The 57,671-nt window shown below is 53.2% G+C and carries 44 protein-coding genes (1 of these 44 running past the window's edge); 6 read left to right on the top strand and 38 right to left on the bottom strand.

Annotation, left to right across the window (positions count from 1 at the left end; genetic code table 11):
* The 5 genes from QZ534_RS07755 to typA all read right to left on the bottom strand — a co-directional run.
* Positions 1 to 243 carry the beginning of a CYTH domain-containing protein gene (locus QZ534_RS07755; RefSeq protein WP_296933377.1) on the bottom strand. It extends 621 nt beyond the left edge of the window, so the window shows 243 of its 864 coding nt (coding positions 1-243); its start codon is at positions 241 to 243; its stop codon lies off the left edge, out of view.
* A 92-nt stretch (positions 244 to 335) separates the two neighbouring features.
* Complete coding sequence (locus QZ534_RS07750) at positions 336 to 1,343, bottom strand: porin (RefSeq protein WP_296933375.1); 1,008 nt, start codon at positions 1,341 to 1,343, stop codon at positions 336 to 338.
* Positions 1,344 to 1,830: 487 nt separating this feature from the next.
* Positions 1,831 to 2,289, bottom strand: a complete 459-nt coding sequence (gene dtd / locus QZ534_RS07745) for a D-aminoacyl-tRNA deacylase (protein WP_296933372.1) — start codon at positions 2,287 to 2,289, stop codon at positions 1,831 to 1,833.
* Between the two features lie 92 nt (positions 2,290 to 2,381).
* Positions 2,382 to 3,344, bottom strand: coding sequence for a prolyl aminopeptidase (gene pip, locus QZ534_RS07740; RefSeq protein ID WP_296933368.1), 963 nt, complete (start codon positions 3,342 to 3,344; stop codon positions 2,382 to 2,384).
* A gap of 119 nt (positions 3,345 to 3,463) precedes the next feature.
* On the bottom strand, positions 3,464 to 5,275 hold the full coding sequence (gene typA / locus QZ534_RS07735; RefSeq protein ID WP_296933366.1) for a translational GTPase TypA: 1,812 nt from the start codon (positions 5,273 to 5,275) through the stop codon (positions 3,464 to 3,466).
* Between the two features lie 559 nt (positions 5,276 to 5,834).
* On the opposite strand from typA, the gene glnA reads away from it, so the two are divergent.
* The 4 genes from glnA to ntrC all read left to right on the top strand — a co-directional run bounded on the left by glnA (position 5,835) and on the right by ntrC (position 10,707).
* Positions 5,835 to 7,238 carry a glutamate--ammonia ligase gene (gene glnA, locus QZ534_RS07730; protein WP_296933363.1) on the top strand — a complete coding sequence of 468 codons (1,404 nt, stop codon included), beginning with the start codon at positions 5,835 to 5,837 and terminating at the stop codon, positions 7,236 to 7,238.
* A 173-nt stretch (positions 7,239 to 7,411) separates the two neighbouring features.
* Positions 7,412 to 7,936, top strand: a complete 525-nt coding sequence (locus QZ534_RS07725) for a DUF4124 domain-containing protein (RefSeq protein ID WP_296933361.1) — start codon at positions 7,412 to 7,414, stop codon at positions 7,934 to 7,936.
* Between the two features lie 252 nt (positions 7,937 to 8,188).
* A complete protein-coding gene (gene glnL / locus QZ534_RS07720) occupies positions 8,189 to 9,283 on the top strand; it encodes a nitrogen regulation protein NR(II) (protein WP_296933470.1) in 1,095 nt (364 codons plus the stop codon).
* Entirely contained in the window at positions 9,280 to 10,707 is a 1,428-nt protein-coding gene (ntrC, locus tag QZ534_RS07715; RefSeq protein WP_296933359.1) for a nitrogen regulation protein NR(I), read from the top strand. Before glnL ends, ntrC begins: the two co-directional genes overlap by 4 nt.
* Before the next feature lie 61 nt (positions 10,708 to 10,768).
* Here the strand turns inward: ntrC and QZ534_RS07710 are convergent, their stop codons facing one another.
* From QZ534_RS07710 to QZ534_RS07605, 22 genes are all read right to left on the bottom strand, one after another.
* Positions 10,769 to 14,431, bottom strand: a complete 3,663-nt coding sequence (locus QZ534_RS07710) for a DUF6701 domain-containing protein (RefSeq protein WP_296933357.1) — start codon at positions 14,429 to 14,431, stop codon at positions 10,769 to 10,771.
* Complete coding sequence (locus tag QZ534_RS07705; RefSeq protein ID WP_296933356.1) at positions 14,428 to 14,823, bottom strand: hypothetical protein; 396 nt, start codon at positions 14,821 to 14,823, stop codon at positions 14,428 to 14,430. The genes QZ534_RS07710 and QZ534_RS07705 overlap by 4 nt, the downstream gene beginning before the upstream one ends.
* Positions 14,824 to 14,830: 7 nt before the next feature.
* Positions 14,831 to 15,616, bottom strand: a complete 786-nt coding sequence (locus QZ534_RS07700) for a type II secretion system protein (protein WP_296933354.1) — start codon at positions 15,614 to 15,616, stop codon at positions 14,831 to 14,833.
* Positions 15,616 to 16,107, bottom strand: coding sequence for a type II secretion system protein (locus QZ534_RS07695; protein ID WP_296933353.1), 492 nt, complete (start codon positions 16,105 to 16,107; stop codon positions 15,616 to 15,618). The genes QZ534_RS07700 and QZ534_RS07695 overlap by 1 nt, the downstream gene beginning before the upstream one ends.
* The gene (locus QZ534_RS07690) at positions 16,104 to 16,562 is read right to left on the bottom strand and encodes a type II secretion system protein (RefSeq protein ID WP_296933351.1); all 459 of its coding nucleotides are present in this window, start codon (positions 16,560 to 16,562) and stop codon (positions 16,104 to 16,106) included. Before QZ534_RS07690 ends, QZ534_RS07695 begins: the two co-directional genes overlap by 4 nt.
* Positions 16,563 to 16,715: 153 nt before the next feature.
* Complete coding sequence (locus QZ534_RS07685) at positions 16,716 to 17,201, bottom strand: prepilin-type N-terminal cleavage/methylation domain-containing protein (RefSeq protein ID WP_296933349.1); 486 nt, start codon at positions 17,199 to 17,201, stop codon at positions 16,716 to 16,718.
* 42 nt (positions 17,202 to 17,243) lie between these two features.
* On the bottom strand, positions 17,244 to 17,753 hold the full coding sequence (locus QZ534_RS07680) for a type II secretion system protein (RefSeq protein WP_296933347.1): 510 nt from the start codon (positions 17,751 to 17,753) through the stop codon (positions 17,244 to 17,246).
* A 37-nt stretch (positions 17,754 to 17,790) separates the two neighbouring features.
* Positions 17,791 to 18,330, bottom strand: coding sequence for a hypothetical protein (locus QZ534_RS07675; RefSeq protein WP_296933345.1), 540 nt, complete (start codon positions 18,328 to 18,330; stop codon positions 17,791 to 17,793).
* Between the two features lie 39 nt (positions 18,331 to 18,369).
* A complete protein-coding gene (locus tag QZ534_RS07670; protein WP_296933343.1) occupies positions 18,370 to 19,599 on the bottom strand; it encodes a type II secretion system F family protein in 1,230 nt (409 codons plus the stop codon).
* On the bottom strand, positions 19,599 to 21,368 hold the full coding sequence (locus tag QZ534_RS07665; RefSeq protein WP_296933341.1) for a GspE/PulE family protein: 1,770 nt from the start codon (positions 21,366 to 21,368) through the stop codon (positions 19,599 to 19,601). The genes QZ534_RS07670 and QZ534_RS07665 overlap by 1 nt, the downstream gene beginning before the upstream one ends.
* The gene (locus QZ534_RS07660; protein WP_296933340.1) at positions 21,368 to 22,522 is read right to left on the bottom strand and encodes an MSHA biogenesis protein MshN; all 1,155 of its coding nucleotides are present in this window, start codon (positions 22,520 to 22,522) and stop codon (positions 21,368 to 21,370) included. Before QZ534_RS07660 ends, QZ534_RS07665 begins: the two co-directional genes overlap by 1 nt.
* The gene (locus QZ534_RS07655; RefSeq protein ID WP_296933338.1) at positions 22,519 to 23,358 is read right to left on the bottom strand and encodes an AAA family ATPase; all 840 of its coding nucleotides are present in this window, start codon (positions 23,356 to 23,358) and stop codon (positions 22,519 to 22,521) included. The genes QZ534_RS07660 and QZ534_RS07655 overlap by 4 nt, the downstream gene beginning before the upstream one ends.
* A 1-nt stretch (position 23,359) precedes the next feature.
* The gene (gene mshL, locus QZ534_RS07650; protein ID WP_296933336.1) at positions 23,360 to 25,069 is read right to left on the bottom strand and encodes a pilus (MSHA type) biogenesis protein MshL; all 1,710 of its coding nucleotides are present in this window, start codon (positions 25,067 to 25,069) and stop codon (positions 23,360 to 23,362) included.
* A gap of 17 nt (positions 25,070 to 25,086) precedes the next feature.
* Positions 25,087 to 25,392: a hypothetical protein gene (locus QZ534_RS07645; RefSeq protein WP_296933334.1), complete on the bottom strand. Its 306-nt coding sequence runs from the start codon at positions 25,390 to 25,392 to the stop codon at positions 25,087 to 25,089.
* Between the two features lie 43 nt (positions 25,393 to 25,435).
* Entirely contained in the window at positions 25,436 to 26,125 is a 690-nt protein-coding gene (gene gspM / locus QZ534_RS07640; RefSeq protein WP_296933333.1) for a type II secretion system protein GspM, read from the bottom strand.
* Positions 26,125 to 26,730 carry a PilN domain-containing protein gene (locus tag QZ534_RS07635; RefSeq protein WP_296933331.1) on the bottom strand — a complete coding sequence of 202 codons (606 nt, stop codon included), beginning with the start codon at positions 26,728 to 26,730 and terminating at the stop codon, positions 26,125 to 26,127. The genes gspM and QZ534_RS07635 overlap by 1 nt, the downstream gene beginning before the upstream one ends.
* Positions 26,727 to 27,659, bottom strand: a complete 933-nt coding sequence (locus tag QZ534_RS07630; RefSeq protein WP_296933329.1) for a biogenesis protein MshI — start codon at positions 27,657 to 27,659, stop codon at positions 26,727 to 26,729. The genes QZ534_RS07635 and QZ534_RS07630 overlap by 4 nt, the downstream gene beginning before the upstream one ends.
* Before the next feature lie 525 nt (positions 27,660 to 28,184).
* Complete coding sequence (locus QZ534_RS07625) at positions 28,185 to 31,217, bottom strand: DEAD/DEAH box helicase family protein (RefSeq protein WP_296933327.1); 3,033 nt, start codon at positions 31,215 to 31,217, stop codon at positions 28,185 to 28,187.
* An 11-nt stretch (positions 31,218 to 31,228) separates the two neighbouring features.
* Positions 31,229 to 33,241, bottom strand: coding sequence for a site-specific DNA-methyltransferase (locus QZ534_RS07620; protein ID WP_296933325.1), 2,013 nt, complete (start codon positions 33,239 to 33,241; stop codon positions 31,229 to 31,231).
* A gap of 34 nt (positions 33,242 to 33,275) precedes the next feature.
* Positions 33,276 to 34,058, bottom strand: coding sequence for a DUF4391 domain-containing protein (locus QZ534_RS07615; protein WP_296933323.1), 783 nt, complete (start codon positions 34,056 to 34,058; stop codon positions 33,276 to 33,278).
* A gap of 12 nt (positions 34,059 to 34,070) precedes the next feature.
* A complete protein-coding gene (locus QZ534_RS07610) occupies positions 34,071 to 37,286 on the bottom strand; it encodes a helicase-related protein (RefSeq protein ID WP_296933321.1) in 3,216 nt (1,071 codons plus the stop codon).
* Between the two features lie 11 nt (positions 37,287 to 37,297).
* Positions 37,298 to 37,480, bottom strand: a complete 183-nt coding sequence (locus tag QZ534_RS07605; RefSeq protein ID WP_296933319.1) for a helix-turn-helix domain-containing protein — start codon at positions 37,478 to 37,480, stop codon at positions 37,298 to 37,300.
* Between the two features lie 498 nt (positions 37,481 to 37,978).
* Between QZ534_RS07605 and QZ534_RS07600 the strand changes: the two genes are divergently transcribed.
* Positions 37,979 to 38,827 carry a metallophosphatase domain-containing protein gene (locus QZ534_RS07600; RefSeq protein ID WP_366935813.1) on the top strand — a complete coding sequence of 283 codons (849 nt, stop codon included), beginning with the start codon at positions 37,979 to 37,981 and terminating at the stop codon, positions 38,825 to 38,827.
* 140 nt (positions 38,828 to 38,967) lie between these two features.
* Here QZ534_RS07600 and QZ534_RS07595 read toward each other — a convergent pair whose 3' ends face one another.
* The 9 genes from QZ534_RS07595 to QZ534_RS07555 form a co-directional block, all read right to left on the bottom strand.
* Positions 38,968 to 43,476, bottom strand: coding sequence for an ATP-binding protein (locus QZ534_RS07595; RefSeq protein WP_296933315.1), 4,509 nt, complete (start codon positions 43,474 to 43,476; stop codon positions 38,968 to 38,970).
* Between the two features lie 204 nt (positions 43,477 to 43,680).
* The gene (locus QZ534_RS07590) at positions 43,681 to 44,262 is read right to left on the bottom strand and encodes a recombinase family protein (protein WP_296933313.1); all 582 of its coding nucleotides are present in this window, start codon (positions 44,260 to 44,262) and stop codon (positions 43,681 to 43,683) included.
* A gap of 411 nt (positions 44,263 to 44,673) precedes the next feature.
* Positions 44,674 to 45,381, bottom strand: coding sequence for a hypothetical protein (locus tag QZ534_RS07585; protein ID WP_296933312.1), 708 nt, complete (start codon positions 45,379 to 45,381; stop codon positions 44,674 to 44,676).
* A 132-nt stretch (positions 45,382 to 45,513) separates the two neighbouring features.
* Positions 45,514 to 45,927: a hypothetical protein gene (locus tag QZ534_RS07580; RefSeq protein ID WP_296933310.1), complete on the bottom strand. Its 414-nt coding sequence runs from the start codon at positions 45,925 to 45,927 to the stop codon at positions 45,514 to 45,516.
* 2 nt (positions 45,928 to 45,929) lie between these two features.
* A complete protein-coding gene (locus QZ534_RS07575; protein WP_296933308.1) occupies positions 45,930 to 48,080 on the bottom strand; it encodes a hypothetical protein in 2,151 nt (716 codons plus the stop codon).
* A 2-nt stretch (positions 48,081 to 48,082) separates the two neighbouring features.
* A complete protein-coding gene (locus QZ534_RS07570) occupies positions 48,083 to 49,648 on the bottom strand; it encodes a site-specific integrase (protein WP_296933306.1) in 1,566 nt (521 codons plus the stop codon).
* A complete protein-coding gene (locus QZ534_RS07565) occupies positions 49,638 to 50,861 on the bottom strand; it encodes a site-specific integrase (protein WP_296933304.1) in 1,224 nt (407 codons plus the stop codon). The genes QZ534_RS07570 and QZ534_RS07565 overlap by 11 nt, the downstream gene beginning before the upstream one ends.
* 164 nt (positions 50,862 to 51,025) lie before the next feature.
* Positions 51,026 to 51,550 carry a single-stranded DNA-binding protein gene (gene ssb, locus QZ534_RS07560; protein ID WP_008174919.1) on the bottom strand — a complete coding sequence of 175 codons (525 nt, stop codon included), beginning with the start codon at positions 51,548 to 51,550 and terminating at the stop codon, positions 51,026 to 51,028.
* A gap of 56 nt (positions 51,551 to 51,606) precedes the next feature.
* Entirely contained in the window at positions 51,607 to 52,977 is a 1,371-nt protein-coding gene (locus QZ534_RS07555; RefSeq protein WP_296933301.1) for an MFS transporter, read from the bottom strand.
* Positions 52,978 to 53,162: 185 nt separating this feature from the next.
* Here QZ534_RS07555 and uvrA point away from each other — a divergent pair, with 185 nt between their 5' ends.
* On the top strand, positions 53,163 to 55,985 hold the full coding sequence (gene uvrA / locus QZ534_RS07550) for an excinuclease ABC subunit UvrA (protein WP_296933300.1): 2,823 nt from the start codon (positions 53,163 to 53,165) through the stop codon (positions 55,983 to 55,985).
* Between the two features lie 222 nt (positions 55,986 to 56,207).
* Here uvrA and rplQ read toward each other — a convergent pair whose 3' ends face one another.
* On the bottom strand, positions 56,208 to 56,606 hold the full coding sequence (rplQ, locus tag QZ534_RS07545; RefSeq protein WP_064230334.1) for a 50S ribosomal protein L17: 399 nt from the start codon (positions 56,604 to 56,606) through the stop codon (positions 56,208 to 56,210).
* Positions 56,607 to 56,639: 33 nt separating this feature from the next.
* Positions 56,640 to 57,644 carry a DNA-directed RNA polymerase subunit alpha gene (gene rpoA, locus QZ534_RS07540; RefSeq protein WP_008174911.1) on the bottom strand — a complete coding sequence of 335 codons (1,005 nt, stop codon included), beginning with the start codon at positions 57,642 to 57,644 and terminating at the stop codon, positions 56,640 to 56,642.
* Between the last annotated feature and the right edge of the window lie 27 nt (positions 57,645 to 57,671).

Here is a 57,671-nt window from a genome sequence, read left to right as displayed (position 1 = left end):
TCGGTGGGCGCCATCGACAAATTCACCCCGGGTTTTCAGGGTCTGGATGTAGTCGTCACCGGCTTTACGGATTCTCAAAGCGGCTTTGGCCCGATTCAAGTCGGCATTGGGCGTGTCGAAATAGCGATTGATCAGGGATCTGGTTTTTCCGGGGCGCACCTCAGAACGGGAGGAAAGCCACTTCAAAGCCTGCGCCTGTGCAGCTTCGGAAACACTGAGTTTGATTTCCAGTTCGGTAGCCATATCAACGCCCTGTTTTGCGGCATTCTTAAACGCAAAAACCGGCGACCCAAAGGTCGCCGGTTTCCATACTACAGGATTAGCCGGTTGGCTGATCAGAAGTAGTAAACAGCACCCACAGAAGCGATGGACTGCTCGTCGCCAGACGCGCCTTCCAGGGTGTACTCGTTAGCTGCGTCGGAACCGGAGAGGTAGCCTTCGAAGTAAACGTACATGTGGTCAGACACGTTGTGCAGAGCTTGCAGGATGATAGTGTCCTTTTTGTCGCCAGAAGCGTCGTCGTCCAGCATCTGGTAAGACAGAGCAAACTGGTTCGCGCCCATGGTGTAAACACCCATTACGCCAACAATGTCGTTCACGTCTTTGCGAGTCTGGTACTCACCGATCACGCTGAAGTCGCCAGCGCTGTAGGTTGCAGTCAGACCATAGCTGTTTTCATTGTTGTCGGCTGCAGCGCCGCCATCGTTGGAGTCCATACCAAAAGACACTTCAAGAGCGTCTACAGCGTAAGTCGCAACCAACTGGTACGGGTAAGATTTGTCCGCGCCACCCTTGGTGTCGCTGTCGCCGTTAACCTGAACAGCGGCAGACACAGTCAGACCGCCGAAGGACGGAGACATGTACTGAACCAGGTCACCTTCACCAGTGGAGTAGTTACCGAAAATGTCGGAACCTACTTCGTGGAAGTTACCGATCTTGACGATGGCACTTTCGTAAACAGAGTCATCAGAGCCGACCCAGATCTGACCGAAGCTGTCACCTTTAACACCAACATAGGCTTCGTCAAGAGCGTCGATACCGTCGCTGCTGGACTTGTCGTCAGCATTGATGCCTTCCAGCTCAAGCTTGAAGAAGCCGGTGATGCCCGGAGCAATTTCGTGGTCGTGCTTAACGCCCAGGGTGGAACCGTTGTCAGCGTGCTCAACCTCGGAGCCGCCGCCATCAACGTTGGTGTGCTTCAGCACGTACTGGATGTTGCCGTATACAGAAGGCATGGAGTCCATCTTGGCCGCCAGTTCGGAAGCTGACATTTCAGCCTGTGCGAACACACTGCCAGAGAAGGTAGCGGCTGCAATAGCAGATGCGATGAGCGTTTTTTTCATGTTGCGTCTTCCTTTTTGAGTTAACTCAGGTTTTAGCGACGGGTTCTTATCCCGATTTTGTAAGGCTTCACCAGCCAGGCTGGATGAGGCCGATTCTGCATTACCCTTATGTCAATTTGATGACAAACGAGTAACTTTTCTTCTTTTTCGAATAAATCTGAAAATTCCAGATGTATATAGCTCAATCACTTACAGGATCTTCTTAAAGTCCTGAATGATGAAACTGTTTTAATACAATCATTCTCATTTTGCAAATTAACTGCGCTGCATTTTTAGCTCTTTTGGCACCAGAAACGCAATTATTTATGCATTTCAGCACTCTGGGGCTGCGTTACAGTTGCGTTTCAAATCCGAGGCCAGTTCACCATTAACCTTTTATTAACAGAAGCTTAGGCCGTAAAAATTGCCCCAAACCAACGTCTCACATGGCGTTTTCGCACCATTGCAGGCCAGCATGACGGCCTGCGCACAATACTAGTGCAACTACCTATGCGCGCCTTTGTCCAATCTCAAGCATGAAGGTGACGGGCCCGTCATTCGTTAAACCTACCTTCATATCTGCGCCAAACCGGCCTTCACCCACTCTGTCCGAGCCCAAACGAGACCTTGCGTCTGCCACAAACAATTCGTAGAGCCTGTTGGCGGCGTCCGGTCCCGCAGCAAGGGAGAAACCGGGCCGGGTTCCGGAAGAGGTATCGGCCGCCAAAGTAAACTGTGGAACAACAAGGAGGGAACCACCGGTATCCAGCAGACTGCGGTTCATCCGCCCTGCTTCATCCGGAAACACACGGTAAGTGAGGATTTTTCGGCAAAGTTCCCTTGCCTCGCGCTCGCTATCTCCTTTTTCGACACCCAGCAACAGTAAAAGGCCTGCATCGATCGAGGCTATCTGCTCACCGCCCACGGTAACACTGGCTTGCGAAACTCGCTGGATCAATCCTTTCATCAACTGCCTTGAGGACGATTGAACAGGCAAAAATTAAGATCGGGCAAGAGTGTATCCATGGCAGTTACCGGCCGCAAGCCTGAAAACGGAATTCAGCCAGCACTTTTCTCAGTTTTCGCGACAACGGACTCAACTCCGCGAATCAGGGCATCGATAATGGCTGGCTCTGAAGCCGAATGACCAGCATCGCGAATGATCTGGAATTCCGCCTCCGGCCAGGCTTTGCTGAGTGCCAGGGCATTATCCAGCGGGCATACCATATCGTACCTTCCGTGAACGATAATGCCTGGAATATCTGCCAGGCGGCGGGCATCGCGAATGATCTGATCTGACTCAAGAAAGGCGGAGTTCATGAAATAGTGGCATTCGATCCGGGCCAGCGCGATAGCCACGTGGGGATGACCAAAATGCTCCACCACCCTCGGGTTCGGATGCAGGGTTGCGCATCGGCCCTCCCAGACCGACCAGGCCTTGGCCGCCTGAATCTGCTCCAGCTCGTTGGAACTGGTCAGTTTGCGGTAATAGGCCGACACCATGTTTTCCCGCTCGTGTACCGGAATTTGCGCCTCAAACTCAGACCAGTAGTCCGGGAACACGCGGCTGGCACCCTCCTGATAGAACCACTGGATATCACGGGGACGACACAAAAAGATGCCACGCAGAACCAGCCCCGATACTCTCTCCGGATGCGCCTGGGCATAAACCAGACTCAGGGTCGAGCCCCAACTGCCGCCAAACAGAAGCCACTTGTCGATACCGAGGAACGAACGCACCGCCTCCATATCCTCAACCAACTTGTCGGTGCTGTTACCCTCGAGCTCGGCCAGCGGAGTGGACCGGCCGGCGCCACGCTGATCCATGAGGATTATCCGGAATCGTTCAGCATCGAAAAAGCGCCGGTGGTAATCCTCGCACCCGCCACCCGGGCCACCGTGAACCACAAGAACAGGTATCCCGTCAGGATTCCCGCTTTCTTCAACATAGAGCTCGTGAGGCGGATCAACGGCAATACGGTGCTGGGCATTGGGCTTGATTTCCGGATACAGGGTGAGCATGGAGCGCTCCGTGTTGAGAATTTAACCGGAGTTTAGCTCAAGCAAAAGGAAAGGGGCACAGCGTGGGGAGAGATGAAAAAGGGTCAGATGAACGCTTTCATCTGACCCTTTTCCCGGGATTACTTCTTGTTGGCGCGCTTACGCTCGTTCTCGGTCAGAAGTTTCTTCCGCAGCCTGATCGACTTCGGGGTCACTTCTACCAGTTCATCGTCGTCAATGAACTCAAGCGCCTGCTCAAGGGTGAACTTGATCGGCGGCACGAGACCAATGACCTCGTCCTTGCCCGAAGCGCGCATATTGTCGAGCTTTTTGGCCTTGGTGGGGTTCACCACCAGGTCGTTGTCCCGGCTGTGGATACCACACAACTGGCCTTCATAGATTTCCTGCCCCGGATCCAGGAACAGCTTGCCGCGGCTCTGGAGGGTTTCCAGCGAGTAGGTCAGCGCGGTACCCGTAGCCATGGACACGATGACACCGTTCTGGCGGCTGGTGACATCGCCAACCTTGATCGGCCCGTAGTGGCTGAAGGTTGAAGTCAGGATGCCTGTGCCCGAGGTCATGGTCAGGAAGGTATTCCGGAAACCAATCAGGCCCCGTGCCGGAATGGTATAGTCCAGGCGCATCCGGCCCTTGCCATCCGGCACCATGTTGGTCAGGTCGCCCTTGCGCAGACCCATTTGCTCCATCACGGCGCCCTGGTGCTGCTCTTCGATATCAACAATAACGTTCTCGTACGGCTCTTGCTTTTCACCATCGACTTCGCGAATAACAACTTCCGGGCGACCGACCGCCAGCTCGAAGTTCTCGCGACGCATGTTCTCGATCAGAACGGACAGGTGCAACTCGCCACGGCCGGATACCTTGAACTTGTCGGCAGAGTCGCCCTCTTCAACGCGCAACGCCACGTTGTGCAGCAGCTCTTTTTCAAGCCGCTCCTTGATGTTCCGGCTGGTGACGTACTTGCCTTCCTTGCCGGCAAACGGCGAGTCGTTGACCTGGAAGGTCATGGACACGGTCGGCTCATCCACCGTCAGTGCCGGCAGCGCTTCAACATTGGCCTGATCACACAGGGTGTCGGAAATGAACAGCTCATCCATACCGCTAACACAGACAATGTCGCCAGCCTGGGCTTCATCCACCTCAACACGCTGCAGTCCGGAATGCCCCATGATCTTGAGGATACGGCCGTTGCGCTTCTTGCCGTTGGCACCGATCGCGGTGACCGGAGAGTTGGTCCTGATCTTGCCCCGCATGATGCGGCCAATGCCGATTACACCGAGGAAGCTGTTGTAGTCCAGCTGGGAGATCTGCATCTGGAAGGGGCCGTCCGGATCAACGTTCGGCGCCGGGACATGATCCACGATCGCCTGGAACACGGCGTCCATGTTGTCGTCGAGATTTTCATGATCCATCCCGGCAATACCGTTCAGGGCACTGGCGTAGACGATCGGGAAATCAAGCTGCTCGTCAGTGGCGCCCAGGTTGTCGAACAGGTCAAACACCTGATCCACAACCCAGTCCGGACGGGCGCCGGGACGGTCGATTTTGTTGACCACCACGATCGGGCGCAGGCCCGCAGCAAATGCCTTCTGGGTAACGAAACGGGTCTGGGGCATGGGGCCATCGATAGAGTCGACTACCAGCAACACGCAGTCCACCATGCTCATGACCCGCTCAACCTCACCACCAAAATCAGCGTGGCCCGGGGTGTCGACGATGTTGATGTCGTAGCCATTCCATTTCAGGGCGGTGTTTTTTGCCAGAATGGTAATGCCCCGCTCTTTTTCCTGATCGTTGGAATCCATGACACGTTCGCTATCCAGCTCTTTCCGATCCAACGTGCCGGATTGGCGCAAAAGCTGGTCTACCAGTGTGGTCTTACCATGGTCAACGTGGGCGATGATGGCGATATTACGAAGTTTTTCAATCACAAAAATATTCCTGCGGCATGCACTCAATGACCTGAGAAGGTCGTTCGCAGGGGAATTCCCACCACATGCCGTCTCAAATCCGTAAAATGAACTCATTCACCGGAGCTGGCTGCCCGGCACCCTGCACGGTGTTTTCTGATCATGGATCTGGAAAAGGCAGGGTAAAAATGAAGCGGCGCGCAGTATATCGAAAAGTCCGTGTCGTTAATATGAAGAAAAACGCCTATTCTCTACAGGGAGCAACCGCACCCAATTGGGGCGCAAAACCAATAATTGCACCAACACAGTGCACCAATTAAGTGCAGGTTTTCAGTCCAGAGCAACTGATTTACTTATTATGTGCCCCAAACCCTTGCAGTTGCGCCGTTCTGGAGCACGCCCTAAAAATTGGCAAGCGCCTTGCTTTATCGAAATCAGCCGAAATTTGCAGGTAAGTCGCAACGGCATTTGCTAAGCTGCGCGAACCTGAGATACAGATCGGAACCCGTTAACCCGGGCGATCCGGCGCCACGAACATGAATACAGCCGCCTGTGCGGTATAACTTACGGAGCATGCACAATGTCCAAGACAGTTGATTTGATCAAAGAACACGAAGTCAAATGGGTCGACTTGCGCTTCACTGACAGTCGCGGTAAAGAGCAGCACGTTACACTGCCTGCCACCGAAGTAGATGAAGACTTTTTCACCGATGGCAAGATGTTTGACGGCTCCTCTATCGCGGGCTGGAAGGGTATCAACGAATCCGACATGATCCTGATGCCGGACGACGAGACTTCTGTACTCGATCCGTTCACCGAAGAGACCACCGTGAATATCACCTGCAACATTGTAGAGCCTTCTACCATGCAGGGTTATGAGCGTGACCCGCGTTCCGTGGCCCGTCGCGCCGAGGAATACCTCAAGTCCACCGGCATCGCCGACGGCGCTCTGTTTGGCCCGGAGCCGGAGTTCTTCGTGTTTGACTCCGTAAAGTGGAACGTAGACATGCAGGGTGCGATGTACCACATCCACTCTGAGGAAGCTGCCTGGGTTTCCGGCGAAGATTTCGACCGCAACAACATTGGTCACCGCCCGGGTGTTAAAGGTGGTTACTTCCCGGTTCCGCCGGTTGACAGCCTCCACGACCTGCGTGGCGCCATGTGTGCCGCCATGGAATCCATGGGCCTGGAAATCGAAGTACACCACCATGAAGTGGGCACCGCTGGCCAGTGTGAAATCGGCGTTGGCGCCAACACGCTGACCAAGAAGGCTGACGAAGTTCAGATCCTCAAGTACTGCGTGCACAACGTTGCTCATGCCTACGGCAAGACGGCCACTTTCATGCCCAAGCCGGTGGTTGGCGATAACGGTTCGGGCATGCACGTTCACATGTCCCTGAGCAAAGACGGCAAAAACCTGTTCGCCGGTGACAGCTACGCGGGCCTGAGCGAAGCCGCTCTGTACTACATTGGCGGTGTTATCAAGCACGCCAAGGCCATCAACGCCTTCACCAACAGCTCAACCAACTCTTACAAGCGTCTGGTTCCGGGCTTCGAAGCACCGGTTATGCTGGCCTACTCTGCCCGTAACCGCTCTGCCTCTATCCGTATCCCGTACGTGAACAGCCCGAAAGCGCGTCGTATCGAAGTTCGCTTCCCTGACCCGTCCGCCAACCCGTACCTGGCGTTCGCAGCTCTGATGATGGCTGGCCTCGACGGTATCCAGAACAAGATCCACCCGGGCGATGCCATGGACAAGGATCTGTACGACCTGCCGAAGGAAGAAGCCCTGAGCATTCCGACTGTGGCCGAGACTCTGTCCGAAGCCCTGGACTGCCTGGAAGCAGATCACGAGTTCCTGACTCGCGGCGGCGTGTTCACCGAAGACATGATCGCGGGCTACGTCGATCTGAAGCGCGGTGAAGTCGAGAAGCTGAACATGACCACTCACCCGATCGAGTTCGATCTGTACTACTCCTGCTAAAACCTCACCTTAGAGGAAACGCAGACAAGCCCCGCCATCGTGCGGGGCTTTTTTGTGAGCCGAAGCACAGTGCCTGCAGCCCTTAACGATATGTAACCAACAACCGGGCTCCAGGCGTTGAAAAGAGCCCGGGCGCCGCAGATAATCGGGGAAACCCAATAACAGGTGAGCTTATGAATCCAAAGTCTGGATTGGTTACCGGCCTTCTGTTTTTTATGGTGGCTCCGGTATCTGCCGAGGTCTACCGCAATGTCGACTCCTACGGCAACGTCACCTACTCAGACGAGCCTAGCGAAGGCTCCGAGACTGTAGAGGTCAAGCCGGTCACGACCATCACACTGCCCAAGCCGGAGGTGGTTCAGGAAACCGAAAAACTGCGTGAAGAGGTGCAGAGAGAGGGCGCCGCTTACGACAGTGTTTCTTTTGCCTATCCGGATAACAACCAGGCCTTCCACAGCGGCAGCGGCGACGTTCAGTTCGAGGTACGCAGCACCCCCGGCCTCCAGCCAGGCCACAAATACGAAGTGACACTGGACGGCCAGCCGGTGGGACAAAGCACCTCCGGCTCGATCACCGTCAACAACGTCTTCCGTGGAACCCACGAAGCCCGCGTCCATATCGTGGATGAAAACGGGGTTCAGGTGAAAACCGGCTCACCGATCACCTTCACCGTTCACCGCCCCTCTGTCGCAAACTGATCTCACCCAGAACTAATCGCACTATTTTGGTGCGGCCGCACCAGAAAAAAGCCATACTCTGATCAGCAACGGGGCGAATTTTCCGGGCTGATCAGAAGCGTTTCCCCGATTTGCACCAGCTTACGGCACTTTTCAGCGCTGATACGCCCTTCTGCCCGCACTTTGCCCACTCATTCATGAAGCTGGCCCAAAGTGGTTCGCTTTTTGCAAAACTCCGGAAGTCACACTATGTCGAACCAACGGGATTCACGCATGGCACTGCCTTCGGCCAATCAAACCGGATACAAGAGCATCCTGGACAGCCTCACCACGGCCGTCCTGGTACTCGAAGATAATCTGACCATCCGGTACCTCAACCCGGCAGCCGAAAGCCTGTTCGAAACCAGCATGACCCGTAGCCAGGGCCAACCCTTCCAGGACATTCTGGTCGAGTCCGAGGATGCCCTGAAAACGCTTTTTGCCGCCGTTCGCAATGGGCAATCCTACACCCGCAGAGAGGCCGAGTTTCTTCTCACCAGCGGCTCCCGACTTACGGTGGATTATTCCGTAACGCCCATCAGCCTGGAACCGACGGAACTGCTGATCGAAATCCAGCCCAGAGACAGGCTGATGCGGATCAGCCGTGAGGAAGACATTATTTCCCAGCAGGAGACCACCCGCATTCTGGTCCGGGGCATGGCCCACGAGATCAAGAACCCGCTCGGCGGCATCCGGGGCGCGGCGCAGCTTCTTGATAGGGAACTCAACAGTGAAGACCAGCGAGAATATACCCGGGTCATCATCGACGAAGCAGATCGGCTTAGAAGCCTTGTGGACCGGATGCTGGGCCCGAACAAGGCATTGAAGCTGGCGCCCACCAACATCCATGAAATCCTCGAACGAGTGGGCACCCTGCTTGAGGCGGAAAGCAAGGGACGACTGAATTTCGAGCGAGATTACGACCCTAGCATTCCCGAGTTCAAGGGCGACAAGGAGCAACTGATCCAGGCGTTCCTCAATATTGCCCGGAATGCCATGGAAGCGGCCTTCGAAAACCAGGCGAGCCACAGTTCCGACGAGCCGCCAACCATTACCTTCCGTACCCGCACTCTGCGTCAGTTCACGATTGGCAACCGACGCCACAGGCTCGTGTGCCGGGTCGACGTTATCGACAACGGCCCCGGCATTCCGCCGGAGCTGGTGCAGAACATTTTCTATCCGATGATCAGTGGCCGTGCCAGTGGCACCGGTCTGGGCCTTTCCATTACCCAGAGCATCATCGGCCAACACCGCGGACTGGTTGAATGCGAGAGCGAACCAGGCCGAACCGACTTCATCATCTTCCTGCCTCTGGAGGACACCCCATGAGCCAACCGGCGAACGTCTGGATCATAGACGACGACCGCAGTATTCGCTGGGTGCTGGAGCGCGCCCTTAACCAGGCCGGTATGCAGCCCCGAGTTTTTGACAGTGGTGAAAGCATCATGATGCGGCTGGAGCACGAACAGCCGGATGCCATCGTAAGCGATATCCGGATGCCGGGGGTCGACGGCATTACCCTGCTTTCCCAGATCGTGGACGTTCACCCGGACGTGCCCGTCATCATCATGACCGCGCACTCGGACCTCGAGAGTGCGGTCACCAGTTACCAGACCGGTGCCTTCGAATACCTCCCCAAACCCTTCGATGTGGATGACGCGGTCGCGCTGGTCAAACGGGCCGTTGCCCACAGCCACGAGAAGCGTGCCAGTGGTGAACCCCAGGCCGAGATGGCCCAGCGCAACGCCGAGATCATCGGTGAAGCACCGGCCATGCAAGAGGTCTTTCGGGCGATTGGCCGGCTTTCCCACTCCAACATTACGGTTCTGATCAACGGCGAGAGCGGCACGGGCAAGGAGCTGGTAGCGCAGGCGCTGCATAACCACAGCCCCAGGGCTAGCCATCCGTTCATCGCCCTGAATATGGCAGCGATTCCCAAAGACCTGATTGAATCCGAGTTGTTTGGCCACGAAAAAGGCGCCTTTACCGGCGCCGGCGCCGCAAGGCAGGGCCGTTTCGAGCAGGCCAACGGCGGCACACTGTTCCTCGATGAAATCGGTGATATGCCCGCCGACACCCAGACCCGACTGTTACGAGTTCTCGCCGATGGGGAGTTCTACCGGGTGGGCGGCACCACACCCATCAAGGTGGACGTGCGCATCATCGCAGCAACTCACCAGGATCTGGAAAAGCTGGTGCAGGGCGGCACCTTCCGGGAAGACCTGTTCCACCGCCTGAACGTTATTCGCGTGCATTTGCCCAAGCTCGCCGAACGCCGGGAAGACATTCCAAGGCTGATGCAGCATTTCCTGAAACGAGCGGCCAAAGAGCTGGCCGTCGAGCCCAAGATCCTGCGCGAAGAGGCCGAAGAATACCTCACCACCCTGCCCTGGCCGGGCAATGTCCGCCAGTTGGAAAACACATGTCGCTGGCTGACCGTAATGGCCAGCGGCCGCGAGATCCACATTGATGACCTGCCGCCGGAGCTATTGCACCAGGCAGAGGCGCCAACCACCGGCACAACCTGGCAGGAAGGCCTGAAAAACTGGGCCGAACAGGAACTCAAACGGGGCAAGAAGGGCATTCTCGATACGGCAGTGCCCGAGTTCGAGAAAATCATGATCGAAACAGCCTTGAAGCACACCGGTGGCCGTCGACGGGATGCCTCGATTCTGCTGGGTTGGGGTCGAAATACGCTGACCCGGAAGATCAATGAACTGGGGATGGACCATCCGGAACACGAGGAAGACTGACGATTGGCGAACCGCCGGGGTTCGTTGATGTTTTGGGGCAGGACTCGCGTCCTGCCCTTTTTTATCGTTCCTGCCAGTAGATCACACGGTCGTGGCCGCGATAGACGCCGAACGTTGCCAGGGCACTGGGGTTATCCAGAGTACCGTCACCGTCATCGTCCTCTTCAAACCAGACAGGAATATCCCAAACAAGGGTATCTGTGCCTTGCGTACCTTTTGGTCGCAGGGTGAGCGGACCACCGATACCTCCGGCGAGTGTGCCGGCTCCCGAGACCAGGGAATGGTGCACCTCAGGATCCGATATTGATGTAGTCGCCCAGGCGGAGCAACTATCATCCTGATTTGTCACCATACGAGTCCCATTCCAGAATTCGGCTCTGAAAGGAATTGAGAGGGCCGCTACATTCTCCGGACCATAGACGTTTTCCATGCGCCAGGCGCCATACCGGAGCTCCAAAGGAGCCGTCGGGTTCACGGGGACGGGCATTGACGATGCCGATACATTGTCGGAATCCCGCACCGAATCCACTGACACGGTCAGATCCGGGGTGAACGGAGCAACTCGCGACGAGGTGGTTTTTTGGTACCGGATTTGATCTGCTGTTGAAAAGGCATAGGACACCACGCCAGGTGCGGCGACTGAAACCAGGCCCGCCTCAATTGATGACGTTATCGGGTAGTCTGCACCCGTGCTATCTGTGGCGCTGTTGTCTTTGACAGGGCTGCTGCGAAGGACGGAACCCGGGGAAAGCTTCATGAAACCGCTCTCGGTGTAATTCCGGGCAGTGTAGGTTCCGGGGCCTTTTGCCTCGATCAATAATTCCGGAGGGATCAGCCAGCCGGTAGGCTGACCTGCATAAAGAAAAGGCGTGCCTGCGTCGCAGAAAGGATCCAGCTCTCCCGACAGAACGGTAATCTCGAACCGATCCGGCACAAAACGTCCCACGTTCCCGGAAACACCGTTAAAACCGGGTGCCACGCCCAGATACGATGGATTGGTGGCAATCAATTCCAGAATGCCCACCTCATTCCAGCTCAGATCGCTGATAGTTGCAGTTCCGGCACTGAAAGATTTACCAGACACCTGCAGGGATCCTGACAAAGTGCCGCTCTGACCACCGACTGGCTGGATTAGATTGTGAGTCAGCTCGGCCCCCTGTGGCGAACCTTCCTGCCCGTAGCTGATGAGGGCATTTCCAGCAGCTCCCAATGCGGAAAAGCCCAGCTCGAATGTTTCTCCTGCTGCCCTGAAAACATCTCCGGAGGCATTGTTAGCCGCAGGATTACCCGTGACAACAAGAGAGAATCGATCGGGTCTGACCGTCCACAGGCCTCCGACTCCAGACACAGGCAGCGGGCCTCCGGATGCATCGACCAAGGTCCCGGAGGTGTCGTCCAAAAGGTTCAGTCGATACTGGCCGACATCGCTGGTTAAAAGTGAAAAGCCCGCGGTACCGTTACTAAACGCAAGTGCAACGTTGTCAGTGGCGGGCCTTGAATCCCCAGGCACCCCAGCACCCCCGCTGCTTTGGATCTCTGGTGCAGCCCCGCCGGGATCATCGCCTGTTCGTGAGAGCCATGCTTTAAGATCAATCACACCATCATAATCGGTTACCAGGCCACATTCGCCGGTGGTCTGGTCCCTGCGAACCGCCCGGACCAAAAAGTCGTGATTCCTTTCGGCCACGATATCGAGGTTATTGGTATCGTTGGACTCAATGACAAAGGCATTTTCAAGAAACTGGACCGGCCCGGAACGACCACCTCGACCACTTGCCAGATCCTCCGCCAGCACCGTCAGTTCATCTGCGGACGCGCTTTCCAGAAGCAAAGACACCGTCCCGTTATCTGCGCTGGAGAACCTGTAGGCCACCCGGCCGTCATTATCCGTATCTGGACTTGGCATGAGGGTCCCCGAGGGGGGATCTGTCAGTTGCGCAGAGCTGCCGCCCCAGTTCCCACTGCCAGAACTGGTACTCAGAGAGACAGTACCTTCATACCCTGTGATCAGATCGCCACGCTGGTCCAGAGCCCTCACAACTACTTCGGCTCCCTCACAGACACTGGCGGTTGCCGGCACTAAAACCTCAAGACGATCGAACTGATTAAAGCCACAAGGACGGACACGCTGGTAAAGTTGCTTGATGCCCTCTGTGTCGAAGGCGGCACTGAATACTGCGACCTCATCAATCCGCCCATCGAAATAACGTCCCTGGAAAAACTGATCCTGGCCAATGTGGAGAGGATCATTATTGGTCATCAGGTTTCCGCTTCGGCTGGCCGAGCCTGATTCAACGCCGTCCACATAGATGGCCTGGCGCCCACTCTCGTAGACAACAGCAATATGGTACCAGCGGTTTTCAGACAGGTTGGCGCCGCTTGTGGTAAACGAATAGGTGCCACCATTGTCGGTTCGCCACCACCAATAGATCTCACGGCTGGAATTGATGTGAAACTCGAAGTTCTCGTCTTTGGAGACGATAGTCCGGATACCAGAGCGTGGGAAACTGGCCGGGTTGATCCAGGCACTAATGGTCAGCGGCCCTGAAAGATCCAGTGCAGGCGAGTCACCGACCTCGATATAGTGATTGCTGGCTGCGTCAAAGCTCGCGTAGCCACAGGTTCCCGGAGTTCCGGGACGCGCTGGCGTCTGGGTCGCAAAATTCGGCGGACCAAAAGCGCGTCCATTCAAACCATTCCCGGATGAATCAATTACCTCGGAGGGGGAACCACTCCAGGGGCCATTATCGAGATGCCAGTCCGCAACAGGTGCAGGGAGTATGGTACCCACCCCGATCTGGGATCTGAAAACGCCATAGCGATCTCCAGAGTTATCAAGGGCCGATGTCAGTTCCAGAAAGAACTGGCGTTGCTCCCGGCTTCCAGACTGCAATGTTAGCACCGTAATGGTCGCCTGATCCTGACCTGCTGGAATTGTTACAGCCCCAGAGCGAGCGCTGTAGTCAGTGCCAGCCGTTGCCGAGCTATCCCGGGTCTGATAGCCGATCGATACATCCCTGTCGGCGGCAGTATTAAGAGTAATACTGAAACTCGCAGTCTGTCCCTGAAACACCGTCACATTTCCAAGACTTATGTCAGGCCCGGGAATCACCCCCTCATTGGTATCCCCTTCAGTATCCTTCCCACCAGAGGCACCGGAACTCATGCTCCAGGTTCCCGTGCCATCGGGGAGCCTACGGGCGTACTTGCCACTTTCCCCTCCCACAAGAGGCAAGTCGGTATCAAAGGGCAGGTCTTCAGGACTGGAGGAGCATGAGGCATCCTCTGAACCAGAAACCGTGTTACCAACCTGAATGTAATCAATGGTGTTGCCCGCTGCGTCTGAAAGCCTTGCGTCCATGCCCGCCAGATTTATGTCCGTGTCACCGAGCGCATTGCCGCCCATGATCAGCCAAGGTGAATCGCGACGATCCGCCAACGAGAGAGACCGCGTGTCGCTGCAGGAAATCGTGGGCTTGTTCTTGCCATCGGTTGAACAGAACTGAAGCCGCCAGGACGAGTAATCAGATGGCTCTATACTGGATGAAAGCAACTTGATCTCGATAAATCCGTCCTGTTCCGAAATCTCGTTGATGGTCGCCAGACCCGCAAACGCAGAACAGGCGGCATACGCCAGTTGCGGCACCATTAACAAAAGCACCAGGCCAGCAAGCGAAGCTAGGCGCTCCACACCACAAACAAGAATTCCGTGGCTCTTTGTCATCGGACTTTCACCTCCACCACCCGCTCCGCACGATCAATACCGGCACCGCATTGGCCGGTACTGGTCAGGGTAAAGATTTCCTCCATCGGAGCACTTCCATTCAGCTCTGCTGAGACTGACTCGCATGTCAGAACAGCGCGGCAACCGGAAAGGCCGCTGACCGAGAAAATTTTAGGCGAGGTGACCGAGCCGCAAGCACCCCCGTCGAGGGCCTCCCGCACTGCAACCTGTGCACCACTCTCGGCAGCAAACAGGGCCCGTTGAGACTGGATTTGCAGGCTCGTGGCCTCGCCGGAGCCCTGTTGCAGCTGAGCCATGACAACGACAAGCAGAGCCAGAACAGTGATTACGAAAAGCGCTACTGGCAGGCCAGCGCCAGATTGTCTGTTCAAGAGGTTGTCAGGGCACATTACGAATCTGGACCTCCTGACTGACGCTCGTTACTTCCCCTGATTCCGGGCTGGTCAGCTCGAAGCTGAAAGACACCACCCCATTTCTCTGTAGCGAAGGAGAAACAACTTCGAAACGCAGAGAATCGGCCACCAGTTCGGCTGCAAGCACTTCTCTGCGAGGCATCCCGGGGGGTAAGGCCGAAGCGATTGATGATTGAATCCCGTAATCGCGGTAACGGAACAAAAACCTGCCTTGCTGGCAAAAGGTTCTCGGCTCATCAATGATGAAGAATTTGCGCTCTGGAGATTGGGTAGAAAAGCGGTGGTTAGCTCCGCCATCAAACGTCACTGTTACCGGAGAGGCACCGCTTGGCAATGTTGCAGGAGGTGATACAGGGCCGGGACTGCCGGTTGAATAAAGATTGCTGCCATAGCTGTACACAACTACACGACCGTTGGCACTGTTGCCGCCAGCCAGAGGAACCGCTTCAAACGAATCCGGGTTGGCCCCCTTCGGCAGATTCAGATAGTTCGACACCGCAACCACTGGAATCCATTCAAGGCAGGAACCAGTACTGTTCACCCGGATGGACCCGGGCAACGCCTCGCGCAGCGCCCGGCTGATTTGTTCGCTGATAACAACAGCAGAGAAAGACCTCAGCTGTCGAGACCCGACATCGACCGCCCCCTGGGTAGACAATGCCACAAAGCGCACAGAGATCGTTGCTACAATGGCAAGCAGGACGATCACCATAACCAGCTCGACCAGAGTAAAGCCCCTGCTTGCGCCCATCAGAAGTTCGCCCTGTACGCAGAAAAAACAAACTGACTATCAGCCGGCGCCGAGACGGTCAGGTCTATACGTTTGGCCTGTGAGACGGGCAACCCCACTTCATCCCCGGCACAAACCACTGTCACGGCGACTGAAAAACCAGAATAGCCAGACAAAACCGACAGGGCACTGGCAGGCGGTGAATCGTTCAGCCCGTCATAATCGTCTACATCATCAAACGTTGATCGCGTTTCTGATCCTTCAGGTCCGATCGAGCAACCACCGTTATACCGTGGAACCCCACCCTGGGGCGTCTGATCATCGTATTTCTGGGTAATAATTTCGTCCATGTAAAGCTGTGCCAGCGCGACCGCCCGGGTCTCATTGAGCGGATCGGCACTTCGGCCACTGATCAAAGCAAAGGCCCCGACAACCCCGGCAATGGCGACACTGATAATAACGATGGTAATCACCAGCTCCACCAGCGTTGCGCCCCGGGAACGCCGGTTCATGACTGGCAGCCTCCACGGTAAACAGCGCCGAGGGAGCTTATACATGTCTGATAGGTGCTGTCGCCGGTGAAAGTTAAGCCAACGTTGCTACCGCTGGATATGGTTCCTTCCTTGGTGAACGTGAGGGTCAGTGGGAGGGCGACACCACCAAGGCTGGTGCCAGCACGCTCAACACTGAAGGTACGGGCATTGCCGGTGCCCGCCCCAACTGTAAACAGAAAGTTATCGGAGGTTTGTTCGACAGTCACCGTTCCAGCGGAATTTCCCGCCAACGCTGCCTGCTGGGCAAGCAGCGTGGCGGAGGCAAGTTGCTGGGTGGCCAGCAAAGGGGAAAAGGCCGAGCGGCTGGCGAACAGGCCAATGCCCAGAGCGGAGAGGACTCCGATCAGGATGATGACCATCACCAGCTCAACGAGGGTGAAACCCGATTGACTCGGGGCCTTCTTGATTCTCATGCCCCCTCCAGAACTACCCAATGTAGGTCGGGTTAGCGAAGCGTAACCCGACATAAGCATCGTTCAAGCCCGATCGTCGGATTACGCTTCGCTAATCCGACCTACTGAACTAACCCAGTACGCTATGCTGACCTTAGGCTTCTAAATGCTATATCAGCAGCCGTTTGTATTCGAAGCCGTAACGGTTCCCGTGTTCTCAGCGTAAGTGAAGTTACAGTTAGCCACAGCGGCCCCATTCCCATTATCTGCAGAGATTAGAATGGTGCGGTTTGGTTCGGTTCCTGAGGGAGCAGCAAGAATGAAGTCATCGGCGATTTGCGCTGCATCATCAATTCCACCCGCCGCTGCCTCGGGATAGGCATTGGCCATGTTTATAGTATCGCCATCCAACGCCAACGTTGCTCCGTCACTGTCATCACAAGTGGCTCTTGCGAGACATGCTGAGTGCGCAATGCCAGCTGCAGATTTGACAGCTCCAATCGCACCATTCAGTGCCGAAGTGCGAGCCTCAGACCCCAAATCCGCAAACCGCGGCAGAGCAAACGCCGCCAGAATCCCCAGAATTACAATTACCATGACCAATTCAATCAGGGTGAAGCCTTTTTCTTTTCTTGCCGCAATGGCTGTCATCGCTTTCATGGTCGTACTCCGTTTTTATCGCCAGTTGGTTTTTTAGGTTTATCAGTTAATGGTTGTGGTTATCTCGCCAGTGTCGGCATCATACGCAATGGTGCTGCCCTGGCTGTCTGCTTGATAGGTGAATACGCAGTCTCCGCTGCTGATCGATATTGCGTATTCAGGATTGGTGCCGCTTACAGTCGGCGCATTGGATTGCAGAACACCAAGCCAGACCTCTTCACATTTGGTGCCATCCATCGTGGTACTGGTATTATCTGAACCAACGGAAGTCGGCCAGCCGTCATCACTGACATCCACATTGTCGTTGCCAAAGCCCACCACATTCGTTTCTGCCGCAGTGAAGCCGTTGGATACCCACTGGGTTTTTGCCAGGGCAACGCCCGCAGCCAGGGCGCCCGCAGTTGCCCGAATGCTGGACTGATGCGCCTGCTCTGACAGCTGGGCGAATCGTGGCAGAGCGAAGGCGGCAAGAATTGCCAGGATGGCAATGACGACCACCAGCTCAATGAGGGTGAAACCCTGCTGTTTTTTCGTTCTCGTATCCCGCTTCATAGCGTCGACCTCTTTACGGTTTCATTCGTCCGTCTCGTCAGCGTTGCGCATCCTGCGTTTGCGCTGCTTCTTCTGTCAACGACACCGGGGCCAGTTTCAACCCCGTCAGCCGTTCTTCCTGCTCCCGCGTGCCATTCCCGTTGCGGTCTGCAAATTCGTTTGTCACTGCCCAGGCCAGAGGCTGCTGATTGGCTTGCCGACCATCTATGGTTATTGGCTGCCCCGGTTTATAAATTAACCAGCCTTTGGGCCCGTATTCTGTTTCTTTTTGTTCGCCAACCCGGAAACACCAGGTAGCAGGTGCCTGCTCTTCACCCTGGCATTGCCCTGCGTAATTGCCCCACTGGTGTTCCAGCAGCTCAAAGGGGTTGATGCCCCTATGTTCCGCAAGGCGCCCTCCACGGCTCAGCATCACTTCCGCGCCTTTGATCACCAGGGCGGATCTCAGCTGGCTGATCACCATGTTGGCGGCCCGTTCTTCGGCATTTTGGCTTTCTCGTTCCAGCACGCCCAGCAGAAACCACCAGAGCACTCCAAGGACCGACAACACCACCGCAAAGCGGAACCTGCGTGACATCGCCAGTCCGCTGGCGTCTGAAATACGTGCCGCCGGCACTCAGCTCCGCCCCATGGCGGCGGCCCCCAGATCCCAGATCGGGAGGAATACACCCAGCGCAAGAATCAACACCAGAATGCCCATGGCCACAATCAGTATCGGTTCAATCGACTCCGCCAGTCGCTTGAGTCCGTAGTCCACATCCTCATCGTAAAAATCCGCGACATTGTTGAGCATGTCGTCCACGGAACCGGTTTCCTCGCCCACCGCAATCATCTGCAGAATCAGCGGGGTGAACATTTCGCTGTGCCTGGCTGTTCTAAGCAGAGTCTCCCCTCGCTCGATACCGCCTCGCATACCCTTGATGTGGGTCGAGATCCAGGCATTATCCGTGGTGTCCGCCACGACGGTTAACGCCGTTGTTACGGGCATGCCGGCGGACAGCATGGTAGCGAAGTTTCTCGCAAACCGGCTGAGCGTGATCAATTCCAGCAACGGTCCGATAATCGGCAATCTGAGCTTGTAACGATCCCAGGTCAGTCGGCCCTGTTCCGTCTGTTTCCATTGCCGCAGCAAGAGTCCGCCAGCGGCTACCGCAAACAGCATCACGTACCAGTAGGCCAGCAGGAAGTTGGAGGTTCCAACCAACACCTGGGTCAGGAACGGCAGGTCCGCCCCCAGCTTGTTGAACACCGATGCGAATTTCGGGATAACCAGAAAGTTCACAACCATCAGCGCCGATAACAGGGCAATGATCACGAACATCGGGTAACGCATGGCCTGCTTGAGGCGCCGTTTGGTGTCACGCTCCAGCTCGAGGATCTCCGATAGCCGCCGGAAGGCGTCGTCCAGCATCCCGGTGTTCTCGCCCACGTGGATCATGGCGATGAACAGCTCCGAGAAAACCTTCGGGTGCGCCTGCATGGCCGTCGCCATGGTTGTGCCACCCTCCAGCCGGGTGGTTACATCCTCAAGTACTTCTGCCAGCATCGGCGAGCGGGTAGTTTCCGCAAGGCCTCGCATGGTTCGAATCAGGGGGATACCCGCCTTGGTCAGCGCATGCATCTGGCGACAGAACACAATCAGCTCATCGAGGGTGACCTTCTTGCGGAAGATCGGCAGGCGGTTCAGTCGATCAACAACCGAATCAGTCTCCTCCACCTCCCGGATGGAGAGCGGGGTAATGCCCCGGCGCATCAGCTCAGTGGCAGCCGCATCGGCATTCGGGGCGCCCAGCAAACCCTGCTGAACGCTGCCACGACCATCCTTGCCACGGTAACTGAACTGCATCAGGCACCTCCCCCAACAGGCTCATCTGGCAAAGGAATCTCGTCGTCCGGCGAGAAATCACCTTCGGATGTGGCTGCCACCCGGGCCACTTCCTCCAGCGTGGTGGTGCCCTGTAACGCAAAATCCATGGCGCACTGGCCCAACGGCCGATACAAAGGGCTCAGGCGTGCCGCTTTGGTGAACTCCGAGACATCCTGGCGCCGCAGAGCATCCAGCATGGCCTCATTCATTTCCAGCATTTCGTAAACGCCAATCCGGCCCTTGTAGCCAGTGTTGCTGCATTGGTAACAACCCCGGCCATGCACGAACCCGGCTTCCATATCCAGTGGATCCAGATCAAAGCTGCGCAGCCACACCATTTCCTGTTCCGTCGGTGTGTAGGCCTCGGCACAGTTATCGCAGACCCGCCTTACCAGGCGCTGGGCAACCACGCCGAGCAGCGAGCTGGCCACAAGAAAAGGTTCGGCGCCCATATCAATCAGGCGCATGGCGCTGCTGATGGAGTCGTTGGTGTGCAGGGTGGAAAGCACGAGGTGACCAGTCATCGCCGCCCGCAGACCGATTTCCACGGTCTCGCGATCCCGCATCTCGCCCACCAGGATCACGTCGGGATCCTGACGCAGGGCGGCCCGAAGTACATTGGCGAATTCCAGACCGATTTTTGGGTTCACCTGCACCTGGGTAATCCGGGGCAGGCGGTATTCCACCGGATCCTCGGCGGTGATGATCTTCACTTCCGGGCGATTGAGTTCGGTCAGGGCGCCATAGAGCGTGGTGGTTTTACCGCTACCTGTGGGGCCGGTCACCAGTATCATCCCGTGGGGTTTCTTGATCATCCGGCGGAACCGCTCCAGCAGCTGTGCCGGCATCCCGGTGCCGTCGAGGTTCAACATGCCCTGGCTCTGATCCAGCAGTCGCATCACCACGGATTCACCATATTGAACGGGCATGGTGGACACCCGCACGTCGATACTGCGACCCTTGACCCGGACGTTGAAGCGCCCGTCCTGAGGCATCCGCTTCTCGGAGATATTCAGGCCGGCCATGAGCTTCAGGCGCAGGACCAGCGCGGCATTGACCCGCTTCTCCTTCATCACCTGTTCCTGGAGCACACCATCCACCCGCTGCCGGATGCGAACCACAGTCTCGTCCGGCTCGATGTGGATGTCCGAACTGCGCGCCTGAACGGCATCCTCGAACAGCGTTTGCAACAGCTTGACCACCGGCGCCTCGGCGCTTTCGGATTCCGCGGACAGGTCCGCCAGGTCAAAGGCATCGTCGCCCAGTTCGTCTTCCAGCTCTTCCGCCAGTGAGGCAATTTCATCGGTACGCCGGTAGACCAGATCCAGGGTGCTGAGCAGTTCGCTCTCACGCACCACGGCCTGTTTGATGGGCTGCTTGAGAATGCGTACCAGCTCGTCGTAGGCAAAGATATCCAGGGGATCCGCCATCCCCACCAGCAATTCGCCGCCATGCTCCGCCAGCACGATACTGCGGAAACGTCGGGCCATCGCCTCCGGTAGTTTTTTCACGAGCTCGTTGTTGAACTGGTAGTGACGCAGCTGAACGAAGGGGACATCCAGCTGACGGGACAGGATATTGAGGAGGCTGTCCTCGTCCACATAGCCGAGATCCGTCAGTGTCTTGCCAAGTTTGCGTCCGGTGCTTTTCTGCTCACGCAGGGCGGTCATCAGCTGCTGTTCAGTGATGACATCGTTCTGGACCAGCAGGTCGCCTAACCGGACTTTCTTTTTTGGCTCTGTCGTCATCATCCCGCCTGCAACGCCTTCAGTCGTTCACGAACATAATCCGCCAGGGACGGCGAAAGCCCGGGCAACTGTGCGGCCTGGCTGTATGCCCGAACCGCGCTATTGATCTCTCCGCCCGTCTCCAGAGCAATCGCCAGGCCCACCCACCAGGCAGCGCGGCTGTCGTCCTCAGCAATCAGGGCCGACCAGTGCCGGGCCGCGTCGGAATCGCGGCCTGCCTGCTGCAGCAGGGTCGCCAGGGTTACCCGATACTCCACGTTCTGTTTTACAGCAGGCACATCGCTCTCAAGGGTTGCCAGTGCTTCTGTCAGTCCGCCCTTGGCATGAAGCGCCCTGGCTCTGAGCAGGCGCAGCCCCGCATCGCTGTCGATCACCGATTCTGGAAGCCACGCCAATGCCCGGTCCGGCATTTCCTGCACCAGCATCTGACGGGCAAAGACTTCCCGGCTGGCTATCGCAACCTGGCTGGCTGTCAGTTCCTGCAACCTTTGCTCGGCTGCCCGGGTTTCGCCGCTTCGGAGTAACGACGACAACTCCCGGCTGACTCGACGGTCGATGGCTTCGGGCGTCTCACGTACTTGCTTCACCGGCGGCGTTGGCGCCTCTGTTTCCAAGGCAGGCTTGTTTTCTGCCACCACCGACTTACTTACGACGGGTTCCGGCTCGGAGGCCTCCGCTCTCACCGGTTCGGGCGTTGGCTCCGGCTCACGTACCTTGGCCGCTTCCCGGACCACTGCCTGAGCTTTTGGTTCGGACGGGGCCGCCACATTGGGTTCGGGGACTGGTGGCGGTTCGCTGACCGGCTCATTCTCGACCGGAGATGCCACTGGCACCTCCGAGACTTGATTGACGTCCGCCGGTTGCGAATGAACCGGGACGTTTCCGCTCTCGGCATTCCCACTGACGTTCGACTCTGAAACGGTTTCAGACGCAAGCGCGGTGCTTTCCTGGGCCCGCATTCCGTCACCACTGTCATGAGTTATGAACCAGAAGCCAGCAGCGCCAACCAAGCCCGCAGCCAAGAGTAATACGACTGCCCAGAGCCCGGAACGCGGGCGGCCTCGCGATTGTGACTGCCCTGTATAGGCAGCAGCCACCTCCGGTCGGTTCTGACGCTGTTCTGCCGCCCGCAGGGCATCGTTCAGGAGGCTCATAACCACCTCCCGATCAGGCCTGGCATGCGGGCGCTCTCGGTGTCGCGAATGGCCTGAATAGCGTGGCCCCGCTCAATAAGACGATCGCCCCTGCCCCAGGCCGCCAGCATGGATTTATGGGCAAGAATATTAACCAGCCTCGGGATACCACCGGAGGCCCGGCTAATCAGCCGAAGCGCGCTCGGAGCAAAAAGATCGGCGCCGTTATAGCCGGCCTGGGCCAGGCGATGACGCAGATACTGGGCTACGGAGTTTCGGTCCAGCGGAGCAAGGCGATAATGGAACGTGATGCGCTGGTTCAGTTGGCGCAGGCTCTGCTTCCGGAGTAATACATCCAGCTCCGGCTGACCAAACAGCACCACCTGTAGCAGCCGGACGCTCTCGGTCTCCAGGTTGGTGAGCAGGCGCAGCGCCTCGATGGTTTCCTCCGGCATGGCCTGGGCCTCGTCGATAACCAGGACAACCGGCTTCTGCTCCATGGCGCGGGCGATCAGTTTTTCGTTGATGGCCTTGAGAACCTGGTGGGCATTGCCGCAGCCAGACAGTTCCACACCCAGCTCTTCAGCCACCGCTTCATAAAGGGTATCCGGGGTAAGTTGGGGATTGGGAATATAGGCCGTGTGCGCAATTGGCTCGAGTTCATTGAGCAACAGCCGGCACAACAGGGTTTTGCCTGTGCCCACCTCTCCGGAGATCTTGATGAAGCCCTCCCGCTCTTTCAGAGCCACCAGCAACAGTTCCAGGGCATCACCATGGCTGGGCGCCCGCAGAAAATAGCGGGTGTTGGGCGTCAATGCGAACGGTGCTTCCTGCAGTCCGAAATGGGCTTCGTACATGCTATCGAACGGCTTTCTCCGGCTCCGGGGTAACGGATTCAGATGATTGCAGCAGCTCACGCAACACATTCATGCGCTCACGGCTGGCAGACACATCCGCGTTCATCTCGGGCGCTCCGGCGACAACCGGACGCAGAAGGATGACCAGCTCGCTCTTGCGGGACTGGAACCGCCGCTGCTTGAACAGTTCGCCCACCAGCGGGATCTCGCTGAAGAAAGGAACGGCTGAATTGTTGTCCTCACTGGAGTTCTGGATCAGACCACCGATGACCACGATCTGTCCGCTTTCGGCACGGATCACGCTGTCGGTTTCACGAACGGTGCTGCTGGCCAGAGGCAGCGTGACGTCACGCTCGCCGATGGTGATCACCTTTTCCTGATCGGTCACCTCACTGACCGAGGGATGCACGTGCAGGGTGATCACGCCGCTTTCGGAAATCTGGGGCGTTACATCCAGCGAAATGCCGGAAAAAAACGGGGTCAGCTCCACCGAGGTAGACGTTGAGTCCGTGGCCGTCACGGCGGAGTTGTTGTCATCAAAATCAATGTCGGTCACAAAGAACTCATCGGTACCGACTTTGATCACGGCTTTCTGATTGTTCACCGTTGAGATGCGGGGGCTGGAAAGAATCTGCACGTTGCCCTGCTTACCGAGCAGCTCGATCAGCCCGGTAAAGTCGCCGGCACGGACACTGGCAGAGAACAGACCACCGATATCGGAGGTCTGAATAACCTGGCCGGCCAACGCCTGAGCGGTGAAGTCTTCGGGCAGACCATCGGAGGCGGTAATACTGGATGCACTCTGGATATCGGACCAGTTGATGCCCTGCTGGTAGCCTTCGTTAAGCGCGATCTCCAGAATCTTCGCTTCCAGGATCACCTGGCGCTGCATAATCAGCTCAGTGCGGCGCAGATACTCCTCAACCATGCGCAGATCCTCGGAACCGGCCCGGACCATCACCAGTCCCGCCCCCGGATTAACAATCACCTGTTGGCCATCACCACCACCGACAATCATGCTCAGGGCGCTCTGGATGTCCTGCCAGAAATCCGACGCTGTTTCTGTGGAAATGGTGGTTCCCACCAGATTGCGGGTCTCGCCGGAGCCGGTGCTGTCGCCATTATTGTTGTTACCGGAACTACCACTTCGGGCGCCGGTCACCTGGCCGGAACTTACCCTGGTCTCCGAGCCGCCCTTGCGCTTGAAATGCAGGTAGTCAATGGGGAACATCCGCGTCTGGATCTGGTCCGCCTGTACCCGGAACAAACGGCCATTGCGGCGGATATCCAGGCCATACAGGTCACCGGCGATATCCATTACTTCCGGGACGGTGACGTCCCCCAGCCGGAGATCGACACTGGTGGTGACATCAGGATGAACCACAACGTTATAGCGGGTTCCCTCCACCAGCGATTCGAAGAAGCTTGCGGCAGGCACGCCCCTGGCATTGACGTCAAATCGCTCGTCCAGATCCGCACCGCCGGACAGTGGCGGCAGCAATGCGGCGCTTACGTCGGCAGGCAAGGCCGCTGAAGGCTCGGCCGATTTGGACGCTGCCGGCTCTGGTTGCGTAGCCTCCTCGAGGCTTTGGTCGATGGCATCCGCGGCATCGGTTGAGGTAGCTGTCGCCGAGCGCATCAACGGGTTGTTACTGCAGGCCGCCAACATCAGGCCAATAGCCAGTGCACCGGTTGTTCTGATCGTTGTCATGAGTATCCGATTATCTGTCATTGAGTTCCCCGAACCTGCGGAAGTCTCTCCAGGTACAACACCCGTTCGCGGCCGTTATCCGTTACCAGAACCCGATCGGCAAAAATCCGGATAACCCGCACGCTGTTAAAACCCTGGCCTTCCCTGAGGGCCTCACCTTCGATAACGGCGACACGCCTGTCCTTGCTGAAAAGAATGGAATCCAGAGCAAGAGACCGCTCTGGGACCGATTTGGCCACTGCTGCCTGCGGGCCTGGTGGACGGGTCGGATCCTGCAGCGCATGGGCCGTACCCACCACCAACGACTGCGCGCCGATTGCCACGCAAAGCCACCGTATAACCGCTGCACGCAAGCGCCTGCTCATCTCACACCCCCAGCCAGGCCTGATCCAGGCTCAGTGTTTGCACCCTTATGATCGCTTCTCCAGAAGGCCAGTCACCCGCACTGTACTCCAGTTTTATCCACCCGAGCCGCTCATCCATCGCCTCCAGTCGCTGCAGGTAATTCAGCACATCGAGGTAGCTTCCCTTGATCCGGAGCTCGACATCGTGGGCATACAACAGGGGCTCAGCCGCTGCCTGCGGCTCTTGAGAGGACTGCTCGGGTGCGCCCGGCGCGAAAACCGGGGTTGGAGTCTGTAACTCAAGGGACTGCAGCTCGAGCGAGTCCTGGGCTGCCAGAATATTCCTGAGCAATGCCACCATCGCCGTGGGGGCGATCAATTGGCCCGTGGTATCCGCAATCTGCTGATTGAGCTGTTCCAGTCTCTGTTGCCGGGCGTTTAACTGGTTGCGAAGTTCCCGGGAGGGATCGGTCGCGAGCTGTTGATTGAGCGTCTGTTGCTGCGCCAACAGGTCGTCTCGGCTGAGGGAAAGCGTCTGAACTCGATTTTCCAGGCTCTGGTGGCGCTGCTGCAATGGCGTAACCGCAAGCTCCCAGGCCAGAACCAGAACGAGCACCAGCGCCGTCAGCAGGATCAGTGCCCGCTCACGAATCGGGCGCAGGTTATACCACTGCGCCGCCCGTGCAAGGGAGGTGTTGGACGCATCCGCCATCAGCTGCCCTCCCCTTCACGTTTACTGGAAACATGAAAATCGATCCAGCGGCCTTCCTCCGACCGTGACAGCCGGAAAGCACCAAAGGTTTTACCGGTAAAGGCCGCTTCGCCGCCCAGATTTTCCAGGTAAAGGGGCACCAGGGCGCCATCACGGGTACGCCCCTCAATGGTGACTCTGTCCTGGCCCGATTCCAGAATCACGTCGGTCAACCAGACATCTTCCGGGATCTGCCGGGCCAGTGCTGACAATTGCGGCGAGAAATTGCGACCTTCCGAGAGAACCAGGCTCTCTACCCGCTCCAGCAAACGCTGGCGACGAGCCAGGGTCTGGGTGACGCGTTCCACGGCCTCTTCCACTTCGGCATCCGGCTGACGGGCCTGAACCTCCGCCGAAAGCTGCGCCACAACCTGTTCAAGCTGCTGATTCTGCCGATCAAGGCGCGACGCCTTATTGGCCATCACCGAATTCTCATAGGTCAGGAAACCGGCAAAGAACGCAACCAGTACCAGCCCGACGATCAGAACACCAACTGCCGTTCCGGCCTGAAGCCTTTCTTTTCTCGGGCGAAGCTCGTCTGTGTACAGATTTACCTGCTGGATCATGAGCCACCACCCTCCGGCGTTGGCAGGCCCGCGCTCCAGGCTGGCAGGCAACGACTGTCCAGATCGGCCTGTAGGCCCAAGGAGCTCCAGTCGAGGGTTTCTATTCCGGCGGCCACATAGGACGACAGCATGGAAGCAAGTGGCAACACGCTGTCGCGGGCAACAAGACGGATCATCGCAGGCGGCACCTGTCCCAACTGGCTTTCGTAGTAGTCCAGAGAGCGCTGCATTTCCAGGGCCAGGGACTGAACCGCCGATTCCTGCCGGGCCGCATCGCGGAGATCCTCGGAAGTCACATCCAGCCGGCGGGACAGATAAAGGGTATTGTCTTTACAGATCACCATCTGGCCGTAGCTGTCTTTCAAATGGACCAGTGCGGCCCCACGGCCATTTTCATCCAGCCTGCACACCAGATTTCGCAAAGCAAGCTCGGCGATATCAATGCGCTCCAGTTCCAGACCTGCCTCCTGAACCAGCCGAACCAGTTCCGAGACCAGAATTTTTCTGGCGGCGACCACGTTAACCAGCTCACCGCGGCCACGGGAAGCATCCTTAGGAAATGGGAACACATCCGAAACCGCCTCGGATGGGCTGAAATCGAGAAAATCTTTCAGCTTCCACTTGAGGGCATCACCCAGCTCCGATTCCTCGAGGCCTTCCGGACGATCCATCTGGAACACCTGATACTGATCCAGAGGCAGAACCAGCGTGGTCGCGGCACCGGACCAGCCGTGATTCTCGACCAACTCAACAAGTGCCGCTTGACGCCTGGCAGGCAGACAATCAGCAAAGCCCGCACTCCCGACGTCAGGCCCGCCCGATTCCGCCCAGGCAATGCCGTCCGGACGAATCTCAAGGCAAACCCGCAGGCGTGCCCCGGAGCGTCCGAACAGACCGGTCAGTCTTCTGAATATTGGTGTCTTTGTCATGGAGCTCGTTGAACAAGGATCCGAAGGCCGCTCGCCAGCCTGAAATCATTATTATGCTGCCCAAAAAATAGGCGCTTTTTACAATGGATTACATGATAGATGAGAAAGTGAACGTAACTCCACGTTTTTTTGAGTGATTTCACATCGTTTTTGCAAGTCCGTAACAATAAAGCCCCGCAGAAGCGGGGCTTTATAGATCAACCTGATCTGACTTCGTTGCAGATCGCAGATACTCAGATCTAGAATGGTAGTATGGAGTAAGATGCCAAAGAAAAACAAGAGAGACAGTCAAAGCTGCCCACAAATAGGGGCTTTCAAGCACCCCAACCGATAAACCAGAAACCTCTTCGTAACGTTTTCTGTCACATTTTATCGATTTTAGCCGGAATTTCACGTTAAAACGTTACAAAACACTTCCTCGGTGAAAAGCGGGTTGCACTCTAACCATTGAACACTGCGGCGACAAGTCGCCGCCCCTACGGTTAAGGTCCCACACACCCTTCTCCCGTGCAACGCGCCACCTGGTCAGGATACGTGCCCCATCATTCCGTCGACATCAGTAGCCTTTATATATCTCGCCGGCTGATCGACGCCTGAAGCAATTTCCTCGAAGTGCTTTTCGCCGCACTTGATCTTTGCACCTTCTGCGTGGCGCAAATCTCCCCACCAAGTACTACCTTTGGTTTCCACTACAAAGTACAACTTCTCATCGCCTTCATCATCGACCACAACTGCCCAGTCTGGATTGTAGGTTCCAAGCGGGGTTGGCACCTTGAACCAAGACGGCAGCTTGGCGTAGACCTTTACCCTCTCATTCTTTTCCAGGTCCTCGGCGAAGACTCTCTCCACACCTGCTGAATCATATACAACATGAGTATAGACAGACTTCTGAGTTTCTAGCGTGTTCTTGAGATAGCCTTTCAGCTCCTCCTGCTCGAACAATTCCTGAGCATAGAAGTGCTCATCACCGACCTTACGATACTTAATGCCTTCAACCAGGGCCAGGCGCTTGGTTCGATTGATGGCTTCCGAACAATAGTCGATGAACTGTTGAGGATTCCGTTTGAAGTCTTCCAGCCGCATTGAATCGCGAAGAATTTGAACAATGCTCTTGCGAGTGAGCTGAGTCTTGTCCTGCAAATCAGTAATGATGTCTGGCAGCTCGATATCGTCCTCATGGACAGTTGTATAGCCAGAGGTGGATGTCTCGCCTGCTGTGACGCCGCCCTTCCCTATTGCGATATCCGCCTTCCGGAACTGCGCTCGCGTTTTCGTTATAGGAGGGCAGTCACGAATGGCCTCCGCGCAATCGGCAATGAGCTTGTTGTTATCGAAGTCGACTCGATAGGTTGTCTTATACTTGATTCGCCCCCAGAGTGCCTTGAATTCCTCACTCTGAAGGACAGCTTCCCGAGTCCGGATAACACGCCGATCATCGGCATTTTTGATATCCAGTTTACCCGCGAGTTTACGAAGCACAGCTTGCACATCTACAGCAATAGCCTCAGCTTGTTCATCACCGTGCTGATCGGCCAGCTCATGCTTGATTTCCTCCGGCAGCGCGAAAGTTTTGTCTTTAATGGCTGCCCGTAAGCTGTCTTGGACCTTGCCCTTGGCATCGACAAAACCTTCTTCTTTCAGGAATTTCCATATCTTCTCGGATTGCTCTACGCCGAGATTGCCGACCTGGCCGTTATCATCTACCGTCTGGATCGTGGCAAATTGGTGTTGCTCGACAATACCAAAACGAATGCCAGTATCCTCCTCAATCTCCTTTTGGAGGTTTTCGGCATACTGTTCGTAGTTTTCGGTCGCGATGACCGTCAGTGTATTGATATCGTTCCCGCGAAGTCGCTGGCCCTTCTGGTTGACACAAAGTCGCAAGCCGCGTCCCAAAGTCTGCCTTCTTTCCCGCTCACTACCCATCTCACGAAGAGAGCATATTTGGAAGACATTGGGGTTATCCCACCCTTCCTTCAGCGCTGAGTGCGAGAAGATGAACTTCAACTTGGTGTCGAAGGAAAGGAGCTTTTCCTTATCCTTCATAATCAGGTTATAGGCACGCTCGGCGTTGTCTCTGTTAGCCTGATTGTTTTCCGCCGTATCGACAGACTTTCCTTTCTTATCGATCGAAAAGTAGCCTTCGTGAACTTCTTCCGCATCCGTATCGAGGTCGATTTCGCCGAAGAGGCTTTGGTAGTCAGCTGACTTTGCCAGTTTCCGATATTCTTCTTCGAACATCTTGGCGTATTTTGCCTTCACAGGCCTACCATCCTCATCGTATTGCCTGTAATGCTCAACGCTATCAATGAAGAAAAGGCTGAGAACCTTGATGGGCTGATTATTGGCCGCGAAGGTCAACTCTTTGTCCAAATGCTCCTTGATTGTCCGGCGGATCATCATGCGCTTCACTGCATCCGGATCAACGCCACCAATCGCCTCTCCAGGCTTCAGGACCGCATCAAAGCCATTACCCTTAACCTCGATGGATTCATTGTCTTTGCCACAAGTAATCGTTCCTATCTGAATATCTTCATAGATAGCCCGATTAGCGATCTGCTCCAGGTCGTCACCGTCCTCCACCGTCAGGATTTCACGGCGGATATTCTTACCACGCTGAACATCAATCTCGATCTTGGCCGTTATCGATCCTTTCCGGTTGTGGGTGGAGACAAGCCGAACATAGGCTTTGTTATGCCCGCCGTCGATTTCGAGCGAGGCGACTTCGATCTGTTTCACCAAACCGCGCTCATAAGCATCCACCGCATCAAGGCGATACGTCATGTGGTGCTTATCAATATGAGTAGCCGAATAGCGCAGCGTACAGAGCGGGTTCATAGCGGAAAGAGCTTCTTTCCCCTTCCCGGTCAAGCCTCCATCAACACTTTGGGGCTCGTCCACAATAATGATGGGGTTCGTTGCACGAACCAGATCAATTGGCTTCTCGCCACCTGTGTTCTCATTCTCTTTGTAGAGGTTGTTGACGTCTTTCTTGTTAATGGCCCCGACGGTAGTGATCATGATCTGGATATTCGAGCTGGTCGCAAAGTTGCGCACCTGCCCCAGTTTCGATGAGTTGTACTGGAAGTACTCGTAACCCTTTGCTTTTGGGTAGAGGCCTTCAAAATGATCTTGAGTAATTTGCAGGGTCTTATAAACGCCCTCCTTGATCGCAACCGAGGGCACGACAATTACAAATTTGGTAAAGCCATAATTCTTGTTGAGTTCAAAAATTGTACGGAGATAGACGTAGGTCTTACCGGTCCCCGTTTCCATCTCGACCGTAAAGTCGCCACTTGTCAGGCTTTCCGACGGGCGAAGCCCATTTGCAAGCTGGATTCCCTTGAGGTTCTCCAGGATTTCGTCATCAATCAGCTTTAAGCGATTGCCGATACCAAGGGAATTTTCGTCGAAAGCCAATGTTGTTTGCGGCCCCGATTCAGGCTGATACGTCACCGTAAACTCGGAGCGTGAAATTTCCTGCCCCTTAAACAGGCCCACTACCGATTCGATAGCAGATTTCTGGTAATCTAAATCGTCTTCAAAGTGCAGCTTCATATACTAACCCCTCACAAGCTGCGCACATGGCTGATGCCATTCTGCTCAAGAATCGCTGCCATGTTGGTTTTGGAAACGTCATCTTCAAAAGCGCTGTCTCGGAAAAACACGTGAGTCTCGGAGCTCGGAGAGAGTTCAGCCTGCCAACCTAAAATTTCCTGCGCTATATCTTCTACTTGATCACGATTTATAGACTCGTCAAGACAAGCGAATAGAACACCAAAGCCGACGGAGTAGATGTTCTTTCCTCCTACCTCGCGACTCTCAATGGGAACTGCCAAGTCTACGCCGCGCTTCAGGAGTAACTCGTACAGAATATCCTGTTCGGTTCGACCCTTAACCAGATGCTCCTCATAAGAAAGTAGGCTGCTTTCAAGGTCCGCAAGATCAGGACTCCACGCCTGAACATTTGAACTTGAAAGCTTGAAGACTTTAAATCCAGAATCCAATTGAGTACTTGGATTTCTCTCTCTTATCTCCTCTCCTGCTTTCTTAATTCTTGCTTTACTCACTTCAGCAATATTCACTGGCACGCCACTATCGACACAGTACTGATAGGCCGCTTTCTGCTCCTTTTTGCTGCCATCTAAAGGCTCCGGCAGCTGTACCAGAATGAATCTCCGTGAAGATTCCTCTTCATGGTTCAGCTCAAGGCAAGCATGGGCGGTAGATCCTGAACCTGCAAAAAAATCCAGAATTACATCGTCATCTTTAGTTACCAGATTAATAAGTTTCGCTAAGACAGACGTATTTTTTGGAAATTGAAAAACTCCTTCCCCAAGAAGCCTTTCAACTTGCAGGGTCGCCGTTCTGCCATCTTGGTAAAAGTTTGAACTAAACGGCTCCAACGCTGTTTCTTTTAAATAACTTTTCCTATTTGGAATAGTTTTTTCATCTTCACCAAAATGGATTCTTGGCGGTTCCTGAGATAAGGCCCACTCAGTCTTTGTCTCATCCCATCGCCAGCCCGTTGAAGGTTTTTTGCAAGGCTTACCTGTTATTGGATGAATAATATTATGTCTTGGCCTGCTTTCTCGACCATCATCTGGCCCCGCAAAGTTGTCGGGAAAATATAATCCTCTATCATCGGACCAGTTGTAGTGTTTATGGTTTTTTCTAGGATCGGAATCCTTTAGACTCCGATACCAAGTCATCATTTCTCCTCGAATTTTGAGGTGGTCGTCTTTATATTTTTCACGGAGCGACTGATATTTTTCTAGGACCTCATCAACACCATCTTTTCGAGTTCTCCAAACACCTGACTCTATCGCCTGTGACTTATCCTTTGCATAACAAAGAATGTACTCATGTACGATAGCAACCAGCTTTGAGTCTCCTTTTTTCGACTTCTGCCAAACAATTTGGGCAACAAAATTTTCCTCACCAAATATTTCGTCACAAATAGCCCGAAGACCTACTACTTCATTGTCATCAATGGAAACAAAAATCGCGCCATCTTTTTTCAATAAAGATTTAGCTAACTTGAGGCGCGGATACATCATATTAAGCCATTGAGTATGCTTTCTTCCGGAAACCTCAGTATTTGACGAAACCTTTAGACCTTCGTCATCCACCTGCCCCGTATATCTAAGGTAAGTGGTCAAATCATCCTGAAACCTATCCGGATATATGAAGTCTTTTTCCTTATTGTAGGGTGGATCTATATAGATCATCTTTATCTTGTTTGCATAGCCTTTCTGGATAAGCTTAAGCACTTCAAGATTATCACCCTCTATAAACAAATTTTTTGTTTCATCCCACTCCACGCTTTCTTCCGGACATGGCAATAATGTACCGGCTGACGGTGTTAATGCGATTTGCCGAGCTTTCTTCTTTCCGTGCCAATTAAGACCATATTTCTCTTCGCCTTCATCCAGGACCGTGTAGTCACCAAGTAACTGGCGCAAGGTCTCGAAATTCACTCTACCTTCAGAGAATGCCTCAGGAAAAAGCTCCTTTAGCTTTTCAATGTTCTCTGAAACCAAATCCAGACTTTGTCCATCCTCAAGTTTCACTTGGTCCATACAACTACCTTCTATGCGCGGAAATTCGATTGAATCAAAGGCGGCCCTTGATGGCCGATATTTGGTCTTTAATCAGTTTAATTTTTGTGTTGAGGTCAATCTGACGCCTCATCTGCTTTTCTTTCTTCAGCTTATTCGCGAGCTCTGCTTTGCTAGCCTCTAACCGTTCTAGTTCTTTAAGCTGTACGAGTCGATCAACCTGATCCGCCTTCTCAGCACGATCTAAGCCGAACGAGCCAGTATGTTCTGCGCAGTTTACGGCTATAACGCGCTCGGTGAACGACCTGTAGAAATCCCAAAAATTTTTATAGGAAAGGTTATTGATAGCCAGACTGCGCAGAAAGGCAGCCTCCTCCTTTGACTGTGCCTGGAGATCTATCCAGTCCGTGAAGACGGAATCCTCAACCACCCACTTCTCTTTGTCAGCTTGATTGATTCGCTTATCAGAAACAGCAACAGCAATGCTGTCTTGGCCCGCCATGGCGTAAGAGAAGATCACCACTACTGGATACGGGATCGAGCGCTGTATGAAGCTCGAAACGCGCTTCATCCGTTTTGGGCTGTTGAGATCAACCAACAGGACGGCGACCTCATCATATTCTCGTTCTGCGTCCTTATACGCCGGAATATTGATCGTCGCCGGCTTGAAGGTGTAGAGCCAACGAATTTTGCTCACGTCATTCTTGAGGCAGGCTTTATCCGTGGCATCCAATGCTCCCATATCAAGGAACATTTTCTTGTAGACCGGCTTGTTGAGTTGACAGGACTCAGGAACACGTAAGCTATCAAGAAAGTCTTCGAGGCTGCGAATATCCATTTCTTACCCTAACTAATCGAGAAGAACGAGATAAGAAACGACTGAGAAGTCTTCTATTCCCTGGCTACTGGTTGCTGTCAGCACAGTTCCACCTCTGGCAAACAAGCTTTGCACTCCTTTTTCTTCACTCTTCCCGGCAATGCTATCCACGGCTACAGCCAGCAAATGCTGGTAGTGCTCCATGTTCGCTCCATTTTTCGTGACCGAGCTGAACTCCTTGGCCGCAGTATCGTCTATACCTTCGGCCAAGAACGCCTGACGTTTCATCAAGTCAAGAACTTTCTTACTCTGGGTAAAGTTAAGTCGAATCTCTGCGTCATCCGAGACATAAACCAGAAAGTATGGTGCCAAGGGATAGTTATCATCAACCTGAACGGCATCGCGACCTGCCCCAATGTTCTTCAGACAGAAGATCACGCCGGGCTCAAAACCGTCCGCTTTTAACTCTGGATCCAGCTTAATTGCAGCGAAAAGCCCGAGCGGCGATCTCTGGATACTCGTCTTGTTACTTTTGAGGTACTCCGACAAGTCCATTCGGAAATCGTTAAGTGTTAAATCCGTAATAGAGACGCCGCCGGTCATGTCTTCCAGATCAACAACCGTATCCTGTAGCTGCTGCAACTGGTTGCGCCGGTATTCGAGGTCGTTCATCTCTTGGGCGTTTTCGTCAATGACATTCTCTTCGCCGGTCGCAGAAATATCGAGCAGAACCATCCTCCCAGAAACCCGGGCCTCTAGGTTGATGTACTCATCGAGCTCCATGTTCGGCCAGAAATTGATTAGCTGGATCTGGGCATTTTTTGATCCGAGCCTGTCGATGCGCCCAAACCGCTGAATAATGCGCACGGGATTCCAATGGATGTCATAGTTGATGAGAGTATCGCAATCCTGAAGATTCTGCCCTTCACTGATACAGTCCGTCGCGATGAGAAGATCGATTTCGTGCGTTGCATCGGGGTCGATCTTGGCACGCTCTTTTGATACCGGTGAGAAAGCCGCCAGAAGGTTGTTTAAGTCCGACCCAAGCCCTGTAATTGTTGACTTGTTAGTTCCCGTTCCAGTTATCAAGGCGCTATGCATGCCCAGTTCTCTCGACGCCCAACCAGATAAATGGGCGTACAGATACTGAGCGGTATCCGCAAAGGCTGTAAAGATAATGATTTTTTTGTTGCCTGGATTTATAGAATTCTTCGCTTTGCTTGCAATCGTCGTCTCAAGCTGAGAAAGCTTGGCATCTCTTTCGACTGAGACTTTTTGGGCGTCCCCAAGAATACTTTCCAGCAATATCCGATCCGCTTCCAGCTCCTGCCTAAAGCGGATCAGGTCCATATCCTGTAGAAGGATTTTCGTCTTATTCCCGATCAGGAAAGGTTCGAACTCCGGCGCGTCCATCTCAATGTCCTGAATATCTTCGATATTCAGAGCGTCGACGTCACTTTGCTCGTGTTCTTCAATTTTGTTGAGTAGCGCATCAACCTGAGCAAACAGCTTTTCTACTGTCAGCGAGAATGACTGGATGGAGCTTTCCATACGTTTCAGCAAGTTTACCCGCATCAAGTGGATCAAACTTTCTTCACGGTCAATCTGCTTGAAGACTCCCTTACCCCCACCGACGGCCTTGTCGTACCGGCGCGCATACTCTTCCTTCTTGTCGTTTCGAACAAATTTCAGCGGCGAATAACCGGCCAGTGATAAGCGGCGGATGGTCTTGTTAACCTCTTTCAGAGGCGGGAACTCGTTGGAAAGATCAATATCCGCGTAAATATTGACCGGTTTCAACCTTATCGGGAATTTTCCGATGTCAGATGTACCGTAGTATTTCTCGATATGCTTACGCGAACGTGCAATCGTCACCACATCTAGCAGTTTGAAGTAATCAAAGCTCATGCTGTCCAGTAACGTTGCTGTTGTGCGGTTTTCAGCTGGCTCATTAAGCCACGCGTTAAACTGGCGCTGAGCAAGACGCAGCGTGCTTTCAATATTCTTGATACCGACATCCTGAAAGGCATCGTCCTGACCTTCCGTAATGAAAGCAATTTGATTTTTGAGATCATTCATCCGGTTATTCACCGGGGTTGCTGACAGCATCAGAACTTTGGTTTTCACGCCGGATCGGATGATGTCATCGAGCAGGCGCTCATAACGGGTTTTACCATCTGACTTGTTCGGGTTGTTCCTGAAATTATGCGACTCGTCGATAACGATTAGGTCGTAATTTCCCCAATTTAGGGTTTCAAGATTAATTTCGCCCGAATATCCTTTCACACGACTCAGATCAGTATGATTCAGTACATCGTAGTTAAACCGGTCGCCAGCGAGCAGGTTCCGCTTGTCATTGATTGTGTACATTGTCCAGTTGTCGCGCAGTTTCTTCGGACAAAGCACTAAGACGCGGTCGTTGCGAAGCTCGTAGTACTTGATAACGGCGAGGGCTTCGAACGTCTTACCGAGACCAACACTATCAGCGATGATGCAGCCGTTATGCTTTTCTAGCTTGTCGATAGCGCCCAGAACGCCGTCTTTCTGAAACTTGTAAAGCTTGTTCCAGACAGCTGTATCCTTAAACCCGGTTTTGCTCTTGATGATGTTTTCTTCATCAATCTCTTCGAGGAAGTCTTTGAAGATGTTGTAGAGCGTCAGGAAGTATATGAAGTTTGCAGGTTGATCAGCTGCGATGAAATCCAGTTGCTGGATCAAATCGGCCTTAATGTCCTTTACCGCTGATTCATCCGCCCAGATCGCGTCAAACCAGTCGAGTAGCTGCCTGCTTGTTTCCGGTTCACTGATGCCGGTGTTCATCTGAAAGCGGTCAGACTGCAATTCGCCTAACCCTACCGGGCTAAATGTAGCACTGCCATGAACTGCGAAATCCGCTCTCTCCGGGTTGTGGAGATGAAACAGGTTTTGATTACTCTGGTTAAGGCCTTCAGAAGCCCTGACCTCGACACCGCCAGAAAGCCATTTCACGCATTCCTGTGCAATTCGTTTCTGGTCGAGCTTGTTAATCAGCCGTAGCTCGTTGTTAGAGCCAATAAGAGATTGCAGACTCGAATGCGGCCACCCAGTGAGCAACAAACGAACGCCTGACAGTTTCGAGAGTTCTGTCTTGAAGGAGGAAAAGCCATAAAGCGTGAACAGCGCAGACAGAATAGATAGTTTCGAGCCTTCAAATGAATGAGCCTTAAGTTCCGCGCCCACATAGCCGCTATTTTTGTTATCTAACAGCATCGTCTGCGTTCCTATTTCTTTTGTTCGGTTTTGCTTTCCTCAATCCAGGCGTCAAGATCAGATTGCTTAAAACGCCAGCTCCCTCCGACTTTGAAGCCTGGCAACTTGCCCTCTGCCGCTAGGCGATAAGCCGTTTTCTCCGTCAGCTTAAGGAAGTCAGCAACCTCCTTGATGGTTAATATTTGCTCAGCCATTGCTTTCCCCACCCTAGAGAATTGAGAGAATATGGGAAAATTGCGGAATGCACAAACTGAGGGCAGTTCGGGCTTCGATCATTTAGGTCTAGCCGAGCCTTAAAGGGCCTGATTCGCGGAAGCACTCAACCCCAGCCATGATTGCGATCGATTGTGACGCTTAGACTTTGACCTCGCACCGATCGATCGCAGAATCCGGGACAGCCATCGATAGAGCGGTCAAAAGTACTAAGGTGCCTTACGGGGTGGCGGCGTTGCCTCACTGCCAATTCAAAAGGGGGGCGTTGGGTAAAGAAACCTAGCCCCCTCACCACCAAAGCTTCCCAAAATTCCGACCAAGTAATTAATAAAAAATCAAAATTCAAACAAAAGCGTTTTAAAACAAAACGTTACAACGATAAAAGCGGGAAATTTCACCCGGAAATTTCAGGCTAGACTGTAGATCACAACAACGAAGATCCGACACTCTTAACAATCAGGGCGAACTGGCTACCATCCATGAACCCTAATAGGGTAAAAAACAACTTTTATCATTTAAACGTACGGTGCTTTAGAGAAGCTAAACCGAGGGGAATTAATGGGTTAGCGATGTCATCCATTGCAGGCGCAGATCTAATTACAGAAGCTAAAGATCATGCTTGGACTGACGAGGGGGCTGGGCATAATATAAGGGCTCTAAAGCGTTCCCCAGGACTACATATGCAAATCGTTTGCATTTCCGACACGCACAGCCGACATAATGAAATGCCTCCTGTCCCCGACGGAGATGTGGTTGTCCACGCTGGAGATTGCACCAGTGACGGATCCCTGGCCGCTCTCAGTGATTTCGCTCACTGGTTTGGCTTGCTCCCCCACAGACACAAAGTACTGATTGCCGGGAATCATGACTCCAGTTTCGAAAAGGATCCCACCACATCTCGCGAAATATGCGAAACGAACGGAGTTGTTTATCTTCAAGATGAGACATGGACTATCGATGGGCTGGAATTTTTTGGGTCACCATGGACTCCAGCGTACAGGCAAATGGCGTTTAATGCTGACGAAACAGAGATGTTCATGCGACGATCCCGGATCCCAGATTCAACGAGCATTTTGATAACTCACGGGCCGGCGTGGCGTGTTCTCGATTACGTACCTCGAGATGCAGAGCATGTAGGCTGCTTTCCGTTAGCCAGAAGAATAGAGCAGCTCAGCAAGCTCAAAGCTCATATCTGCGGGCACATTCATGAATCGTACGGATCGGGAGTTCGAGAACACGATGGAGTAATTTTTGTAAATGCGAGCACCTGTGACCGCTTCTATCGACCGATAAATCCACCAATCACAATCGACATCTGCGCTACATAGCCATCTGTCCGGGCGAAAACATTCCAAGCCACCGATTGCCTTAAGCGCTCAGTCGGGAGCAACGAAATCGAGCCGGTTCGGCCCACAGGGCCGACACATCAATTGGGGCTATGCCTGCCCTTAATCAGTGGCTTCTGTAACTAACACATGTCCGTATAAGATCTGTCTTTGACGCTGTCTTGGACCCAATGACGGTCACGCAATCCTCGCCCATCTTGCCAACAGACACCCTCAACTCTCCGCCAAGTCGCACTTGCGTTAGATCCGCCCGGCCACGCGCGTCTTTCTGCTATCATCGCACTTAAGAACGTGTATTCAGAGCCCATGATCTTCTCAACGCTGTCCATTCGTAGCATGCTGATGGATAAAGGTCGTTCATCTAAAAAACTGAGAAATACCACCTCACCGCTCTCGTCTCGCCAAACCCCACTTTCGTTTTTATCCGATACAAGCTTGAGTTCATGCGCGAGCCAAGGGGATGGGATATGACACTCCCACCCTTCAGGCATAGAGGCATCCAAGTGAGACTCCCAAGCATATCGCACTGCTAACTGTGCATACCGAAAGTCCTCTTCCAGCCTCCAACTATCGCACTGCCATTTCTCTTGGCTCCAAGATTTACGCCAAGGCGCCTCGCCCAAATACGCAGTGTCTACATAACTATCGCAACACCAATCAAGCCCACTACCAAACTGTCTCTTTTCCAGGAGGCGCGCTGATCTGGCTGCATTACATTTGTGAACCATAACTGTGGAGAAAAACCTAAACTCCTCCATCCTCAAGCCATGTTCCCGAACAACACCTTCAGGATACTTTTCAGACAATGACCGGTATTCATTGAGAACCAGCCACTCAACACCCTCTGGATCAGTCCTAATGGGAAGTTGTTTTAACGAATCACCAGGGTTTCGCTCAAATGGCCATAAACTCAGATTAGCTTCAGCAACATCAGGCAAGTCAAAATCTTCTCCCAACTCCCATGCGGCTTTCCTTTGGCATATTTGTTCACGGCTTTGATGCTCAGCGAGAATCGTTGGGTCAATATCGCGTTCATACCCCAAATCTAGTGGGCCGTCATATATCCTAGGCTGATCCCTAAACTCGCCAGTCATCCAGTAATTATCAGCAACCCTCGACAAAAACTCATCGAGAGCTAGCCATTGATATTTCTTACCAATTCTCTCTGTAAGCGACCTCTCTCGAGAGTAACTGCCCACATATCGATCGTTTCTAAATCGCCGGGACGTCCATCCATAACTATATGCACCTTTTGCGATCCATCGCTTGGCAGCTGCCAAATCAAGGCCCAAGTATTCTCTGCTTTCCTTTCGATTCGGGCGAAGATGGGGCCAGATTTCTTTATTAAATCGTTTCTTTTCTTCCGTCGACAAAAGATCTAAGAGATCTTGTCGCGCACGCCTAAGACTCGCATCCCACTCAGCAATCTGCTTATCTGTTGGCTCCCACCCCTTCATAATCATTTCTATTGAACAAAAACCTGAAGACAGGGGGCTCGTACTATTTCTTAGATGGTCGAAAGCCGACGATTTAGCTGAGTCTGTACCGATCACATCGCGCACAAACTTTCTTATTTTCTGCTCACCTGTAAGAGGAGCGGGCTTTGTGAGAGGAAAACGCAAGAATTCGCGCACACGAGGCTCTACCTCATACTTTGCGAAATCCCCCATGAATCCCGTCGTCGATTCCAGGATCTCGTCTCCTCCAGCTCGCTTTGCGACCTTCGCGAGTTGGGCCTCTGACACGGACAACCTAATTTTGGGTGATTTGTATGGAGGCTTGCAGAGCGGGAGGTCAACAGCGGTCGGCAAACTGGAGCGATAATCTGCCAACTCAATAATACCAAGAGCATAATCCCGGAGCAGTATTCCGTATGGCGGGGATCCATCCCTAAAGATAATATCGAAAACTCGCTCGGAGTAATCCTCAAGTCGGCTTGGGGCAGGATCAAGACAGCAAGCACTGTATCCAGCGGCAATCAGACGCTCAAGCACATATCGGTCGTCAACACCCTCAAACTTTTCAAGCAACTTCGGGAAAATGTCACTACTGCTGATCAGAACATTTGCCAGAGCCTTCGTAGCTTTGTCCCTAATCACTCTGTTGGAGGATGTAAAGAGCCAACACAGAACCAAGCTAGCAAGATACTGATTTTCCGCGCTAGTGCGTTCCGTTTGCCCCCGTAGACACCATTCAATCAGCACAAAAACATTGCTGCCTTCTTCATCTTGAGAGTTTATTGAAGAAGTCCAAAAAGCATCTCTGTCGGGAAGATTGAGCCTTGCAAGGTTCCGATGCAGGAGCTCGGCGTTGTATGGGTGGTCTAAAGCAACCGCGACTTCAAGCAGCAAGTCTAATGAATCTTGGCTAGGTAGTTTATTGAGGAGCTGAAGTGTACGTTCACTGAAAGCCCTACGATCTCGCCACTTGATACTCGATACGAAGGCTTCTTGCACACCCCAATTAGACCACCAATCGCTGAAGTTTCCAGGCAACACGTCAATTAACTCTGTCCTTAAAACCTCAGGGAAAAGCGTCGTCAAGGCGTCGATAAGCCCAACCCACTGCCAAGCAAGCCGGCCATCCTCAAGACAAAAGCAAAGGGCTCCGGATTCCTCAAATAAGCCACTAGGGTCGGTTACTCCCTCGAGTAGCTTTTCAGCCATTAGAAAATCTTGAAACCTTTGAAAACTAAAGCGAACAACCTCTTCATCCACGAAAGCATCTATTATTGGATTAGGATCCTTTCGAAGAACCCCGTTGTTAATGAAAACTGAAAGCCAGTCCGGCTCAGTTCTCGGTTGTACATTCTGGAAGTGACGGGAAACTATGTCGCGACATGTATCCAAATCGAGAAAATCAGACCTTCGCTCCACCATCTTGCCCGCGATCTCTAGAACCGCCCGACCAAGCTTCGGCGCATATGAGCTCGTACTTTCTTCTTTGTGCGTTATGGCAGATCCTATCCCTTTCAGGTAAAAGCTGAGCATGCTTTTTGTCCCAGTTAGGCCTGGTGGCAGCTCAGATTTACCTTCGTGCTCTAGGGCAGTGCAAATGGACCTCAAAAATAAGGGATTGATAAACTCTGGAGAAAGCCAAGGAGTGCTCGGTCTTGCTATTCCCCTCTTATCAAGATACACCCTAGCCGCATTCGACTGTTCTTCCTGGGTTTCAAAGCCTTTAACTTTAAAAATGGGATAATTACTTCTGATAGACTCAGGAAGCGCGAGCTCAAAATATTCAGCTCGGCACGAAATCACCAGAGCTACATGACTATACCCCTGTACTTTCTTTATCAATCGCGGCAGGCTCTCTCTCCAGTATTTACTGCCCACACCTTCGTTAATAGCGTCGATCAACAAAAGAGTACGGACACCTGCACGTTTCCCCGCAGCATCCAAAGCCCCAAGAATCTCATCGGCCGATCTATCTGGCAGCCCCAAAATCTTCGCTATTTGAGACCAGAGCTCATCACTATTTAGGTGTTGTCCCAATATCATGGTCGCCGGGCGACCTTGCTCGATCGCATCTTCAGCGCACTTCGCGAGCAAATGACTTTTCCCCGAGCCCGCGCTACCGTTAATCAAGGCAAAAGCACTTTTCTCTGCGACCATGAACCGCGATTCAAGCAGCTTCATTAGCGACATCAGCGCATCATTGAACTTCCACGTCTTTTCGGTTAAACCTCTCAGCTCATACTTTTCAGCGGAGGAGTCCTCGCTTAGGCTGTGTTCTGCTGCAAGGTACATTTCCTGGAGAATACGAACTTTATCTTGTACTTTTATCGCCAATTCTTGCCAAAGGCCCACATCCCAACGGTGCTGTGGATCAACATTAATTAGTTCCCTGACAGCTGCCAACTCATTTACTGATTTATTGAGTCCGTCAATTGCTTTCCAAAGATCGCCGGAAACTAGGCTCTCGGGAACTTTATGGGGGTAGGGCCAAGGCTTAACAGCTCCAAGCGCAAGCAATAGCTCTTCTTTAACGGTTGGCGAGCGCGACATCACGGGGAAAAGCTTTTCAGTACGAACATCAACATGGTCCTCTGGATGAAATCTTTCATCCAGAGAAGCTATCGATTCATCAAGCGAAGAAGCAAACCAATCCAGACCTAACTGTACCTCTCCAAAGAAGTACTCTCTTAGACCCGCCGCATCACTTTGGATCAGCCGACCGGAAATCTCGATGCTAGTCCAAACAGCAAACTCGATACCTGAAATTCCAGCTTCAACGGCTTTAGCTTTCCATTTCGCGACACGGTCCTTCCAGCGCTCCCAACCAGTGCCACCTTTGCCCTTAGGGCCAGTTCGATCTGTAAGGTCGCATGGGATAGCAACCACATAGAGTTCTAGCTCTGGGTGACATCGCAGCGCTTGGTTAACTGACTCATCAATTTGCCCCCAATCAACATCTCTTGAACGCAAAAAGAACTTTGCCTGGTATCCGGTTTTCCGGCCATTAGGCTTCTCCCAGTATGCTTCAACACCACCATCACCACCGGCCCCATCAACCCTTCGATAGATCGACCCATCAGGGAATTCCTCATGCCTGGCCAACTGACAAACCAATTCTTCAAACGAAGACCGCTGCCCTTCCTCAAAAGCATTAATTTTTGCGTAATTAATCATTCGCTCGATCAGTCCTTAAGCCAGTGTGTTGCAAGTCCGTCTCACATTTAACGAAAGCTGTTCGAAAACCATCTGCATGGCGACGGCAACAGGCTCTCACTCAACACCGATAGCACAATAGTCGTGAAATCATGCTCCACTGGACGGAACTCCATAAATTCAAGAACCTCGAGGAAGGCCTGGTAACTGACAGAGCCCTCGGTTCTAATGGGTTGAGTCGTGCCAGGATGCATTCAAAGCCGCGTACAAGGTTGTACGGGATACTCCATACTCCTCCGCCAAATCGCGTTTAAATTCCCCAGCCGCAATTCTCCGACGAATATTATCCAGGTCATCTTTCGATAGCGCTTTCGGCCTTCCAATTTGCTTGCCACGCTTTCTAGCCGCCTCAACACCTTCTCTGCGACGCTGACCGATAAGCTTGCGTTCGAACTCAGCGAAGGCGCCAAGCATATGCAACATCAGTGAAGCCATGGGATCGTTAGTTTCTGGTGAAAAGGTCAAATTCTCTGAATGAAACCTCACCGCCACATCTCTATGGATCAGATCGTCCACAATTGAGAGCAGGTCAGTCATATTTCGCGCCAGTCTATCGATGCTGTGAACATGCAAAGTGTCATGCTCCCGCAAGTAGTCCAAACACGAGCTTAAAACCTCTCGCGATCCAGCACTTTTGCCAGACATTTTCTCTGTGAAAACCTTATCAAGCGCTACTCCATCAAGTTGGCGATCAGTGTTTTGACTGATAGAGGAGACCCGAATATAACCTACATGTTTACCTGTCATAAAATCCCTCACGTGTTCAGAAATATAATAACATTTCTGGACGCACCGTAAAGAAATTAAAACTAAGGTTTATGGACACGAATGAATCTACAGTTCCTGCAACGCTTGAAAGTGTTCAAATAGCATAGGTTTCTGGACATTACCCGAGCCGCTTTATGGCCATAAGAGCATGCCTAGCTCTAACTCGAATCGACTGATCAAAAATCAGAGCTTTACAAAACTGTCCGGTGTTAAGGACGTAGAGGGCTTATTAGGGGCTGTTTTCATTCTCAGTGTAAGTCGAGCCATCATCGATGTCTCCGACCTTAAAGGTCGGACCAGCACAATGGGTATCGAGATCCCAGCCCCCATGAGAGGCCAGTGCATACCGCCGTTTTAAAACCGTCCGTGGAAACGGGGTAGAACCCGTCTCTATCTCGCTCGTAGGTTGCCAGACCAACCTATTCGGTCTCGATCACACTTTCTGAATGGTTTGGCAACCATCCTATTTTGCTTTTTTGTGACCAGATAGTTCCACCCGTACTCGAAGGTATTTCCATTAACGTCAACAAGCCGAATTAATTTGTAATCCTTCTTAATACCATTGAAATCAATTCTCACAGTGCTATTACCCGTTAGAATCTTTTCGATTACTCCCTCTCGTCCAATCATCTCAATGTCTTTAATTGCGTCCCGGTTCTCCCAAGTTGCCCAGTCTGACCTCATGCGGACCTTGTCACCGACACTGAAAGTTAAACCCTCTGGTTTACTCCCGAGAATGTAGCCAGTCTCTCGCTTAAATAGCTGCTTGATATCACGTAGGACTTTTCCTCTGCCTACCTTGCTATCGCCACTGCCTCGCAGATAAATGTTAAAGTCGTCTCTCTTTTCTACAGCAGAAATCGCGATAGCTGTTTTTCCCTTAATGCTCGATTTCGTCACCCTGTAGTTATAGCCCGGAATCAACTGATTACCTCTTGAATCACTGATCCAGTCGATCGGAACCTCAGAGAGTTTTCCTGCATGAAGCACTCTGATCAGAAAACGATAGGTGAAATTTACTCCTTGAACGATCAACCGGCTACCAAGGTGCGCATCTTTGACTTGGTCGCCAATGCAAACCACCATATCATTCGGCATTCTCAAAATTCCTTATCGCCGTTGCCAGCTATACCAAACATGAACTCTTAAGTTGATACCTGGCCCTCTTGAACCTCACCGTAACAGTAACGACAGTGATAAGAGAGCTCACAGCCCCATGACAGTTCGGACTCACGTATATTTCTTTGTCCTCTCATGTTTCGGAATTGGCCTGTTGAGAGCCTCCTCAGTCATACCTCGTTGCTCTGCATTGTATTGCCAAGTCAAAAATTTCTCTTTGAGCAATCGATTTTCGTATTCAAGCTTCTTCACCCTCTCTAGAAGCCGCTCAATTCTCGCATGAGCCGTATTAATGTCGTTAGGTCTAGCTGCTCCCACATCGCTCAGATCAAGCTTTTTCGTCTTTTTATAAGTTTGAAAAGCATCTTTGATTTGCCCTTTTCGGTTAAGAGCTTGTCGAGTCGTTTTAATGCCAAGATCGATTTCGCACGCTTTAACCAACGAGTCCCACTTTAGGTCGTATTTCCAACTCTCTATCAGAGCTAGGATACGCTGAACATCAGTTTCCGTAAGGTGCCTCGCCATGCTTACCGCCCCATTATTCTGCGAAGAAGATCTTCATCGAAACCAGGCTGGGGGCTTGCAGAAACTTCGAGTTTTGGGATATCCGGATCCTCCAATCTTCCTCTGGCTGCTAGCGCCTTCGTTATGCTCGTAAAGCCATCATCTCTGCAAGTGACCACAGACCCATCCGGAACCTCAGGATTCTCAAGAATCTTTACGAGTTCACAGGCTCTTTCGTAATCTCTCACAGTATCCCTGAGCCACTTGTCCGCACCGTAGTAGCCGGCATCAGCCCCCTTTTGAACTGTTTCGAGCTTATCCTGAAGAGCATCCCTCTCAAGTCTAATTCGACGAAGTTTTTCATCGTCACCTTTAATGCACTTATGTTTTTCGCAAGAAAGGCAGCCACGGAACTTACTGCAAGGTTCAACAGCAAAATCATGCACACACAGGCCATAAAGGGTTTTGTGCGCGATTCGATCATCATCTAAATCAAGATCTCGCAATGTAATAGGTTCATTTTTTACCGAAAGCTCCGCAAGACTCGTGTTGGTCGAGCCGAGTCCTAATGCCCGACTCTTCTCTTCAAAGTCTTCTGCCGTCTGGTGGTTGTAAACCGCGTTTTGGGAAAGGTCCAACCGCGAAGACCAACGAGCCCTCTCCACTTCACCAACATTACCTTTGGCAGCGATAGTGTTTAGGTAATGTCTGAATTGGTGCGTCGTAAGACCGAAGTTTTCGCCATAGCCCCATCGAGAGAATATATTAAGCCCTTTCTCTCTGGCCCCTTTAGCCGGGGTCAGTGAGGCATTTAGCCGGTTGTTATCGGGTGTTTCAATTGAAAAGAGCTTAGGTTGTAACTTCTTTTCAAATTGGTAAGAGTAATAGCAATTAAGCGCATGCTGAAACCTTAATTTCTTGGATTCATTTGTGAATGGGAACGTCGGCGGCAACCAATATTCGCGTACGAAGATATTTAATTTCCGCAAAGTGAGTGTTAATACGTCACTTTTGCCAGATGCTCGCTTGCCTTCGAACATCCCATCTAACGCCTCTTCCAACACAGTTTTCGAGGCTTCGAACCCAGTACGCTTATGCAAAATCGTTAGCGTCGCCTTCAGCCATCCTTTAACTGCACCCCGAGCACTTTTGTTATTAACTTCGAGACACATCGCGTCAAGAACTTGCTCGTAAGTCAGGATTTTATCCTGATCTACCCTCGGACATTTTTCATGGATAGGAAACTCGTTTGGGCTCTCTTCGAGAGCTTTCGCGAGCTTTCTTGGACCCTCGGTTATTGCCTTTATCCTCGCAATCGCCTCAAGACAGAAGGGTTGAAACGTTTTAGGAACAGGCTTATCACTAAATCCAAATCCTTTCTGGCCGTACCAGTTAAGAAATAGCTCTTGCTCACCCTGTGTATTTTCTTTCCAGATCACGCAATCTTTGGCGAGAGTGTCTAGTTCACCAACACGGCCAGGCGCTGATAACAAGATAACTGCGTTTGATGTAGTAAAAATGTCCCTATGCTCTGTCGGTTCGGAGACCCAAATCTCTGCCAAGGCATTGAGAACAGCATCATCCGGCATTTTCTTTTTGCGATCTTCTTCTCGCTTATTATGGCCAAGCGCATCCTTCGGCCGAGGAATAGGATTTTTCCAATGTAACGGCTTAACAACAAGCTTGTTGTTGGTCAGAAAGTCAGCGAGAAGTTGAAGCTGTTGGCCCATTCGATAGGCTCTTGCGGTTGATTTATGAACCTCCCGGTCATCGCAAATTTCTGCTGCACGATCCATCACACCGGCATTCACGAGCGAAATGTTAGATGGGTAGCCAAGATCCAAAAGCGCTTTTTCCACTAGCCTCAAAGCAACTATCTGTACAACTTCACTAGTACGATTAAGCGTTTGCTGATGAAGACAGTAGGCCTTCGCAAAATCGATGAGCCCCGGATCCAAGAATTCTTTGAGCCCAAACGTCTTACTTCTAACATTGGCGCCGAGCTTTGAAAACGCCAAACTTTTTAACCAAGGACTCCAGTTAACCTGAGTCCAATCGAGAGGCATTCCAGGCTTATCAAAGCCATTCAAACGCTTCGCGAACGCGACATAGTGATTAACCTGCTCTTCTGCTTCCAAATTCGCTTTTGGCTTGAACGTTATGACTTGAGACATATCTACTCGACCTCGGCAACTTCAATACGCTTTTGTTCGCAGCGTTGAATAACGTCTTCAACCGCTAGAATCGTGCGATCTAACTGGCGTGCGATGGTCTCATCGCCGGTTGCATCCAATATCGCCTGTCTTTCCTCATACAACTCTGACAATATCTCTTCATGAGGTGCGTCAAGCCATGGCTGAAACTTAATGCACGTATAACAGGAAAATGGTGCCCTAGAACCACAAAAGGAAAAGTTCCCACAAGTACCAACGCTCTCGGAGCCTGCGTTGGTGCGGATTCGGCTAGAGGGATCATCACCACGAACCGCCTCAGACTCATTACGAACAACCACACCGGCAAAAGCCTGCGCCAACGGCGCTAACAACTTACCAATTTTCATGTCCAGCCGAGTGGCAACGTCAGCTGTCGTCTCTACATAAACTCCCGCATTTTGATAGTCTTCGTGATCCAAAGCATACGCGATGGCCCCAACACCACCACCCTCTCGATGAATATCGGTGCCAAGCGTTCGCCGAAACCGCAAAGCTGTGAGCTTCATTTTCTCTCCAGTACGCTCTGAGAAAACATTTATAATATCCGCAACTCTCAGAAGCCGGTATTGAAGCGCACCCTCCGATAAATGACATTCCTCGGATGTCTCCTGGGCACGAATAATGAGAGGAAGCTGACGAGCAAAGCTGTCCCAATCTCCAAAGACAGGCAGGAGGTCATCTGTAACTTGCTGAATCAAGGGCTGTTCAGAGTCAGGGAGACGTCTCATGATTTCGTCTAATGAGTCGTTCTTAAGTATTTGAATCAGTTGGTAGAGATCTTTTGAAATGGGGTATTCCTTAAACTGCTTTCGGAACGGCACATTACGCTGCTTGGCGCGGGGCATTTTTACTTTTGCACCTTTTTGCGTAATGGAAAAGTCACCAACCCTCAGATTCTTTATTTGATTAGTTCGGCTACCGCGTTGCAAATGCAGGTAGGCAAGAATGTAACTAGACAAAGATATCTGATCGTCTATATAGGCATTGTTTAGCCCCTCAGCGATCCCTTGTAGTTCTATAGGGGTATATGCACCCACATAAGGGTCATGTGATTTAACAGCTTCCCCTTTTACGTTGCCTTTTAGCTTTAATTGAGATATCGCATCAATGAAATCTTTTGAAATTCCGCCAATTCCAGTTTCAAACCAATATTTGAAGAAGCCTCGCACCCTGGAAAGCTGATACTCTAAATTTACACCAAGCTTTGGCTTTAAAGATATAAAGTCAGCATCATCCATAATATTCTGGTCAGAACCGAAACTCGCGGCGAAAAAGTTCAAGCTCTCGACGATTGCACGAACAGAGGCCACTTTGTGAGAGGCCGCGTACCGCGCAAGAGCAAGCTTGAAATAGGGCCATACCTCTTCCGGAAAAATAATCTGAGCAGCGCCAGATAGATTGATTGATGCACTTTTGTGTCTCAAAACCCAACGGCTTTCAAAAGGAGTAAATGTGAGGCCAGACTGAGCTTTATGAGGCGTATTCAATAGTTCATTTATTTCATACTTGGACTTAGATCTAACTCGCATGATTATTTTCCTTTTGAACCATCCGGAATTTAGAAGCCCGCTTCTCAAGAATAGCTCTTGCTTTTTCCTCTGTAGCACGGCGATTATACAAAGCGCCCATTTTCGAATTACTACTCCAACCCATAAGATGATTTCGCATTTGCTCTATCATTACTTCGCGCTGATCTGCGGGATAATGCTTTAGCTCCTCTTCAGCTTTTCCCGTAAAATCGAAATTCCAGTGATGACGAAGTTTGTGAGGATACAGCCTCCCAAGCTCCGGAAATGTACTGGATAAGCTACTAAATACCTTGTTTATCGTGTTGAGGCTAATCGCCTTACCTTCATTCCGCCGGTGAGCCACAAACAAAAATGGGTGCCTTCGAGCCACTTGAATTTTGGCCCGAATATTTACTTGATATTTATAAATTTGTTCTACGAGCTCCCGACTAAGTGGAAGTGTCCGTTCTCCGGTTTTTGCATTGGGTTGCTGGCGACGATCATCCTCCCGATTGTCGTGTCGCCGGTATATCGAGACGCTGCACCCATCGATATCAACGTCACTCACATGCAGTGCTGCGAGCTCGCTGCGGCGCATACCAGTTTCGAATAGCAAATGAACTATCAAGAGATTGCGAACCCTCACCTCCCAAAGTCCTGGCCATGGATTGTCGGGATGCTTAGGCATTATCTTCTCTTTGAGCACTGCCTCTTGATGCTTCGTGAGCTCCACCACATCGATCTGGCGAAACTTTTTAACTCTCGGCATTTGGGATTCTAAATCTTTGAGCATTGCGGCCAATCGTGGGTCATCATCGCCACAACCCGTTAACCGCCTAAAAAGGAACTCAAGGTAGCCTTTGATATTAATAACTCTCGTCGATGCTTCCTCTCGACCAACCTCTGTATATGCTGAACTCAACATCCTGATGCCAGAACGCATCCTCTTAATGGTGTCAGAATCCCAAGCACAAAAATCTATTAAACTTAAACACTCTCTTCCAGAAAGCTCCTCACCATTGCTGAAACGCTTTTCCAAAACTACCCCTTCTATCTCGCACCAGGACTGAAGCAGCTTGATATGCTGCTGAATATTCCTTTGAGTGTTGTAAGAGCTATTTCGCTTCCGGGTAGTGATGTATAAGGATGGGTAATACATAGGTATGCCATCTTTTTGCAGGAGTGCAATTCGACGCCCGTCCTCCATCTTCAGCACTTCAACCTTGAACTCCATCTAAGCCCCCTATTCGTTACAAATTACAAATTACCACTAACTCCCAAAAAAGCAAAGTTTTTTCGTAACACAAGAAAAAGGCTCGGAATAAAAAAAACCCCGCATTAGCGGGGCTTTAAAATACTACGCTCTTCTAAAACGTTACGTTTTACATAAATAATCCGCTAGAACGGGATGTCGTCGTCAAAATCGTCAACTGGCTCTGGCATACTGCCTTGCGAAGGTTGATTGCTGTAACCACCCGATTGAGGCGGCGGATTGTTCTGTTGTCCCGCCGGCGCATTATAGCCAGACTGCTGAGGCCGCCCCGCCGGTGCGCCCTGACTCATACCGCCTTCGCCGCCACGGCTGTCAAGCATCTGCATCTGGCCATTGATATCCACCACAACTTCGGTGGTATAGACGTCCTGACCTTCCTTGTTCTGCCATTTACGGGTCTGCAATTTTCCTTCGATGTAAACCTTGGAACCCTTGCGCAGATACTGCCCTGCTACTTCAGCGATCTTGCCGAACATGACAACCCGATGCCATTCGGTTTTCGGCACCAGTTGGCCGGTCTGACGATCCTTGTAGCTTTCGTCTGTTGCCAGATTCAGGTTTACTACGGCGTTGCCGTTAGGGGTGTAGCGGGTATCCGGGTCCTGCCCCAGATTGCCGATGAGAATTACCTTGTTTACGCCTCGTGCCATTTTCTGCTCCTGACTCTGTTTCAGGGACGCCCGCGTTCCGTGCGGACTTCCGGATTTCAAGAATTGCTAGCCTGCCGGACAAAGGAAAAGTCCGCAAGTAACGCTTCATCAAATTGCTTCCGATCCACCTTAAGATAGGCGGTGGCCGCCTCTTCCACAATCACCACGTCCTGCACGCCCGGGAGGCGGCGGAGATTGTCATCGATATCGTCGTACTGCTCGTTCATTACCTGCTGCAACTGTACCACGAAACTGGTGGTGTGACCGGGCGCGGGCATGGTAAGTGCCACCAGCAACCAGAGACCAAGCACTGCCACCATAAACCAGAGCACACCCTGGATACCGCCACCCTCCAGCATAAAGCCACCCAACGCACCGCCAAGAAACGCGCCCATAAACTGGGAGGTGGAGTAGACGCCCATCGCTGTTCCCTTGCTGGCGGCCGGGGCTTCCTTGCTGATCAGCGACGGCAGGCTGGCCTCCAGCAAATTAAAGGCCATAAAGAAGAAAAACAGAACAGCCCAGGCCGCGACCAGGCTACCAGACACGCCGGTAAATCCGGCAGTGGCCAGTGTCAGTAATGCAATCGCCCCGCAAAGAACCGGTTTCATCCTGCGTTTTTTCTCGCCGATGATGATGAACGGCACCATGGCAAAGAAAGACGTGACCATCACGCTCAGGTAGAACCACCAATGAGAACTGGTGGCAAGCCCGAACTGATCCTGCAGCATGGAGGGAAACACCAGGAACAGAGCAGTCAATACCAGATGCAGAGCAAAAATACCGAAATCCAGCCTCAGCAGACGGCCGTCTGAAAGAACGCGGCCCAACATCTCCCGGGCGGGATGGGTATCGGCGCTGGTTTTGTGCTGATGAGGCGTCGGCACCAGACGGCTTACGATCACCAGGGCCACCACAGCCAGTGCGGCCGTGGTATAGAAAATTCCGGAGAGCCCCCACCAGGCACCGAGAACGGGGCCCAGCACCAGCGAGACCGAAAAGGACAATCCAATCGTGATCCCCACCGTCGCCATGGCCTTGGTCCGCTCCTCCTCGCGGGTCAGGTCACTGAGCAATGCCATCAGCACACTGGCGATCGCGCCGGCTCCCTGAAGAATCCGACCGGCAATCACAACGTATATGGAGTCCGTGGCCGCGGCCAGAAGGCTGCCGGCGGCAAACAGTACGAGCCCGATGTAGATCATGCGCTTACGACCAACCCGGTCAGACAGCATGCCAAAGGGGATCTGCAATAGGGCCTGGCTGAGTCCGTATGCACCTATGGCAAAACCGAGCAAGGCTGGCGTTGCTCCCTGGAGATCTTCGCCAAGCAGCATGAATACCGGCAGCACCATGAACAGTCCGAGCATGCGCATGGCGTATACCGACGCCAGCGCGAAAACGGAGCGTTTTTCCAGCGCATTCATGGCAATTACGTACCTCAGCCGGGGTTGAAAGCGGTCAGATTGGGTGCAAATACCCTTCGCAGGCGGCGCATTGTAGCAGAAGGGGCGCTGACGGGGGACAGGTCCCGTAACGCAGATCCCGGTATCATCTTCGCCGCGACCAACCCAACGCGGTATAATTTTCGTTTTTATCCGAGCGAGGTGTTATGGACCATATCCAGATCAAAGGGGCGAGAACCCACAACCTGAAGAACATCGACCTGGATATGCCAAGGGACAAGCTCATCGTGATTACCGGCCTCTCCGGTTCCGGTAAATCTTCCCTTGCGTTCGACACCCTTTATGCCGAAGGTCAGCGCCGCTACGTGGAATCTCTATCCACCTATGCCCGACAGTTTCTCTCGATGATGGAAAAGCCGGATGTGGACCATATCGAAGGCCTGTCGCCCGCCATATCCATCGAGCAGAAGTCCACCTCCCACAACCCGCGCTCGACGGTTGGTACCATCACCGAAATATACGATTACCTGCGCCTGCTCTTTGCCCGTGCCGGAGAGCCTCGCTGCCCCGACCATGGCCAGCCCCTGGAAGCTCAGACCATCAGCCAGATGGTGGACCAGGTGGTCGCCATGCCCGAGGACAGCAAGCTGATGATCCTTGCCCCGGTGATCCGGGACCGGAAAGGGGAACATCTGCAGGTTATCGAAACCATGCGCAGCCAGGGCTTCATCCGCCTGCGGGTAGACGGCACCGTTTACGACATTGACGATGTCCCGGCCCTGGATAAAAAACGCAAACACCAGATCGATGTGGTCGTTGATCGGTTCAAGGTCAAACCCGGCCTCGAGCAGCGTCTGGCGGAAAGCTTCGAGACCGCCCTGCACCTGGCGGACGGGATTGCCCTGGTAGCACCCATGAGTGGCGAGGGCGAAGAACACACTTTCTCCGCCCGGTACGCCTGCACCCAGTGCGGCTATGCGCTGAGTGAACTGGAGCCAAAGCTGTTCTCCTTTAACAATCCCGCAGGCGCTTGCCCCACCTGCGACGGCCTGGGCGTCAAGCAGTTCTTCGATCCGGAAAAAATTGTTCAACACCCGGAGGCAACGCTGGCATCCGGGGCCATCAAGGGTTGGGATCGCCGGGCCGTCTACTACTTCCAGATGCTGGGCAGCGTGGCAGACCATTACGGTATTGATCTGGAAACGCCCTGGGTGGATCTGCCCGAAGACTTCCGCAAGGTGCTGCTTTATGGCTCAGGGGAAGAGGACATTCCTTTTCGCTATGTGAACTCCCGCGGCCATATCATGGAGAAGGCTCATCCGTTTGAGGGCATTCTGCCCAATCTTGAGCGGCGGTACCGTGAAACCGACTCCCAGAGCATGCGGGAGGAGCTGGCCCGCAACCTCAGCACCCAGCCGTGCAAGGAGTGCGGGGGTTCGCGCCTGCGCCGCAGCGCGCGCCATGTTTTTATTGAAGAGCACAATATCTCTGACGTTACCCACCTGCCGGTTGGCGAAGCCCACGATTACTTCGAAACCCTGGCGCTGCCCGGGCGAAAAGGCGAAATCGCCGAGAAAATTCTGAAGGAAGTCCGCCAGAGGCTCCAGTTCCTGGTAAACGTGGGCCTGGAATACCTCACCCTGGAGCGCAGTGCCGACACCCTGTCCGGCGGCGAGGCCCAGCGCATTCGTCTGGCAAGCCAGATCGGCGCGGGGCTGGTAGGCGTTATGTACATTCTGGACGAACCCTCGATCGGGCTGCACCAGCGCGACAACGACCGCCTGTTGGCCACCCTCACCCACCTGCGTGACCTGGGCAACACAGTGATTGTCGTCGAGCACGATGAAGACGCCATTCGCGCAGCGGATCATGTAATCGATATCGGGCCAGGCGCCGGCGTTCATGGCGGCCACATCATCGACCACGGCACACCTCAACAAATTATCGACAACCCGGAATCACTCACCGGACAGTACCTGAAGGGCACCCGGGAGATAGCCGTGCCCAGCCAGCGAAACAAAGGCGGCGGGAAGTCACTGACACTCGCTGGCGCCAGCGGCAACAACCTGAAAGATGTAACCCTGAACCTGCCCCTGGGAATCATGACCTGCATCACCGGCGTCTCCGGGTCCGGCAAATCCACGCTGATCAACAGCACCCTGTATCCGGTCGCCGCGGCCAAACTCAACAAGGCCACCAGCCTGAACCACGCGCCCTACCAATCGCTCAAGGGCCTGGATCACCTGGACAAGGTCATCGACATCGACCAGAGCCCCATCGGCCGCACCCCTCGCTCCAATCCGGCCACCTATACCGGTCTGTTTACCCCGATCCGGGAACTCTTCGCCGGCACCCAGGAGGCCCGCTCACGGGGCTACAAGCCCGGCCGATTCTCCTTCAACGTCAAAGGCGGCCGCTGCGAAGCCTGCCAGGGCGACGGTGTGATCAAGGTAGAGATGCACTTCCTGCCCGACGTCTACGTCCCCTGCGACGTCTGCAAGGGCAAACGCTATAACCGCGAAACCCTGGAAGTCCGCTACAAGGGCAAAAACATCAACGAAGTGCTGGAAATGACCGTAGAAGAAGGCCGCGAATTCTTCGACGCCGTTCCCTTCATCGCCCGGAAACTCCAGACCCTGATCGATGTGGGCCTGTCCTACATCCGCCTGGGCCAGAGCGCCGTAACCCTCTCCGGCGGCGAAGCCCAGCGGGTCAAACTTGCCAAAGAACTTTCCAAGCGTGACACCGGCAAGACCCTCTATATCCTGGACGAACCAACCACCGGCCTGCATTTCTACGATATCCAGCAACTGCTGAATGTTCTGGAGAGACTCCGTGACCACGGCAACACCATCGTGGTCATCGAACACAACCTCGACGTCATCAAGACCGCAGACTGGATTATCGATCTTGGCCCCGAAGGCGGCTCTGGCGGCGGCCAGATCATTGCTGAGGGAACCCCGGAGGACGTTGCCAAGAACCCTGCGTCCCACACAGGCCGCTATTTGAAGCCCATGCTAAAGAAGTAATTGCCGAGCATTGGAGAGGTCTGTCGGCCAGGGGGTGAGGGTGTATTTTCTGCCGGAAAAAGATGTCTGAGCGAAGCGAGTTGTTTTTCCAAAGAAAATACACCCTCACCCCCCGGGCCAGCCACCTGACCTCGACGACTACGAACTCCCAAAAACCAGACACAAAAAAACCGGGAACCTCACGGAACCCGGTTTCTTCGTGGTTGACCAAAGCCGAAGAAATTAATCCTCGTCTTCGTCCACCTCTTCCGCTTCGATATCGAGCGGACGACCAACCAGCTCAACAAATGCCATCGGGGCATTGTCGCCGGCACGGAAGCCACACTTCAGGATACGAAGGTATCCACCCGGACGCTCGCTGTAACGGGGACCAAGCTCATCAAACAGCTTGGCAACCGCAGCATCGTCACGCAGGCGTGAGAACGCCAGACGACGATTCGCGACCGAATCATTCTTTGAAAGCGTGATCAAAGGCTCGGCTACCCGACGAAGCTCTTTGGCTTTCGGCAGCGTTGTTTTGATCAGCTCGTGTTCAACCAGTGACGCAGTCATGTTACGGAACATGGCCTTGCGATGCGCACTGGTCCTGCTGAACTTACGACCACTCTTACGATGACGCATTGCTCTTATTCCTTACCTTAAACTAATCGGCGATTAACCGCCCAGAACCCGGTCGTCGCCACGAAGGCTAGCCGGCGGCCAGTTATCAAGACGCATGCCCAGTGACAGACCACGGGACGCCAGAACGTCCTTGATCTCGGTCAGCGACTTTTTACCAAGGTTAGGCGTCTTCAACAGCTCAACTTCTGTGCGCTGGATAAGATCGCCGATGTAGTAAATGTTCTCAGCCTTCAAGCAGTTAGCTGAACGCACTGTCAATTCCAGATCATCAACCGGACGCAGCAGGATCGGATCAATTTCTTCCTCTTCCTCTACGCGCTCGGGCTCTTTCTCATGATCGAAATCAACAAACACCGCCAGTTGCTGCTGGAGGATGGTGGCCGCCCGGCGAATTGCTTCTTCCGGATCGATGGTGCCATTGGTCTCCAGGTCGATAACCAGCTTGTCCAGATCGGTCCGCTGCTCTACCCGTGCACTTTCCACGGCGTAAGCCACGCGACGAACCGGGCTGAATGTTGCATCCAGCTGCAGGCGTCCGATGGCGCGAGTTTCGTCCTCGTCGAGACCACGCTGGTCCGCCGGCTCATAGCCGCGACCGCGAGCCACACGGAGACGCATGTTCACTTCACCATTCTCGCTAAGGTGACAGATCACGTGCTCCGGGTTGGCAATCTCAACGTCATGATCCAGCTTGATATCACCGGCTGTCACAACGCCCGGGCCTTTCTTGCTGAGCGTAAGCTCGGCATCGTCCCGACCGTTCATTTTTACGGCAACGCCCTTGAGATTCAGAAGAATCTCGATGACGTCTTCCTGGACACCCTCAATGGCGCTGTACTCGTGCAGGACACCGTCGATCTGCGCTTCAGTCACGGCGCAGCCCGGCATCGAAGACAAGAGAATCCGGCGCAGTGCACTGCCCAGGGTATGACCAAAGCCTCTTTCCAGAGGCTCAAGCGTAACCTTGGCACGTGTAGCGCTTGATTCCTTCACGTCAATGGTACGAGGTGTCAATAACTCATGTACTGAACGCTGCATAGACGCCCCTATCTGCTATCGTTGCTA

Origin of the sequence: uncultured Marinobacter sp. (assembly GCF_913055835.1) — a bacterium.
In the GTDB taxonomy this organism is placed as follows: domain Bacteria; phylum Pseudomonadota; class Gammaproteobacteria; order Pseudomonadales; family Oleiphilaceae; genus Marinobacter.
Note: the sequence above shows the minus strand (reverse complement) of the source record. Positions and strands in the feature narration are given on the sequence as shown.

Bases quoted from the DNA above. Each gene is read 5' to 3' on its own strand.
- QZ534_RS07750 (WP_296933375.1), bottom strand. From the start codon at position 1,343: ATGAAAAAAACGCTCATCGCATCTGCTATTGCAGCCGCTACCTTCTCT.
- dtd (WP_296933372.1), bottom strand. From the start codon at position 2,289: ATGAAAGGATTGATCCAGCGAGTTTCGCAAGCCAGTGTTACCGTGGGC.
- pip (WP_296933368.1), bottom strand. From the start codon at position 3,344: ATGCTCACCCTGTATCCGGAAATCAAGCCCAATGCCCAGCACCGTATT.
- glnA (WP_296933363.1), top strand. From the start codon at position 5,835: ATGTCCAAGACAGTTGATTTGATCAAAGAACACGAAGTCAAATGGGTC.
- QZ534_RS07725 (WP_296933361.1), top strand. From the start codon at position 7,412: ATGAATCCAAAGTCTGGATTGGTTACCGGCCTTCTGTTTTTTATGGTG.
- glnL (WP_296933470.1), top strand. From the start codon at position 8,189: ATGGCACTGCCTTCGGCCAATCAAACCGGATACAAGAGCATCCTGGAC.
- ntrC (WP_296933359.1), top strand. From the start codon at position 9,280: ATGAGCCAACCGGCGAACGTCTGGATCATAGACGACGACCGCAGTATT.
- QZ534_RS07710 (WP_296933357.1), bottom strand. From the start codon at position 14,431: ATGACAAAGAGCCACGGAATTCTTGTTTGTGGTGTGGAGCGCCTAGCT.
- QZ534_RS07700 (WP_296933354.1), bottom strand. From the start codon at position 15,616: ATGGGCGCAAGCAGGGGCTTTACTCTGGTCGAGCTGGTTATGGTGATC.
- QZ534_RS07695 (WP_296933353.1), bottom strand. From the start codon at position 16,107: ATGAACCGGCGTTCCCGGGGCGCAACGCTGGTGGAGCTGGTGATTACC.
- QZ534_RS07690 (WP_296933351.1), bottom strand. From the start codon at position 16,562: ATGAGAATCAAGAAGGCCCCGAGTCAATCGGGTTTCACCCTCGTTGAG.
- QZ534_RS07685 (WP_296933349.1), bottom strand. From the start codon at position 17,201: ATGAAAGCGATGACAGCCATTGCGGCAAGAAAAGAAAAAGGCTTCACC.
- QZ534_RS07680 (WP_296933347.1), bottom strand. From the start codon at position 17,753: ATGAAGCGGGATACGAGAACGAAAAAACAGCAGGGTTTCACCCTCATT.
- QZ534_RS07675 (WP_296933345.1), bottom strand. From the start codon at position 18,330: ATGTCACGCAGGTTCCGCTTTGCGGTGGTGTTGTCGGTCCTTGGAGTG.
- QZ534_RS07670 (WP_296933343.1), bottom strand. From the start codon at position 19,599: ATGCAGTTCAGTTACCGTGGCAAGGATGGTCGTGGCAGCGTTCAGCAG.
- QZ534_RS07665 (WP_296933341.1), bottom strand. From the start codon at position 21,368: ATGACGACAGAGCCAAAAAAGAAAGTCCGGTTAGGCGACCTGCTGGTC.
- QZ534_RS07660 (WP_296933340.1), bottom strand. From the start codon at position 22,522: ATGAGCCTCCTGAACGATGCCCTGCGGGCGGCAGAACAGCGTCAGAAC.
- QZ534_RS07655 (WP_296933338.1), bottom strand. From the start codon at position 23,358: ATGTACGAAGCCCATTTCGGACTGCAGGAAGCACCGTTCGCATTGACG.
- mshL (WP_296933336.1), bottom strand. From the start codon at position 25,069: ATGACAACGATCAGAACAACCGGTGCACTGGCTATTGGCCTGATGTTG.
- gspM (WP_296933333.1), bottom strand. From the start codon at position 26,125: ATGGCGGATGCGTCCAACACCTCCCTTGCACGGGCGGCGCAGTGGTAT.
- QZ534_RS07635 (WP_296933331.1), bottom strand. From the start codon at position 26,730: ATGATCCAGCAGGTAAATCTGTACACAGACGAGCTTCGCCCGAGAAAA.
- QZ534_RS07630 (WP_296933329.1), bottom strand. From the start codon at position 27,659: ATGACAAAGACACCAATATTCAGAAGACTGACCGGTCTGTTCGGACGC.
- QZ534_RS07625 (WP_296933327.1), bottom strand. From the start codon at position 31,217: ATGAAGCTGCACTTTGAAGACGATTTAGATTACCAGAAATCTGCTATC.
- QZ534_RS07620 (WP_296933325.1), bottom strand. From the start codon at position 33,241: ATGGACCAAGTGAAACTTGAGGATGGACAAAGTCTGGATTTGGTTTCA.
- QZ534_RS07615 (WP_296933323.1), bottom strand. From the start codon at position 34,058: ATGGATATTCGCAGCCTCGAAGACTTTCTTGATAGCTTACGTGTTCCT.
- QZ534_RS07610 (WP_296933321.1), bottom strand. From the start codon at position 37,286: ATGCTGTTAGATAACAAAAATAGCGGCTATGTGGGCGCGGAACTTAAG.
- QZ534_RS07605 (WP_296933319.1), bottom strand. From the start codon at position 37,480: ATGGCTGAGCAAATATTAACCATCAAGGAGGTTGCTGACTTCCTTAAG.
- QZ534_RS07600 (WP_366935813.1), top strand. From the start codon at position 37,979: ATGAACCCTAATAGGGTAAAAAACAACTTTTATCATTTAAACGTACGG.
- QZ534_RS07595 (WP_296933315.1), bottom strand. From the start codon at position 43,476: ATGATTAATTACGCAAAAATTAATGCTTTTGAGGAAGGGCAGCGGTCT.
- QZ534_RS07590 (WP_296933313.1), bottom strand. From the start codon at position 44,262: ATGACAGGTAAACATGTAGGTTATATTCGGGTCTCCTCTATCAGTCAA.
- QZ534_RS07585 (WP_296933312.1), bottom strand. From the start codon at position 45,381: ATGCCGAATGATATGGTGGTTTGCATTGGCGACCAAGTCAAAGATGCG.
- QZ534_RS07580 (WP_296933310.1), bottom strand. From the start codon at position 45,927: ATGGCGAGGCACCTTACGGAAACTGATGTTCAGCGTATCCTAGCTCTG.
- QZ534_RS07575 (WP_296933308.1), bottom strand. From the start codon at position 48,080: ATGTCTCAAGTCATAACGTTCAAGCCAAAAGCGAATTTGGAAGCAGAA.
- QZ534_RS07570 (WP_296933306.1), bottom strand. From the start codon at position 49,648: ATGCGAGTTAGATCTAAGTCCAAGTATGAAATAAATGAACTATTGAAT.
- QZ534_RS07565 (WP_296933304.1), bottom strand. From the start codon at position 50,861: ATGGAGTTCAAGGTTGAAGTGCTGAAGATGGAGGACGGGCGTCGAATT.
- ssb (WP_008174919.1), bottom strand. From the start codon at position 51,550: ATGGCACGAGGCGTAAACAAGGTAATTCTCATCGGCAATCTGGGGCAG.
- QZ534_RS07555 (WP_296933301.1), bottom strand. From the start codon at position 52,977: ATGAATGCGCTGGAAAAACGCTCCGTTTTCGCGCTGGCGTCGGTATAC.
- uvrA (WP_296933300.1), top strand. From the start codon at position 53,163: ATGGACCATATCCAGATCAAAGGGGCGAGAACCCACAACCTGAAGAAC.
- rplQ (WP_064230334.1), bottom strand. From the start codon at position 56,606: ATGCGTCATCGTAAGAGTGGTCGTAAGTTCAGCAGGACCAGTGCGCAT.
- rpoA (WP_008174911.1), bottom strand. From the start codon at position 57,644: ATGCAGCGTTCAGTACATGAGTTATTGACACCTCGTACCATTGACGTG.